The sequence below is a fragment of the Nonomuraea turcica genome, assembly GCF_030718205.1.
In the GTDB taxonomy this organism is placed as follows: Bacteria; Actinomycetota; Actinomycetes; order Streptosporangiales; family Streptosporangiaceae; genus Nonomuraea.
This window is the reverse complement of sequence record NZ_JAUZQF010000033.1, coordinates 56,336-102,392: the sequence shown is the minus strand read 5'-3', so window position 1 is coordinate 102,392 and position 46,057 is coordinate 56,336. Positions and strand designations below refer to the sequence as shown.

Here is a 46,057-nt window from a genome sequence, read left to right as displayed (position 1 = left end):
CGCCGTGACCGGGTCGATGCCCTCGCGGTCGCACATCGTCAGATACTCGGCCAGGCCGCAGGCGTAAGCGTCGATCGTTCGGGGCGCTCGCCCCAAGTCCGTCCATATCCGCAGCCACTCGGCCGCCTGCTCGTGCCGGTCGAGCACCGGCCACTTCTCCTCCAGCACCACCGTGCTGCCCAATGGATCTCCTCAGTCCGTGGTCCGATAGGAGAATGATCATTCCTACCGTCAGATTCCACGTAACTAATACGAACACGCTCTTGACCGCCTTGCCGAGTTCCTCGATGGCCTTGTAGGTGGGGTGCTTGGGGCCGCCGCGGGTGAAGCGGCGCAGCACCTGCTCGGCCTCGGCCGTGCCCAGCCGCAAGGCGGTGGCGTACTTCACCAGCTGGTCGTACTGCTGAGCGATGATCTCCCAGTCGATCGGCTTGTCGGCCACCATGCCGGTCAGGCAGGACGGGACCTGGTCATCGGCGTCGGCCTTCACCAGCTTCTGCCGGGCGATGTTCTTCATCCGCGGCAGCAGCTTGAACCCCAGCAAGTAGGAGAACGCGAACCCGACCAGCGACTGGCCATGACTATCTGTGTACTGGCGATCGATGGTGGCGTCGGTGCAGTGCCGCAGCACGCCCTCCATCATCGCGGCGACCTCGGAGGCGTTGCAGGAGCGAAGCTGGGAGTAGACGCACACCGACTTGCGGTCCACGTGCCAATAGATCATGACGCCGGGGCCGCCGTACCGGGCGTGGTACTCAGTCATCAGGTTCGACGACCACGACCCGAACTTCTTCGAGTCCGACGCGCACGCGGTGCCGTTGCCCCACCACAGCGGATCCCGCATCCTCAAGGTGGCGTTGACCAGGGTCGCGATCGCCGCTCGCAGGTTGTCGCGGTTGACGAACAGATGCCGGGTCGCCCGCAGGGCCGCCTCGGTCTCGCCATGGCGGCCGCCGTCGGCGACCCGCTTGATCCCCACATTCGTGCCCAGCGCGTACAGCACCAGCAGCAGGCGTTTGCGGATCACTTCCCGCGGGGTCGCCTCCCTGGTCGCGACCGTGGTGAACGCGCCGGTGAAGTCGGTGACGAAGTCCGACTCCTTCAAGAAGTCCAGCAGGTCGATGATCCCCCAGCGGGCGGCGACCTCGGTGTGCAGCGCCCGCAGGTTCTCCGGAACCTTCAGCTTGCCCAGGTCGGGGATGTGCCAGCGCGGCTCGCCGCGGTGCGTCTTCACCTTCGTGCCGCCGGACTTGTTCCTGCTGATCGCCTGGCCGCAGGCCGCCATCGAGGCGCGCATCGCCTCTTTCAGCGTGGCGATGAACACGCTGGCATCCAACGGTTGGCGCAGGTTCTCGTAGTGGACGTCGCGGTTGTCCTCGAAGTCGGTCGGCAGGTCTTCCTCGGGGTTGCGCCAGCGGCGGGCGCCGGCGACGTAGATCTCGCGGCGGCGCAGTGCGTCCTTCAGCGACACGATCACGCACAGCTCGTAGGAGGCCCGCTCGATGACCCCGTTGTCGTCGACGACCGCTTCCAGCCAGCCGTCCGGTACCACCCCTTGGATGGGGACGTTCTCGGACGCTTCGTAGTGGCGGGTGGTGTTCGGGATGTCGGCATAACGCTGCAGCAGGTCCAGGGCGTCCATAACCGGCCGGTAGGCGGTGTTGTTGCACTTGAACTCGATCGCGGCCAGCAGCTTGGGCAGCATCCGCCGGTAGTAGGAGGTGTAGGAGCTGGTCAGCACCGTCCGCACGCGGGCCTTGTAAGCGCTGGCGTCCGCCTTGGCCTCGGCCACCAGCGCCTTTAGCGTCGCCTCGCCACCCGGCACTGCGGGGAAGACAACCTGCCGGACCGTGCCCTCCGGAGCCCGCAGCGAGGCCTCGGCGATCGAGAACAGCTTCTCGGTCTTGCGGTGCACCTTCTTGGCCTCAGCCTCGATCGCCTTCTCGACCTTCCGCTCCGCCCGTGTGTTGATCTTCGACACCAGGCCGATGAACAGATCGACCAGCGCGTCCGTGATCTCCGTCGTCCGCGACCACGCCAACGCGGCCACCAACGTCAACCGGACCGGCGGCTGGTTGGCCGCGAAATCCGACGGATGCGAGGCCATCGCCCGCGCCCGCCAGGAGGCCACCAGCCGATCCGAATAACCTCCGAACAGATCCGCCGACAGCCCCAGCGCCTTGGCCCGCCGCAGCTTGACAATCTCCTCCAGCAGCGTCTCCAGCCCCAGCCGCCCAGGGTCGGACTTCAGCTCCAGCAGGAACCCGTCCTCACCCGTGGCCAGCTCCCACAGCGCCCGCGCCGAGTCCGCCGACAACCCGTTCAGCACGTGCAGGCAAAACTCCCGCTCGAACCGCGCCCGGCCCGCTCCTGCGATCCGCTCCACCCGGCCCGGTGGCTCGATCTTCAACGTCCGGCAGCGGGACAGAAGCGCCGCCCGCAGCCCCTCGTCCGTGAACACCATCGGGCAGATCTTGTCCGCCAGCCACTCAGCCAGCACGTCCTCATCCGCCCGGGTCGACTCCCGAAACCCCAGCGCTTCCCGCACCTGGGCCCGGTGTCGCTCGATCGACCGGCCCGACCAGTCGTAGTCCGCCAGCAACGCCGGCTCGACCTTCACCTGGCCGGCCACGTAGTCCACCGCGGCTTTGGGCAGCTCACCAACGTGTCGCGGGAACCGGCCCTCCTGCTCGAAGAACTTCAGCATCAGGCCGAACCCCAGACGGGTCGCCCCCGTCTTGTTTCCCACCAGCTCCCAGTCGTCGTCCAGCAGCGTCCACGCCGCGATCAGCTCTTCCGGCTCCCACTCCCGACGCATCCGCATCCGCCCTCTGTCCGACTGTCTCCGACGCGAACACGATCAAGCAGAAGCGCCACGCAGCCAGCAGCATTCACCGCTCCGAAATGATCACGAACTGCAATCGTGATCTCTCGATCTGCTACCTGGCGGCTGGGGACATGTTCGGGAGCGGAGGGCCTACACCTGCGCCTTGGAGCGGATTCTCGGTATTGACGATGGGTCGATCGTGCTGGCCGACCCCGCCGTACTACGTCCATGGTTCACCCCGAAGGGAGACGAGCGGTGACGATCGTCCTGGCAGTCCTGATGGCGCTGTTCTACCTGCAGGGCCTGGTCAAGTTCGGCCTGTGGCTTGTGGTCCCCTACAGCACCAGGATCAAGCGGATCTCCTCCTACTACGCCCGCGACCAGCGCGTCATCGGCGTCTACGACACCGTCACACTCCTGTGCGTCGTGGCCATCGTCGTCCTGCAGTTCGTCTCCGGGATGAACGCGCCGAGCTTCGTGGCCGGACTGCTCGTCGGCATGAACCTCATCCAAATCTTCTTCCACCGCTTCAACCGGCCGCTGCCCGACGACAGGCAGCCACCTGAGCCTGCGCCCAACATGACGATGTCGTACGCCATCCAGGCCGCTCCTGTCCTCGGCTGGCGGGAGATCATCGTCATGGTGGCGCTGTCGGCCTGGGCTCTGTACGTCATCGTCGCCGAGATGCTGCTGGGCTGAAGCAGCCGCGCGTGACTCGCCGCCGATCAGTGCTCGGTGGACTGGCGGCGCAGCAGGTGTACGCCTATCGCGATGATCCAGGCAAAGCCGGTGAGCAGGGACAGGTGTTCCAGTAGGCCGGCAGGGGCCGGTCGCCAGATGCCCAAGGTGTCCAGGCGGTAGGCGATGCCGGCGGCGAAGGCGAAGACGATGACACCGGTCCCGGACAGGCGGGAGTAGACCGCCCAGGCACGGCTGGTCTCCTGCAGTCGTCTGGCCAGGACGAAGGCGGCGGCGCTGAGCCCGGCGAACAGCATGAGACCGGCCACTTGGTGAATCCGGCCGTCGGCGGTGACGATCTCCGGTTGGCCGGGCGGGTAACCGAGTGCGGGATCGGTGGGCACCAGCCCGGCCGCGACCAGGCCCGCCGCCGTGGCCGCGAGCAGGATCGGCCCCCAGGTCGCGCCGCGCCCGGATCGCAGGGCGCGGCGGACTCCGGCGGCGAAGGCGGCCAGCAGCAGCCCGCCGAGCACGAAGTTGATCGTCTGCAGCCAGGCGCGCTCGCCGGTGCCGAGCTGGCTGGCGCCGTGATGCCACAGGCTGTAGCCGGGCCGGGTGGCGCCGTCGGCCCACAGCAGCGCCGGCACCAGGACGCCGGCGGCGATGCCGCCGTACAGCAGCACCGACAGGGTGCGAGATGACATCGGGGAAAGTCCTCCTGTTTCTCCGCGACAGATCGTCGCGGGCCGACCAGACTTCCCGGCTCTCCCACAGCACGCCCCGGCCGGGGCATATCCTGATACAGCGACTTTAGCGCATACTGAAACAACTGCAAGAGGAGGAGGTCCGGCGTGACCGAGCAGGAACCGTTGCTGGAGTGGGTGGAGCGGGTGGCCATGTATCTGGCCCGCGACGGGGTGCCGCCGATCGCCGGGCGGGTGCTGGGCTGGCTGATGGCCTGTGACCCGCCGGAGCAGTCGGCGGGGCAGATCAGCGCGGCGATCGGCGCCAGCCGCGCCTCGCTGACCTCCAACCTGCGGCTGCTGACCGGCATGGGGTTTCTGACCTGGCGCACCCGCCCGGGCGAGCGGACCGTCTACTACCGGATGGCCACCGACGCCTGGGCGGTGGTGGCCCGCCAGCAGATCGCCGGCATCACCTCCTTCCTTGACATCACCCGCGACGGCCTGGACCTGGTCGGCCCGGACGACGAGAGAGCCGCGCGCATCCGCCAGGCGCACGCCACCTTCGAATGGATGGCAGGCGTGTTCAAGGGCGCGCCGCCCCTGCACCCCGACCCCGCCAGCGACCATGCCGGCGACGAGCCCGCAGGCGATCTTGACGATGAGGAGACACCATGACCGGAACGGCGATCGTGGTCGGCGGCGGCATCGGCGGACTGGCCACCGCCGTGGCCCTGCACCGGATCGGCTGGCAGGCCGTCGTGCTGGAGCGAGCGGCCGAGTTGCGCGAGATCGGCGCCGGCATGTCCCAGGCCCCGAACGCCATGCGCGCGCTGGCCGAGCTCGGCGTGGGTGAACAGGCGGGCGCAGCCGGGGTGCCCACCTACTCCGCCGGCAACCTGCGTCTGCCGGACGGTCGCTACCTGCAACGGGCCCGCCCCGGCGACCCGACGCCCCTGCTCGCCTTTCACCGTGCGGACCTGCATCGGGTGCTGCTGGAGGCGGTGCCCGCCGGATGGGTGCGCGCCGGCGCGGAGGTCACCGGCATCCAGCACGACTCCGGCGCGGTGACGGTGACGTGGAGCGGCGGCGAGGCCAGCGCCGACCTGGTGATCGGCGCGGACGGCATCCGCAGCACGGTGCGGCGGCTGCTGTGGCCGGACGCGCCGCCGCCGCGTTTCCTGGGCCGCACCGCCTGGCTCGGCATCGCCGACACCGAGGCCGACACCGAGGCCGGCACCGGCGCCTTTGCGGACGCCGACGGGCTGTCCGGCAGCATCACCATGGGAGTCGGCGGCTACTTCCTGATCCACCCGATCAGCCGCGGCCGGGCCTACTGGGCCTACGTCACCACCTCCGACCAGCCCGGCGTCCGCAACGAGGACGAGAAGAGTGAGGCGGCCCGCCGCCTCACCGGCTGGCACGAGCCCATCCCGGCGCTGATCGCGGCCACCCCGGCCCAGGCGGTGATCCATATCGACATCTGCGACCTGGACCCGCTGCCCACCTACGTCCGCGGCCGGGTGGCGCTGCTCGGCGACGCCGCGCACGCGATGAGCCCGGATCGCGGCCAGGGCGCCGGGCAGTCGATCGAGGACGCGGTTGTACTTGCCGCCGCCCTCGCCGACGAGCCCGCCGACGAGCCCGCCGGTGAGTCCACGGTCGAGGCCGCGCTACGCCGCTACGACACCGAGCGCCGCCCGCGCACCCAGGCCACCGCCCGGGGCGCCCGCGCCGACGGCCGCCGCACCACGTCGGCGGCCGCACACCGGGCACTGGTCAGCATGATCCGGCTGATGCCCGCACCGCTGTGGCGCAAGGGCATCACCGCCGACGGCAACGCCACCTGGCGATGGCAGCCACCACACCTGCCGTCGCCGACCACGCGCCTCTGAGCCGGGCCGGCCGGATGCCGGACCCTGGTCACCTCATCCCTCACCGCGGCAGGATTGCGGCAGGATTGCGGCAGGGTGATCGGGGCCTGCTGGGCTTGCATCCTTCTATCGGGTGAGCTCAGCCGCCACGGGGGTGGCGGCTGGGTCTGCCGGACGTGATCGAGTGCGCAGCAGGATGAACGCCAGCACGGCGGCGACGGTGGCCAGCGTGGCACCGGTCACCATGCCGAAGGACATCGCCTCGACGAAGGCCGCGCGAGCGACGGTGGCGATGTTCCCGTCGCCGAGGGCCATGGCGCCGGCGAGCGACTGCCTGGCCGTGGCGGGCAGGCCGGGCGGCATGGCGGCGGTGTAGGCGGTGGCCAGGACGCTGCCCAGGGTGGCGATGCCGAGGGCGCTGCCCGCCTGGGACAGAGTGCTGTTCATCGCCGATCCTGCTCCGGCGTGCGCGGGCGGGATGGCCGCCATGAGCGCGGTGACCGCGGCCGGTGCGGCCAGCCCGGCGCCCATCCCCATGGCCGCCAGGGCTGTGGCCAGCACCGGGTATCCGTCGCCGGGGGTGATGGACCACAGCACCAGGAACCCTCCGGCGGTGATCAGCATGCCGACGCTCACCATGGCCCGGGTGCTGACCTTCTTGGCCAGCGTCGCGCCCACGATGTTGAAGAGCGCTGAGGAGCCGGCGAACGGCAGCAGCGCCATCCCTGCCTGCAAGACGCCGTAGCCGAGGACGAGCTGAACATACTGGGTCAGCGCCAGTATCATCCCAGCTGCGGCGAAGGCCAGCAGCATCACCGAGAAGGTCCCGCCGCAGAAGTTGCGATCGCCGAAGACCCGCAGCGGCAGCATCGGATGCGGGCTGCGCAGCTCCCAGATCACGAACGCCACGAGGAGCGTGATCCCGGCGGCGAGTGCACCGCCGGTTCCGACCGATCCCCAGCCACGCTGCGGGGCCGCGATGATCGACCAGACCACGGCGATCATGCCGAGGGTGCACAACAGCGCGCCGAGCACATCGGGCCGGACGGCGGGGCCGGTCGACTCGGGCATCATCGCCGCGGCGGCGATGATCGCGATGGCGGCGACGGGCACGTTGATCAGGAAGACCGAGCCCCACCAGAAGTGATCGAGGAGCAGGCCGCCCAGCGACGGTCCGGCCAGGATCCCGGCCAGGGAGACCGCGCTCCAGGCGGCGATCGCCGTGCGCCGCTCGCCTTCGTCGAACACGGTGATCAGGATGGACATGGTGCTCGGCATGACCAGCGATCCGCCGACGCCCATCAGCGCGCGCCCGGCGATCAGCTGTGCGGGGCCGGTGGCGAGGGCGGCGGCGATCGACGCGACGCCGAACACCACCAGCCCGATGATCAGCAGGCGTTTGCGGCCGAACCGGTCGGACAATCCGCCTGCGGTCAGCAGCAGGCCTGCGTAGGCGAGCGTGTACGCGCTGATGATCCATTGAATGTCGGCCGTGCCGGCGTCCAGCTCGCGCATCAGCGCGGGGATGGCCAGGTTGAGGACCGTGTTGTCGATCACCAGGACCAGCACGCTCAGGCAGAGCGCGCCGAGGATCCACCAACGGCGAGGGTGTGAGGTACCGGGGGTGTGCATGTGCCTTCTCTGCTTCTCCCTAAGGACGGCACGGCTGGTGAGGCCGTCGGCCGTCCCACATTCAGTCCTGCCGGTCGGTTCTGCTGGCGGCGTCGCTCTGGTGCTGTTCGAACAGCAGCCCGTAGCGGTCGATCCGCCACAGCTGGGCCAGCACGAGCAGCGTGGTGCCGAAGATGAGCGGCCAGATGCTGAGCGCGGCCAGCCCCCAGGCGATGAAGCCGAACCCGGCCAGCCCGGCGGCGATCAGCCAGCGCAGCACCCGCTGATGGGCTCGCGGTGCGTGGCCGGTGACGTGGAGCTGTTCGCCGTAGATGCCCTTGGCGGCCCAGCTGACGGGCTCGACCGGGCCGAAGATGTGGACGTTCAGCCACAGCCAGGCGATGACGGCCGCGACGCCGATCAGGCACCACCAGCCGAGCCAGGCGCGGCTCCAGACGGCCGTCTCCATTGCGGGGATGGCGGCGAAGCGGGTCCACACGCTCCACGGGTTGGCGTGGCGTTTCCACGCCTGGTCGGTCATGCCGAAGGTCTGGGCCACGCCCTGCTTGGCGCTCATGTCTGTCTCCGTTCACGAGGTGAATGCTTTCTCAGCTCTGACCGTATAGAACTTTCAGAGATCTGTAAACATTCAGAGTGTTGGGTATCATCGTCGATATGGACAGCAGGCAACGGCTGCGCGACGCCGCGGAGAAGCTCGCCCTCACCCTGTCGCAGGGCGGCATGCAGAAGACGACCGCCCGGGTGATGACCGCGCTGCTCTACACCGAGCAGGACACGATGACCGCCGCCGACCTGTGCCAGGAGCTGTCGATCAGCTCGGGCGCGGTCTCCACCGCGGTCAAGCAGCTCCTCCCCATCGGCCTGATCGAACGCGTCCCGGCGCCGGGCAGCCGCCGCGACCACTACCGCTTCCGCCGGGGCGCCTGGGCCACCCTGATGTCACAGCAGAACGCGATGCTCGCCACCATGGGCGAAGCCGCTCAGGAAGGCATCAACGCGGCAGGCGAGGACAGCGTCACCAGCCGGCGCCTGCACGAGATGCGCGACTTCTACACCTACATGACGAACGAGATGATCCCGCTCATCGACAGGTGGCGAGAACGCTACGCCGCCGAGCGAAACTGACCGGCCCACATGGCGCTACAAGATGAAAGGGGGGAGCAGCCCACGTCGCGTTGTGGCGCACGGCCATCGCCGCCGACGGCAACGCCGCCTGACGATGGTGGCCGCCACCGATGGGTTCACTCAGCCTTTGATGAAGCGTCGGGTCATGTACCGGCGTACCAGCGGCAGGGCGGCCAGGCGCAGTGGGAGCTGGGTCAGCCACAGCAGCAGCGGGTTGGCGGGGGCGTAGACGCCTTTGACCCGGCGGCCGAGTTTCTGCTTCGCCTCCACCTCGGGCCGTAGTGCCGTCTCCCAGGCGGCCAGGGCGGCGCCGATGTCGCCGGGGTGGCGTTCCAGTTCGGTGCCGAGCCGGTCGGCGCCGCCGATGGCCAGGGCGGAGCCGTAGCCGGCGAACAGGGTGACGCACCAGGCGGCGTCGCCGAGCAGGACCACGCGGTCGCGGCTCCAGGGGGGGCGACGACCTGGCTGATGGTGTCGAAGTAGACCGAGTCGGTCCTCGCCATGCTTGCCAGGACCTCGGGGATGACCCAGCCGAGATCTCCGTACACCTGGGGTAGCACCGTGGCGGGGTCGTCGCCCCGGTCGTCGCCCCGGTCGTCGTGGCGGGCGCCGCGCTCGGTGCGGTAGCCGAAGAAGGCGACGTTGCGGTCGTCTCCGGCGCTGATGACCGCGACCGTGCGGCCGCCCGCGGACAGGGTGCCGGCGGTGCCGGGCGCGATGGAGGCGGGGCGCCGGTCGAGCATGTACACGGCGACCCTGTGCCCCAGGTCGAGCAGGTAGTCCTCCTCAGGCCCGAAGACCAGGGCGCGGGTGGCCGAGTGCAGGCCGTCGGCGCCGATCAGCAGGTCCGCGTGCTCCACGGTGCCGTCGCTGAGGGTGGCGTGCACGGCGCGGGTGTCCTGGTCGACGGCGGTGATGGTGGTGGCGAAGCGGATCTCGGCGCTGTCGCGGACCGTGTCGTACAGGACGGTTTCGATGTCGCCGCGCAGGATGTTCATCGTCCGGGGGCCCATGGTCGCGGCGATGATCTCGCGGCCCAGGGAGAAACGCCGCTGGCCGTTGGGCTTGTGGTAGACGATTTCCTCGGTGACGAAGGCCCGCTGCAGCAGGTCGGGCAGGATGCCCATGCGTTCGGCGGCGTCGTAGCCGAGGCCGCCGAAGGTGACGGCGTAGCCGCCGCTACGGCGCGTGGGGGCGCGTTCGATGATGAGGCTGTCCCAGCCGATCTGGGACAGCCGCAGGGCGGCGGCCAGGCCGGCGATGCCGGCTCCGATGATGATGGCGCGCATGAAGGGTTCCTTGCTGAAGAGCTGGTGGAGGGGGTTAGAGCTGGTCGAGGACGCGCTGTTCGGCGGCGGGGTCGAGCCAGGTGTCGGGTGAGGGGGCGTCCGGGCGCGGGGCGGGGTCGCCTTCGGCCTGCAGCCAGGCCCAGGTGTCGGCGAGCGTGTCGCGCAGCGGCCGGGTGGTCAGCCCGGCGGCGAAGGCGGCGCTGACGTCGGCGTCGTTCATGCCGGTCGGCGTCGGGTCGTGCGGGAAGCGCAACCCGAACTCCATGCCCAGCCACACGCCCTCCCGGCGCAGCAGTTCCTCGCTCGCCCACACCAGCTCGGCGTCGAACCCGGTCACCTCCAGCGCCGTCTCCAGCAACTGCCCGATCGTCACCGCGCCCGGGCGGCCGGTCACCGTGTAGGCGCCGCCGAGGCCGCGTTCGGCGCACTGCAGCATCCAGGCCGCCATGTCGCGGACGTCGATGTACTGCACCACCGCGTCCGCCGGGCCGGAAGCCAGCACCCGGCCGCCTTTCTCCAGGCGACGCAGCCACCACGGGATGCGGCCGACGTCCTCATACGGTCCCAGGATCATCCCGGCCCTGGCCAGCAGCGCCCGCTCACCGTAGGCCTCGATGGCGGCCAGCTCGCCGCCGCGCTTGGCGGCGGCGTAGTCGGTACTGTCGTCGCTGTCGGGGTCGCCGTCGACGAGCGGGGCGCTCTCGTCCGCGCCCCGCTCGTCGACGGCCAGCGGTGCACGCCGCGGCTGGAGACGTAGCCGTAGTGGCCGGTGCGGCCGGCCAGCAGACGGGCGCTGTCGCGCACGACGCGTGGCGCCCAGGCCCAGGTGTCGACGACGGCGTCCCACTCCTGACCGGCGAGCGCGGCGGCGAGCGCCGCGGTGTCGGTGCGGTCGGCGACGAGCGCCCGGACGCCGGGGGCCGGTGGGCGGCTGAGGCCGCGGTTGAGCGTGCTCACCTCATCCCCGCGCTCCAGCGCGGTCTCGACGAGGGCGCGGCCCACGTGGTGGGTGCCGCCGAGAACGAGCAGTTTCATGACGCTCCAAGAGTCAAGGGGAGCCAGAGGGCTGACGGGTGGGAGGGGTCGTGGAAGATTTCGTGCTCTGACGTGCGGAGCTCGCGCCCTGTGGCCAAGGGTTGGCCGGTGCCCGGGTTGCGGCCGTAGCGGGGGTGGGCGCCGCTGGAGACCTGCAGCCGGATCCGGTGGCCGCGGGCGAAGCGGTGGGCCAGCGGCCACAGCTCGATGTCGACCGCGCGTATGCCGCCGGTGTGTGGGTCGCCGGGCTGGTTCAGCCGGATGATGCCGTCGCACAGGTTGAGCGAGCGGCCGCGGGGACTCACGTCACACAGGCGGGCGAAGTAGTCGACGTCCGGGAGGGATGATCGGGCGTGCAGGCGGACCCGTACCGGGCCGATGACCTCGATGTCCTCGGCCAGGGGCGTGGTGGTGAAGGTGAGGACGTCGGCTCTGGCTTCGATGGCGCGGTTGTCTTTGGGGCCAGCGGAGGTGCTCACCGCTGTCCCGCCCACGGTGGGGGTCGGGTCGCCGGGGTCGTAGCGGTAGCGGCTGGGGCTCGCCTCACGTTCGGGTTCTTCGAGGCTCAGCCGCTCGCCCGGGTGCAGATACCAGTTGGTGGGTTGGTGGGCGGGCGGCCAGCCGGGCAAGTCCAGCCACCGGTTGGCGCCGGTGACGAAGATCCGCGCCCCCGCGGGGGCGGCCTCGTCGTTCATGGCCGCGTCCAGGGCGGCCAGCGCGTCCTTCATGCCGTCGCGGGTGTACAGGCCGCGGCCGTGCCCCCACGGTCCGACCAGCAGCCGGACCTCGCGCCCGGCGGCTAGCAGGCGTGCATGGTCGGCCAGCATGCTGGCCAGGAAGAAGTCGTACCAGCCGCCCTGCAGGTGCACCCGGGGCGGCATCCGCTCGGTGTTGGCGCGGTGGTCCATGCGCGCCCAGTATGCCTGATCTGGTCCGTTGCTGATCCACTCCTCAAACCAGCTCACCCGGTGCCCGGTGAGCGTGCGATCGGCCTGCTCCAGCGGAAGGGTGAGGGTGGCGTGGCGCAACTTGCGGCCGGCGGTGAAGGTGGCCAGCAACTGCCGGGGCACGGAGAAGTTCCCGCTGAACATGGTGTCCACGAGCTGGACCCAGCCCAGCGCGTTGCCCAGCGCGAACGCGCCGCCCGGGTACATGAAGTGCTCGGCGAAGGCCGACGGCGCGTCCTGGATCAGGGCGATCTTCCACTCCGGGATGTGCCGGGCGGCCAGCTCCCACTGGACGAGGCCGAGGTAGCTGGCTCCCCAGGTGGCCAGCGAGCCGCCGAACCAGGGCTGGGCGCGCAGCCTGGTCAGCGTGCCGTCGGCGTCGGCGGGGTCGATGGTGAAGCCGTCGAAGCGGCCGCCGGAGCCGGCCGTGCCGCGCAGGCTCTGATACAGCACCTGGTAGCCGCGCTCGGCCAGCAGCTTCGGCAGCTGATCGAGCGCGTTACCCCGGCCGTACGGGCTGCGCAGCAGCACCAGCGGCGGCCGGTCCAGATCGGCCGGGTAGTAGTGGGTGGCCAGCAGTCGCACGCCGTCGGCGGCCGGGATCTCGACGTTGCGCCGTATCCGTACCGGGTGCCGGATGGCGGGACGTACACCGAACAGGCGGCTCAGCAAGGTCATCGGGTCATCTCCTCGTCGGCACGTGAGCGAACTCACGTCGCCGACCAGGCTTCCCGGCACACCATCGAATCTCCGGAACGGAGCCGATGTCAGCAATATAGCGAATCTTCAGAAAATTCTGAATCCTTCTGAGGTTCGCTATCCTGTCGGATATCGGAGGTGGCGGGTGAACGACAGAGACGAGCAGTGGCAGGCGGCCGAACGGCTGGCCCTGACCCTGACCGAAGGCGGCTTGCAGCGCATGGCCGCCCGGACGCTGGCGGTGTTCCTGTTCACCGACGCCGAGACGGTCACCATGGGCGAGATCGCCGACCGGCTCGGCGTCAGCGCCGGCTCGGTCTCCGGCTCGGTCAAGTCCCTGCTATCCGTCGGCCTGATCGAACGCCTGCCCGCACCCGGCAGTCGCCGCGAGCACTACCGACTCCGCGACGACGCCTGGGCCACCCTGTTCACCAGCCAGAACACCCTCATCCAGCTCATGCTCGCCGCCGCCGAGACCGGCATCGCCACGACCACAGCCGGCGATCCCGCACATCGACGGCTGACGCAGATGCGCGACTTCTACCAGTTCATGCTCAAGGAGATCCCCACCTTGCTGCATCGCTGGCAGGAGCATCAGGCCACCCACTCCAGATGATCTTTCCTGCGAAGGCCGAAGCTGGGGCTCGCTCCGCGCACGGCCAGCCGATTCTCTTCAGGAAAGAGCCTTTTCCTGAAGAGAACTGTCTCCTGCCGCTGAGGTCTGGTGGCGGCCCTGGTCGGCGATCCCGGCGACGAGGTCGACCTGTGGGCGATCGCGGGCTGGGCCGTCAGGCTGGCTTGGGTCTACTTCGCGGTAAGGCCCGGCAGAACAGCCAAACTCGAACGTTGACGCGCGAGGGCGGATCCCCGAGCAGGGTTGCATCGTCGATGCTGGCGGTCGAACGGCCGGTGTTGTTTCTGGTCAGTCGGGGCCGGCCATGTGCAGCAAGAGGGCGATGCCGGCGATGGTCAGGATGACGGCGATCAGCATGATGACCGCGGCGGCCAGGAGTGCGCGGCGCCATCCGGCGGTGACCTGGTGGCGGGCGCCGTGGGCTGGTGTCGTGGTGTGGGTGCGTTTGGGACGTGCCACAGGGCGACGTTAACAGGCGTGGGCGCGCGCCTGGGTCACGTCCACGGACGTGGTGTATGAATCGATCTTCGCGTGATCCTGTTTCTGCAGGTTAAGCGGTAAGTGTCTGCGGGAGTGGGTTCTGTGCGGGTGTGTCGCCGGGGATCACGTGGATCCGGGCTTTGGCCAGGACGTCCAGGCCCATGTAGCGGCGGGCTTCGACCCATTCGTCGGTCTGCTCGGCGAGCACCGCGCCGACGAGGCGGATGATCGCCGCTCGGTCGGGGAAGATGCCGACCACGTCGGTGCGGCGGCGGATCTCCTTGTTCAGCCGCTCCTGCGGGTTGTTCGACCACAGCTGGGACCAGATCTCGCGGGGGAAGGCGGCGAAGGCCAGCAGGTCCTCGCGGGCGGCGTCCAGATGCTCGGCGGCGGCTGGGTGTTTGGCCTGGAGTGTTTGCACGACCCAGGCGTGCTGGGTGCGCACGGAGGCGGCGTCGGGCTGGTCGAAGATGGTGCGGACCAGGGTGGCCACGAACGGCTGTGCGGACTTATTGACGCAGGTCAGAAGGTTGCGCAGGTAGTGAAGCCGTAAAAGATCAAGTTGTCGGCGTGTCGTGGTTGTCTGGCACTGCGGCAAGCAGATCGTCCGCAGTGCGGTATCGGATGGGCGCGGCGGTGGGAATGTGGCCTGTTTGCTGGAGCAGGGGCCGCGTTTCGCGGATGACGTTGCCGATGGAGGATCTGCAGACATCGCCCAGAGCATCGGTCAGAACCTCCATGGTGCAGAGTTTCCGCTGGTAGAGGATGGTCAGCAGGACGCGTTCGCTATTGCTGATCTTCTGGGGGAAGACGCCGGATCTGGTCCCGGATTGGCGGGGACCGCCTCGCCGCTGGTAGCCGAGGCGCTCGCCCTGAGCGACTTGCGATGCGGCGAGGCGTTGGGTGAGCAGGCGAAGTTCGTCGCGGGTGAGCCCGGTCAGAACCGGGTGGGACAGCCGGTCGATGATCGCGGCTCGTGCGGGGCGCTGGTCGGTGTCTAGGAAGTCGAGGAGAGCGGCGGGTTTGGTGAAGCGGACCTGCGCGGTTCCGGCGTGGTGGCCATGGTCTTCCAAGACTCTGCGGGTTTCCTTCACCAGGTCGGCGATGCAGGTATCAGTGACCTCCAGCAGGTCCGCCAGCACCTTCATGGAGCAGACCTGCCGCTGGTAGAGCAGGGTGAGCAGGAGGCGGGCCGCGTCGTCGAACAGGGGTTTGACGCGTAGCTTGCCGGTGGCTCGCCGGGCCCGGCCGCCGCGTTGCCGGCTGTGTCGTTCCTGGGTGCGGGCGGCTTGGGCCGGAGCGAGAATGGCGGCCAGCTGCTTGAGCTGGGCCGGGCTCATGCCGGTCAGGAGAGGGTTGGCCAGCCGGGCGAGCATGGCCTGGCGCCGTTGCGCGGGTCCTTGGCTCTCGCCGACGGGTCGATCCGGGCTGGACTCATCGGTGGATGCGGGGTGCAGCGTGTAGTTCCAGCTGCCGTGGGTGGCGTGCCGCTCCAGCGGCAGGGCGGCGAAGCGTTCCTTGCTGATCGCGACACCGGTCGGGTAGTCGCCGGGGTCCAAGACGGCCTCCACCCGGAGCCCGCCGCTGGTGCGGGTGGCGGCGATGGTGTTGACCACCACCTCATGGCTGGTCAACGGCCTGCCACGCCAGTTGAGGGTGATGTGGGAGAACAGCCGGTGCTCGATCTTGTTCCATTTTGAGGTGCCGGGAGGGAAGTGGCAGACCGTGATGGCCAGCCCGGTCTCGGCGGCCAGTGCGGCCAGTTCGCTCTTCCAGACGCGGTAACGGTAGCTGTTGGAGCCGCCCGCGTCCGCGGTGATCAGCAGACAGCCGGCGTGCGGGTAGTCTCGGCTGCCGCATGCTTTCCACCAGCGGCGGATGGACTCCACGGCGAAAACGGAGGTGTCGTGGTCGACGCCGACGTTCACCCAGCCGGTGTTGCGGGTGAGGTCGTAGATCCCGTACGGGATGGCCTGCTCCACCTGCGGGCCGGTGAAGAAGCTGTGGTCGACGACCTGGACCGGGTCGCCCTTCGGCCGCCACTCGCGGCCGGCGTTGGGCAGCAGGCCCAGCTGTTCCCGCTTCTTGGTGTCGACGCTGATAACAGGCTCTCCAACCGTCTGGTGATGTTTGACCTGCTCATTGATGTAGCGGAACTGGGCGTCTCGATCCGGATGCTGCGTGCCCTCCAAGGTCTTGCGCGTGCCTTGCAGGCTGAAGCCGTTGCGGCGCAGCAACGCGCCGACCGTCGGTGCCGAGACCGTGTGCCCCTGCCGCGTCAGTTCGTCGGCCAAGTGCCGCAGCGACTTGGTCGTCCACCTCAGCGGCGACTCTGGATCTCCTCGCTCATCGGGTTCTACCAGGGCTAATAGTGCAGGCACCAGGCCTGGGTCGTGCTCAGCCACCGGCTTGCGTCCACCTCCAGATCGTCGGACGCGATCATCCGGCGAGGGACGCAGTCCGCTTTCGAGTTCGAAGACGCCTTTGCGCACGGTGGTTTCGCTGACTCCGGCTGCCCGGGCGACAGCTCGGATGCCGCCGTGTCCCAGGAGCCGGGCCTCGGTTCCGAGCATCAGCCGCTGCTGTCGTTCGTTCAGGTGTGGGAGTAACGCCTCGAATTTCCGCGCCAGCTGCTCGCGGACCTCGGTGGAGATCGCCATACCACCTCAACGACCTCAAGATCAGAAAGCAACGCCTTATTTCCTCACAGCTTCAGTGGGTGCGGCATCTTTGCCAGGAGGCGCCAGGCAGGGTGGCGCCGATCGCAGCGACGAGGCCGGCGTGACAGTCGGAGATGACCAGTTGCACGCCGGACAGGCCGCGCGCGGTCAGGCTGCGCAGGAAGGCCAGCCAGCCGGCGCCGTCTTCGGCGCTGGTGACGTCCAGGCCGAGGATCTCGCGCCGGCCGTCGGCGTTGACCGCGGTGGCCACCAGGCAGTGCACGTTGATGATCCGGCCGCCCTCGCGCACCTTCTGCGTCAAAGCGTCCAGCCAGACGAAGGTGTACGGGCCGGCGTCCAGCGCCCGGGTGCGGAACGCCTCGACCTGCTCATCGAGCACCTTGGCCATCTGGCTGACCTGGCTTTTGGAGATGTGCTTGATGCCGAGCTGCTCGACCAGCTTGTCCACCCGGCGGGTCGACACGCCGAGCAGATAGGACGTGGCGATCACGCTGATCAGCGCCTGCTCGGCCCGCCGCCGACGCTCCAAAAGCCAGTCCGGGAAGTACGAACCCGATCGCAGCTTCGGAATCGCCAGCTGAACCGTCCCCGCCCGGGTGTCCCACTCGCGCTTGCGGTAGCCGTTGCGGGAGTTGGTCCGCTCGCCGCTGCGCTCGCCGTATGCGGCGCCGCACAGGGTGTCGGCCTCGGCCGACATCAACGCTTCGGCCATGGTCTTCACCATGGATCGCAACAAGTCGGGGTCGTCGGTCTCGATCTGCTTCGCCAGCCACTGCTCGGGCGTCACACTGGGATCTACGGCCATCGCCTGGTTCTCCTTCGAATCTTGATCTTTGCTACTCGAAGGATCACGCGATGGCCGTCTTCATTTCACGACGCCACGCCTGTGACCAGGTCAAACTCGTACACCACTCCCGTGGACGCAACCCGCGCCTGGCCGGTTGTGGCGTGGCCTCGCCAGGAGAGTGTCGGCTTCGGTGATCAGGCTTGCTGCGCCGATCCGTGCGCGATCAGGGCGGGATGGCGTTGAGGAGACAAGCAAAGTCTGCGGCGCGTACGTCTTGGGGGGTCGAAGCGGCCTGCGGCTTCGCTGACGGCGCACCCCCGGGAGAGGCCTGAGCCGAGCTGCCCGAGGCCGGGAAGGGAGGGCTTGCGCCGCCCACGAGCGGTGGCGGGCACGCAGACTGGAGGCTGTCATCATCGTCGAGGGAAGGCGGCGTGTTTCGCGTGCTGAAGGGTGGGGCGAGGCGCGGGCTGATCCGCGCTCCCGCCGTGGTGTTATGGCTGCTGGTGTGGTCGCTGAACCTGTATGAATTCCTGCTGGCGTTCTGAACCCCAGTTCAAGCAGCCGAGGGCCGGGCAGTGCGTTCAGGCGGGCACCAGCAGGGTGGTGAGCAGGTCGTCGAGGCTGACGATGCCCGCGGTGGTGCCGTCGTCGGCGCGGATGAGGGCGATCTGGCTGCGGGCGGCGCGCAGCCGGGCGACGGCGTCGGTGACCGAGGTGCCGGGCGGGAGTGCCGGGATCCGGTAGGCGAGCTGGGCGGCGGTGACGTCGGTGCCGCGTTTGCGGGCCAGGTAGGCGTCGCGGATGTGCACCACGCCGGCCGGGTCGGTGGGGGTGCCGACGATCAGGCGGGAGCGTTGCGCGCGTAGGCAGGCGTCGATCACCTGCTGGGCGGTGGCAGTGGCGGGCACCGCGATGATCTGGCCGGGTGAGGTGATCAGTGGGGTGATGTCGGCGTGGGGGGCGCGCAGGGCCTGGCTGAGCACGGCGTGGTCGTCGGCCTCGATCAGCCCGAGCCGGCGGGATTCGGCCACCAGGTGCTGCAGCTGCTCCGGGGTGCGCGGGTTGGCGCCCTCCTCGCGCGGGCGCACCTTGAACAGCCGCAGCAGGCCGTTGGTGACCGCGTTCAGTGCGCTGATCAGCGGGCGTACCAGCAGGGTGAAGCCGCGGAACGGCAGCGCAAGGAGCGTCGCCGAGCGTTCGGGGTGAGCGATCGCCCAGGATTTCGGTGCCATCTCGCCCAGCACCATGTGCAGGAACGTCACGACGGCCAGCGCGATGACGAACGCCACCGCGTGCGCGGCGGCCTCGGGCAGGCCCACGGCGTGAAAGAGCGGGGTGAGCGTGCCGGCGATCAGCGGTTCGGAGACCACGCCCAGGCCGAGCGAGCACAGCGTGATGCCGAGCTGGGCGCCGGCCAGCATCAGTGACAGTTCCTTGATGCCGGCCAGGGCGGCGTCGGCCGCTCTGCTGCCACCGGCGGCGGCCTTCTCCAGCCGGTGGCGCTTGGCGGCGACCAGGGCGAACTCTGCGGCGACGAAGAAGCCGTTGCCGATCAGCAGGACCAGGGTCAGCGCCAGGCCGATGGACAGGTTCACGGCTGCTCCTCGCCTTCCCGGCCATCGTGGCCGTCGGGGCGGTGGGGGGTGAGGCGGACGCGCTCGGGGACGTGCCGGTCCAGCGTCAGCACCTCGATCCGGGCGTGGGTGGCCGCGCTGGGGTCGAGGGTGGCGGGTAGTTCGGCGGTGACGACGTCGCCGGGGACGGCGAAGCGGCCGAGCCGGTGCAGGATGAGCCCGGCCAGGGTGTCGTACTCGTCCTCGTCCGGCAGGTTCAGATCGGTCTCCAAGGCGATCTCGTCGATGCGTAGGGCGGCGTCCAGCTCCCAGTCGTCGCCGCGCCGCAGCACACGGGGCGTCTCGGCGTCGTTCTCGTCGGCAATCTCCCCGACCAGCTCTTCGGCCACGTCCTCCCAGGTGACCAGGCCGGCCAGGCCGCCGTGCTCGTCGACCACGCAGGCCACCTCCTCACCGCGGGCGTGCAGCTGGGCGGCCAGGTCCGGCAGGGACAGGGAGAACGGCACGATCAGCACGTCGCGGGTGATGTCGGCGATGCGCGTGGTGGACGCCTTCTCGGGCGGTACGGCGGCCGCGTCGCGCAGGCTGACCAGCCCTGCCACGTCGTCCAGGGTGGCGCCGAGGACGGGGTAGTGGGTGTGGCCGCGTTTGGCGATGAGCTCGTCCAGCTCCGCCACGGTGGCCGAGGCGGCGACGGCGACCACGTCGGCGCGGGGCACCATGACTTCTTCGGCGGTGTGCTCGGAGAAGGCCAGGGCGCGTTCCAGGACGTCGGCCTGGCTGCCGGGCAGGTGGCCGTGGGCTTCGGACTCGCCGATGATGTGGCCGAGCTCTTCCAGGGTGGCGCCGTGGTGCAGCTCTTCGACCGGTTCGATGCCGACGGCGCGCAGCAGCTTGTTGGCGGCGGTGTCGAACAGTTTGATGATCGGCCCGGCGATCTTCAGGTAGAGCAGGGTGGAGGTGGCCAGGGCGCGGGCCAGCGGCTCGGGCCGGGCCAGGGCGAGGTTTTTCGGGGCCAGCTCGCCCAGCACCATCTGGATGATCGTGGCCAGCGCGAAGCCGACCGCCAGCGCCACCGCGCCGACCATGTCGGCGGGCATGCCGAACGCGGTCAGGGCGGGGGCGATCAGCTCGGCCAGGGCCGGGCGGGCGATGAAGCCGACCACCAGCGCGGTGACGGTGATGCCGAGTTGCGCGCCGGACAGCATGAACGACAGCCGGCCCATCACCTTGACGGCTTTGGCCGCCTTCTTGTCGCCCGCGGCGGCCTGCTGCGACAGGGCGAGCCGGTCGGCGCTGACGTAGGCGAACTCCTGGGCGACGAAGTAGCCGGTGGCCAGCGTGAGCAGGAAGATGGCCAGCAGGCCGAGCGCCACACTCATCGGCCCCGCCCCCGTCCTGGCGATCGGTCGCGCGTGATCGGTCTCCTCGGGTCCGTTGACACGGACGCCACCACCGTTCCCTTCCTGTCCTTACCAGTGCGTGCGCCGGCACGTGAGGCGCATGCGGGCAGGCCCGCCCGCATGCGCTGCGATGGACGCTAGCCGATCGGCGCACGCCGGCCGCGACCGGGGCACATCACCCGGGGTAACGGGCGATGCGTCGGCAAAGTGCCGGATGTGATCGATGCCTCACGCCTGCCCTGCTACGGGCCGTTCCCATGCACGCCTACGATGATCAACTGGTGATCAACCATTGTGGTCCTCGGAGCAGGGAGCTGTCGCAGTTGTCGGGACAAGAACGCGTTCGCCTCGTCCTGGAACACCGTCTCGTGCAGCGGGCGATCATCGCCGTCATCGTGATTAACGCCATCACCATTGGCATGGAGACCAGCTCCCATCTGATGGAGCGCGCCGGCGGCCTGCTGCACGCCGTCGACAGGATCGCGCTGGCGGTCTTCACGACTGAGATCGCCGCCCGGCTGTATGTCTACCGCCGCGCCTTCTTCTCCGATCCGTGGAACTGGTTCGACACCGTCATCATGGCGATCGCGCTGGCGCCCGCCTCCGGCCCGGCCTCGGTGCTGCGGGCGCTGCGGATCCTGCGCGCGCTCAGGTTGGTCTCGGCAGTGCCCAGCATGCGCCGCGTGGTGGGCGCGCTGCTGTCCGCGGTGCCGGGCATGGCCTCCATCATCGGCCTGCTCGCTCTGATGATCTACATCGCGGCGGTGATCGCCACCGCCCTGTTCGGCGAGGTCGTGCCCGAACGCTTCGACGAGCTGCCCCGCTCGCTGTTCACCCTGTTCCAGATCATGACCGGCGACGACTGGGGCACCGTCGCCAAGCAGGTGATGGCCCACAAGCCGTGGGCGTGGATCTTCTTCATCGCCTACATCCTGATGTCCACCTTCGTCGCGCTGAACCTGTTCATCGCGGTCGTGGTCAACGCCATGCACGAGAACCAGCCCTCCCCGGCCGAAACCCAAACCCAGGCCGAACTGCAGACGCTGCGGCAGGAACTGGCCGCCGTCAACGCCAAACTGGACCAGCTGCTGACGCGCGAACCCTCCGCCCTCGCCTCTCCTGCCTCCACCGCTACTACCTCCACCGCTACTACCTCCACCGCTACTACCTCCACCGCTACTGCCTCCACTGGGAGCCCGCTCAGCGGTGCGCCGCCCGCCAACGGCCACACTCCGCCACCCGCGAGCCACAGCTGACCACCGCCGCCCGGCAATAAGCGGGCATGGACGCGAGCATGGACGCGAGGCGCCACCGGCGTGGCGACCGGTCACCGCCTCCAAAGGTGGGGCCCTCGCTCGTCTCCCGCAACCGGGGGATGAACCCCCCCATATCTTGGCCATTCGACTCTTTTCGGGGCAGCCTCGGGGGAAGGTTGTCCTCACTGCTGGAACCCTGCACTCCCCTTGATCGTTTAGGCGGGCGGCATGACCATGCCGCCAATCGTCGACAGGGAGAACAAGTCGTGGTCTTTAAACGGATGCTGGGCGCCTTCGGTGTCGGCGCCCCCTCGGTGGACACCGTCCTGGCCACCCCGCAGATCCAGCCGGGCGGCATGCTGTCCGGCGAAGTGCGCCTGGCCGGCGGCGACTTCGACGCCGAGATCGAGCACATCACCCTCGGCCTGGTCGCCCGGGTCGAGATCGAGCACGGCGACGGCGAGGGCGCCGGGCTCGGCGAGTTCTCCCGCGCCCAGGTCTCCGGCCCGTTCACCCTGCGCAAGGGCGAGAACAAGGTGATCGGCTTCCAGATGCCGGTGCCGTGGGAGACCCCGATCAGCGAGATCGGCGGCCGGCACCTGACCGGCATGGCGCTGGGCGTGCGCACCGAGCTGGCCATCGCCAAGGCCGTCGACAAGGGCGACCTGGATGAGGTCGCGGTCGAGCCGCTACCGTCCCAGCTGCGCATCCTGCAGGCGTTCCTGGATCTGGGCTTCCACTTCAAGTCCGCCGACCTGGAAGCGGGCCACCTGTACGGCGTGCACCAGGAGCTGCCGTTCTACCAGGAGATCGAGTTCTACCCACCCGCCCCACACCACGGGGTCGTCGGCGAGGTCGAGCTCACCTTCGTCGCCGGCCCGCACGGGCTGGAGGTAATCCTCGAGGCCGACAAACGCGCCGGCCGCTACTCCGGCGACGCCATCGGCCGCTTCACCATCAGCCACGACGACGCCCTGCACACCGACTGGCCCAGCGAGCTCGACCGCTGGCTGTCCGGCCTGACCCAGTACGGACACGGCAGTCATCACAGCAGCCACCACGACGGCCACAGCGAACACTACGGCGACCACCACGGCGGCTACGGCCACCCGCAGCACCACGGCCACCACGAGCAGCACCACGAGCACCGTAGTGGCCCGGGCTGGGGAACGGTGGCCGCGGCCGGCGCCGCCGGCGTAGTCGGCGGCCTGGTGGCGGGCGAGGTCATCGAGGAGATCTTCGAAGGCGATGAGGAGGAAGGCGGAGACGGCGACTGGTAGCAGACCAGTCCGGCGCCCAGCCCGCTGACCGAGCCGCAGCACTCGGTCAGCGGGCCGCCCAATAATCGTCGGCGATCGGCTCGCCGCTGAGCAGGGCGGCGAACAGGTCCTCCCACAGCGGCATCACCATCTCCGGCGTGTAGTCGAGCGCCGTTTCGGCGGCGGCGGCGCCCAGGCGCCGTCGCAGCTCGCCGTCACCCATCAGCCGCCGCAATGCTGCGGCCAGCGCCTCGACGTCGCGCGGCGGCACCAGCAGCCCGTCCTTGCCGGGGGTGAGCACGTCGGCGGGGCCGGTGAGGCAGTCGAAGGCGGCGATCGGCAGCGCATGGCCCATCGCCTCGATCATCGCCATCGGCAGCCCCTCGATCCGAGAGCTGAGCGCGTAGATCGACGCCCGTGCCAGTTCCTCGTGGATGCGGTCGCTGCGACCCATCAAAGCGATCCGCTCGCCCATGGCGTGCTCGTCGATCCGCTCCTGCAGGCGATCCTGGGACGGGCCGGTGCCGAAGATGCGCAACCGCCACCCGGGATAGTCCGCGGCGACGGCCGCGAAGGCGTCGATGAGCATGTCGAAGCCCTTTTGCGGCACCAGCCGGCCGACCGCGATCACGATCGGGTTGCTCTGGTCGGAGTGCTTGCGATCGTCCATGTGCACCGCGTTGGGAATGCGTACCACCGGCGTACGCGCCAGCAGCGCCCGATACTCGGCACAGCTGGTCTCGGTCAGCACCACCACCGCGTCGAAACGACCGTAATGGCGGCTGATCTGGTCGCGTACGGCCGGGTGGTAGGCGGCCAGGTTCATGTGCTCCTGCGCCACCCGGATCACCCCTTTGCCCGCGCGGCGGGCGGAGATGAGGTTCAGCGCCGGGCGGGTGGTGACCAGGATGCCGTCGTGCAGGCCGGACACGTAGTCGATGACCGCCGTCTCGACCCGTTCGGTGAAGTACTCGGCGGCGAACTCCCCGTACGGCACCATCTTGCCGCGGGCCCGCCGCCACACCTTGCGGGCGAGTGAGTCGGCGGCAACGCCGTCGCGCTGGTCCACCAGCGCAGACAAAGCAACCCGCTTGTCGATGGCGAACTGCGGCTTGGTCCGCCGCCGCACCACACTGACGATCTCGACCTCGTGACCGGCCTCGGCCATCGCATTGGCCTGATTGACCACCGTGCGGATGGTGCCGCCCATGCCGTAGGCGTGCAGCAGCATGTAACGGATCTTCACGGCAGGTACTCCCAGGTCCGGCACATGTCCTTCAACACGTCGGGAATCTCCTCGGGCCGGGGCAGACCGCGGCCGGGCTGCACCGCGCCAGAGCGGATCTTGTCCTTCCAGTCACCGAGCCCCTTGACCGCCACGTCCGGCCGGCCATAGGAGAGCATCTCCGGCGCCCACGCCAGCTGCAGGAAGTCACAGATCGCGCGGCTGGTCTTGTCCGGCTCGGCGGTCAACTCCTCATAGCGCACCGTCAGCCCCGGCAGCGCGCTCCTGGCCCGCTCGGTCGCCTTCATGTAGCGCAGCGCGTCGGCCGCCGCCTCCTGCGGGGTGCGCTTGTCCGGGCTGGCCTCGTGCCAGGAGGTCGCGATCGAGGCCGGGTGGCGCAGCAGGAACACGAACCGGGCGTCCGGCCAGCACGCCGCGATCCGCTCATAGGCGAAGGCGTTGGCCGGCGTCTTGTCCACGATGAACCGCTTGCCGCTGCGCACCAGCTCGCGATGCAGCACCCGGTCCCACAACAAGTGCTCCAGATCGGCCAGGTTGTGCCCGAGCGCCGCCATCGCCTTTTCCGCCAGCCCGGTGCCGAAGCCCACGTTCAGCCGGCGCACGTGCTCGTGCGGAGCGTGCAGGTCCGGGTGGGCGTTCAGCATCGAACGCAGCAACGTCGAGCCGGACCGGACGGGGGAGAGGACAAACACAGGGGCGGTAAGCAGACGGTCGACGCCGGGATCGGGCGGAGGCCGGAGGGTCACCTCAGCGGTCTTCATCGGTCGCGACGCTGCTTGCCCTGCTTTCCCTACCCGTTCGACTCGGAATCCGGTGTACCTGGCCAGCGCGCCGTTGATCCTGCGCTGCCACATCATGGAAGGCGAGGTTACCGACCCTTTCTGGAGGTTGACTGAGAATCAGCAACGGCCACGGGCAGATGACCCGCGGCCGTGCTTGCGCCCCCGTGCTCTACTCGCGGCGCCTGCCATACAGGCCCGCCGTCAGCGAGACCCCGAGCGCCGCCAGGGCGACCTGGATGCCGAGTTCGATCCAGTCGATGCCCCGGGTGTCGGCCACGCCCAACCTGGCCGCGATGCCGGTGCCGATCAGCGCCGCGCCCACGCCGATCAGCAGCGTCAGCCAGATCGGGATGCGCTGGCGGCCTGGTATGACCAGCCGCCCCAAGGCGCCGATCACCAGGCCGATGATGATGGCGGAGATGATGCCGGTGATTTCCACGCTGCGACTCCCGAACGTTCGGCGATCGACCTTCGCCCCGCCTAACGAACCACGCCACGCACGCGGTTCCTCACAGCAGGCGCCCGTTGCCGGCGCATGCGGCGTCCGCGCTCGGGGCGCCGCATGCCCAACCAACACGTGGCCGGCCTCTCCCCCTCCACAGAGGATCCGGCCACCGGCACGCTACCGCTCGTATCAACATGATCACCACCTGTAACGGCAAGTTGGATATGAGGACTGGCTCGCGGCCGCCCCGCGAGCGCGGCTTCTTGCCGACGGCGACCCCGGGGCGCCGCGGCGCGGCGCCTGGTCCTCCTCATCTCGGCGGAACGCAGTTACGGCACTCCGCAGTGGAGACAGGTCCCAAGGCCCCAGCGCGGCACCAACGAATCGGTGTGGATGCGGGCCCACGCCCGGCTGATCTTCGGCGATCAGCCAACTAGCGCCTGCAGCAGACGCTCCCGCTGTTGCCTGGTCAGTCCGCCGACCCGGCGCTTCTCAGCCACCCCCGACACGGCCATCAGCGCCGCGACCCTCGCCGGCCCGAAACCGGGAACCGCGCGAAGGACCTGCGCCACCCGGGTCTTCTTCACCAGTTCCTCGCCGCTACGGCCGAACACCTCCGCCACGCTGGTTGTCCCGGACTTCACCCGGGCCAACAGCGCGCTACGCGCCGTGCGAGCCTCGGCCGCCTTCTCCAAGGCCTTCGCCCGCTGTTGCGGCGTCATCGTCGGCACTGCCATCACATCTGCCCTCCCACCCTGTAGATCGACTGCTCGAGCTCCTGCCTCGATCGCCCCGATGCAGGTCAGCAGCCATCATCGCGCAGAGTGTCAAATCGGTGACAGCAACTCCGGTTCATCGTTCCAGTCTGGGATGCCAATACCTCCAGGCGCCCTGACCCCCTACCCGCGACGCCACGAGGAGCCGATGGGCCGCACGATCGCCTACGCGCGGGTTTCCACCCGCGACCAGAACCCGCAGCTCCAGCTCGACGCCCTCGCCGAAGACGGCTACGACGTCTTGTTCAAGGAGAAGGTCTCCAGCCGTCTGCGCGGCGACCGTCCCGAATTCGCCGCCGCCCTGGCCGCGCTGTCCCCCGGCGACACGTTGAAGTTCTGGAAGTCCGACCGGTGGGGCCGCTCGGCCGCACACGTCCTGACCGTGGTGACCGAACTGCGCGAGCGCGGCGTCAAGGTCGTGTCCCTCACCGAGAACTTCGACCTGGACACCGAAGAAGGCCGCTTCATGTTCGCGGTCCTGGCCGCGGCCGCCGAGTACGAACTGGAGCTGCGTGCCGAGCGCCAGGCCGAGGGGATCGCCGCCGCCAAACGCCGCGAAGCCACCGGCGCCATGCTGCCCGGCAAGAAGAAGACCGGCCGGCCGCGCGCCATCGGCCCCGCTGAGCTGGCCACCCTGCGCCGCCTGGTCGACGACGGCGTCTCGGTCACCGAGGCCGCCCGCACGCTCAAAATCGGGCGCTCCACCGCATACGAGGCGCTGGCTCAACGCTGAACAGCGGCTACGCTGTCCCGCGGCCCGTTTCTGTCAGTGTGGCACCCGATCGAGTCGGGGCGGATCCACTGCAGCCCGCTGCCCTCGTTGCGCTCGGTGGGGGTCTGACGGCACCCCATCGACGCTCCCCCCGTACCGTGGTGGGGACTGCGCACCATCCCAACGACTGGCTCAAACGTGACCAGATGGCGCAGGTACTTGACGGCAACTCCCACTTCCTCGAGGACCTCGCGCTGTGCCGTCACGGCGGAGTCCTCGCCGTCCTCCACCAGGCCGCCGGGCAATTCCCAGTTCCACAGGTCTGGCGCGAATCGATGCCGCCACATCAGGCCGACGTGCTCCCCACTCCTCGTCAAGGAGCGCAACCATCGTGGCCGCACGCATAGTCACGACGTGGTGCTCGAACCGACGACCAGCCGACGGCTCGACGTCAACCAGGCTCAGCCGAACCCACGGCGACGAATACCGGTCACGCTCACCGTGGACAACCCCCACATGTCGGTCGCCCCGTTCAGCGACCCGTTCAGCAACACGCGTGGATCCTGCGAGCCGCTCGGTCGGCCGCGGACCGTGGGGCATGCGCTCACAAGACGCTACGCAGGTAAGGCGCGGGACGACCTCGAGCCTGCGCCGCGCGAGGCGAGGAGGAACCCGGCAGCGAGCAGCGGGTCGGCGACGACGGCGACCCACGCGAGGCCGCCGACATCCCCGGTGGCCAGCCCCAGCAGCGCCACGATGCCCTGCACGGCGAACCACGTGGCCACGGCCAGCAGGGCGGCGCGCTCCGGGCTCGATCGACGAGCGATGCCGATGATCGCGACGCACAGCGCGGCCGTGGCCGACACCGCGTACCGGCGCACCAGGAAGGCAGTCGCGGCCGGGCCGTCGACATCCAGCAGCGAGCCCAGCATGCTCGTGGGAAGCACCGCCAGCGCCACGGCGACTCCACCGGTGAGTACCGCTGCTGCCACCAACACGCGTCGTGAGTTCACGACACCAGCGTGAGACTCCAGGGGAATGCTGTCGATTCCCTCCGAGGGAATCGTGCCCGGGGAATCGTGGTCAGCCATACGCTCGACGTCATGAACGATGCCGACAACGATGCCGGCGTCGGCGCCGGACCGTTCGGGAGGCAGTTACGCCGGTGGCGCCGCGCGCGCGGACTGACGCAGCTCGCGCTGGCCCAGCGCGCCTCGACCACCACGCGGCACGTGTCGTTCCTGGAGACCGGGCGCAGCCGCCCCCGCGTGGAGTTGGTGCAGCGTCTGGCCGAGGCCCTCGGCCTGCAGCCCCGCGAGCACAACGCGCTGCTCGAGGCCGCCGGGCTGCCCGCCCGGTTCCCGCAGCGGCCGCTGGAGGACGACCAGCTGATGCGCTACAGCTCCGCGATCGACTCACTCCTTCGACGCCACGAGCCCTTGCCGGCCGCGGTCGTCGACAGGTACGGCGCCGTCCTGCGCGCCAACGCGGCGTTCGAACGCGTGACCCCCGGTCTCGTCGGGCTGACACCCGAGGAACTGGTCGACCGCACCTTCGGGCCGGGGCCGTGGCGGGATGCGATCGAGAACTGGCCGGAGGTGGCCACCTCCTGGCTCACACGACAGCGACACGAGGCCGACCGGACACGCGATCGGCGGCTGCACGCACTCCTCGAGCGGGCAGCGGAACTGATCGGCCCGTTGCCGCCTGGGACCGTCACCGACGACGGCCCGATGACGTGCGCCCGGGTACGGATCGGTGACGACGTGCTCGAGCTCTTCGTGCTGGTCGCCCGGTTCGACTCCACTCACGACGTCACGCTCAGCGAGCTGCGGGTCGAGCTGATGTACCCCGGCAACGAGGCGGCTGCTCGCTGGCTCGGCGTCGACGGCTAAGGACTGAGCGACGCCGGCTGGTCGAGCCGGTTGAGCTCGGCCGGACGTGGAGGCAGCAGCAGTCAGGAGCCGAGTCTCGGCAGACCTGATCAGGTTGGCAGGTGGAGCCGCCGCCACGCATCTGTCCGACTTTGACCAGCTCCACGGATCCGCCGGCCGCGTACTGACCATCACCGGCGTGGACGCGCAGCTGCCCTGGCGCGCCGCCGTCCAGGAGGCCATCAGCGCTGTCTTGGCTGCTCACAGAGGTGGAGCTGGGTGAGGGTCACTGCGGGTGATAGCCCCCCGACAAGGTCTTTCGCGCCCGCTGAAAGACCGGTCAGGGATCAAAGCACCTTCTCAACCCCGTAGACCTGACGATCGGCGGGTGCCGCCCGGGCGCCCCGGGCGGCACCCGCCACAAGGTGTGGACGGTCAGGGCGTCGCCTGCTCGCGGGTCCACTCCTGGTCTTGCCAGGCCGGGTCCAGCGGGGTGTGGGCGATGTGGTTGGTGTAGTTCGACAGCGTCTTCATCCCGACGCCCAGCACGATGTCCAGCACGTGGCGGCGGGTCAGACCGGCGGCCAGGAACGCCTCGATCTCGTCCTCCTCCAACCAGCCGCGCCGTTCGACCATCGTCTGGGTGAGCCGCCTGACCGCCTCCAGCGCCCGGTCCTGCAGTGGCTTGCCTGCGCGCAGGGCGTCGACCGCCTCGTCCGGCATCCGCGTCCGCAGGGCCAAAGTGGAGTGGGCGGCCACGCAATACTCGCACCCGTTGACCACGCTGGCGGTGATCAGCACGACATGCTTGGCCGCACTCGACAGTGAGGAGCGGCCGAACTGCTCGGCCAGCGCGTTGTAGCCGGCCAGCAGTTCGGGCGATTCGGCCATCACCCCGTTCAGCGTGGTCACGAACCCCATGCGCTTCTTGGCCGCTTCCAGCATCGGGCGCGCCGCCTCGGGGGCGTCGCTCTCGTCGTACATCCGAAAATCGATCATCATCTCTCCTCAGTGCGGGTGAAACCATCCAGGACGGCGCGCATGCCTGCCAGCAGGTCGGCTGCCTCGGCTCCGGCCCGTGAGCGCAGGTTGACCCCGTAGGCCAGCAGCGCCAGCGTCTCCGCGCCCGCCTCCAGGTCCAGGTCAGGACGTACCTGTCCGCGCTCACGGGCCGTCTCCAGCGCGGCGTGCATCGCGGCCCGCAGTGCGGTGTGGTGGGCGTCCAGAACCTGCTGGATCTCGGGGATCTCACGGGCGGCGCTGGTGTGGGTGTTGGTGACCAGGCAGCCCCAGCGGGCGTGCTCGCCGGTGCAGCGCGCCGCCACCAGCCGCTCGAAGAAGCCGGTGATGGCGGGCAGGCCACGCTCGTCGGTGGCCAGCGCGTCGAACACCGGCCGCGACTGCCGTTCCAGGTAGCGGCGCAGTGCGGCGGCCTGCAGCCGCTCCTTGCCGCCGAAGGTCGCATACAGGCTGGACCGGCTCAGCCCGGTGGCCTGCACGACCTCGGCGATGCCGGTGACGTCGGCGCCGCACTCCCAGAACAGGCGCACCACCTGGTCCAGCGCCACGTCAGGGTCGAAGTGCTTGACGTCCGGCACGTGCCATCCCCCTATCTTGGAACAGTCATTCCAAGATAGGGGGATGCGGCCTGGAAGGCAACCCAAGGTGGATGAGAGACACAGGCCGCGGCCTGCCGCCCCTGCGTCATCACTCAGGGGTGCGATCGCGCCGTCGTGCCTTGCGCAGGGCGAGCGCCCCGATGGTGAGCACGGCGAGCGTGACGATGATCGGGCCGGTGCCGAGTCCTGCAAGCCAGCCGGCGATGGTGGCTTGTACGGCGGTCGCGGTGCTCACGATCGGGTCGTCGGCGTCGGCTCCGGCGTAGACGCGCAGCTCGTACCAGCCGTAGTAGACGACGTACATGCCGGCGAGGGTGAGCAGGCCGCCGCTGGCTCTGGACACGTACGGCAGCAGGCGCCGCAGCCTGGCGACCACGGCGGCGCGGGCGAACGCCACCGCAAGCGACAGCACGGCGATGACCAGGCCCATGCCGAGCGCATAGGTCGCAAAGGCGGCCACGCCGCCGAGCAGCCCGCCGCCGGACAGGGACGCCGAGGTGACCGCGAGGAACGGCCCGACCGTGCAGGACAGGGAGGCCACCGCATACGACAGCCCGTACCCGTACAGGGACAGGGGTGAGGTGGTGGGGCGGCCGGTGGCCAGGCCCGGCAGGCGCAGCAGCAGTTCACGGCCGGACAGCAACCAGACACCCAGCCCGACCAGGAACGCGCCGATGGCCAGGGACGCCCATGGCAGGTAGCCGCCCACCGACACCGCCAGCGCGGTCACCGCGAGCCCGAACAGGCCGAAGATCGTGACGAATCCGGCGGTCATGGCCGCCGAAAGCATCAGCGCCCGTCCGACGGGACCGCGGCGTGTGGTCTCCTCATCGTTGATCAGCAGGGTGAGGTAGGCGGGCAGCATGGCGAAGCCGCACGGGTTGAACGCGGCCACGGTGCCGGCGGTGAGCGCCAGGGCGAGCGGGAGGTCGGCGGAGCTCACGCGGGCGCTCCCCCGCCGCGGGGTCCGGGCGCCGCTGCCCCGTCGAAAGGTCCGGGCACCGCCGTCACCCGTCGCGCAGCGCGCGGACGAGCTCGTCCAGCTGATCCTTGCCGAGCGGCCCGGACGCCTTGGCGGTGGTGCCGTCAGGCTTCATGAACACGAACGTGGACTGCTGGCTGACGCCCAGCTTCGTCCACACGGCTCCCTTCTCGTCCGAGAGATGCGGGAAGTTCTCCGTCTTGGTGCGCTGGACGAATTCCTTCATCGCCGCCTCGGTGTCCAGCCCGGCCACGCCGACGAAGGCGACGTCGCCGTACTGGGCGGCGGCGGCCTTGACGTGCGGCGCCTCGGACATGCACTTGGGACACCACGGCGCCCAGAACCAGAAGACCACGGGCTTGCCGGCCAGGCTCGCCCCCTGGAAAGTCTCACCGTCCAGCGTCCAGGCGGAGAACTCCAGCGCGGCGGGCACGGAACCTTTGCTCGCCGTCTCCTGCGACGCGGTCGGCTCGGGCGTTACGGAGGTCGAGGGGGACGCCGTCGGCGCGGAGGTCATGGTGGAGGTCACAGGGGCCGACGTGGTGCCGCTCTCCGCCCCGTCTTGCCCTGGCCCGCCGCACCCGGCCGCCAGCAGTGCTGCTGTCGCTATCGCGGCCGCGGTTCGTACTGGGATCATGCGATTCATCATAGAAGTGCTGCTCCGCGTCACTTCTTACAACCCGATGACGGCGAGGGCAGCCCGCACGACCGACTAGAAGCTGGTGCGGCGCCTTCCCTGGACACGCCAACGCGGCGGCCCTCAAGCTTCCACGGGCTGCTGGAAGGCACCGCCGCTTACCTGAACGTTCGTGCCGTCGGCCTATATGCCGATCGGCATGTGGGGTTTGGGGTGATTGAGCGTGCACATCGCTAGCGGACGCCGGGCCATCCTGCAAGGGCCCTCATGTCCGGTTGGCGAGCCGTAAAGAGCCGTAAGCGTCCGTAAGAAGCCCGCAATCTCCTCATTCCGAGGCTCATGGCACGCTCTGGATGCGCTGCCGCGGAGCGTGATCGGTCTCGGTCCCACAAGTGGAGAGGACAGTCCATGCGCCGCTACATCACGGAGTTCATCGGAACGTTCTTCCTGGTTCTCACGGTCGGTGCCACGGTCTTGACAAAGACGCCCCTGGCTCCCGTGGCCATCGGCGCCATCCTGATGGTCATGGTGTACGCCGGAGGACACGTCTCCGGCGCCCACTACAACCCCGCCGTGACCTTGGCCGTGCTGCTCCGCGGCCGACTCAACCTGGCCGACGCCGTCCCGTACTGGATCGCCCAACTGGCCGGAGGCATTCTCGCCGCGCTCACCGCTTCCTACATCGTCAATCCCGGCAGTGTGCCGGCGCTGTCGCCCTCGGGGCGGGAGCTGGGGGTCGCGCTGCTGGCCGAGGCGCTGTTCACGTTCGCGCTCGCGTACGTGGTGCTGAACGCGGCCACCAGCAGGGACCATCCGGGTAACAGCTTCTACGGTCTGGCCATCGGATTCACCGTGGCGGCCGGCGCGTTCGCGGTCGGCGGCATCTCCGGTGGCGCCTTCAACCCGGCGGTCGCCGTCGGCGCCGCCTGGATGGGGCTGTTCGCCTGGGACAAGATCTGGATCTGGCTCCTGGCCGACCTGGCGGGCGGCGCCCTGGCCGGGGTGGCCTTCCTCGCGCTCAACCCCAAGGAACGCGCCCCGCTGGAACCCTCCGCAACCTGACCGCCCGGAACCGACCCTGGAGCCGACATGATCAGCGCGCGCGAAGTCGTCGAGCAAGCGGGCCTCGATGTGAACATCCTGATCGACCGGCTCACCGCCGCCGCCACAGCGGAGCTGAGCGCCGTCTACCGCTACACGATCCTGACCGCTCATCCGCTCGGTTTCGCCGAGGAGGAACTACGCCAGATCCTCAAGGACATCCGCGATGAGGACCGCCGCCATTTCGACGCGCTCGTCGGCCGCATCTATGAGCTGGATGGAAGGCTCCCTGAGGACATCCGGCAGTTCCTGCAAGGCAGGCATACGCCGCCGGAGGACAGCTCCGCCGGCACATGGGATCCGGTGACGGCACTCATCGATGACGTACGACGCGCCGCCCACCCTTATGGTGATCTGTGCGGTCTCACTGAAGGCAGAGATCAACGCACCTTTGCCCTGGCCCAGGCGATCCGCAACGAGAAGGTAGAACACCAGGCGTGGCTGGACGAATTCCTCGGCACAGGCCCGCCTGGGCGCTTCCACCGCGGCTTCCGCGGACGCTCCCCCTTCCTGTCCTGTCTGGCCTCTGCTCCCGAGGGGAGCGGACCAACAGCGTGACCCTGCATGGGCGGTGGAGCGGCCGACTTTGAGGGTGCGGGCGGCTTCGGTGACCGAGATGCCGTCGTCGACCAGGCGGCGCAGGGTGGCCAGCTCGGCGGGGCCGATCGTCGAGGTCAGGCTCGACTCGGCGGTAGCCGACCTCGCGGATGGCCAACACGACGCGGACCTCAGCCAGCGTGAGCCCCTTCGGCCGCTCGCCTGTCCGCCGCCAACTTTTGCGAATCGATCTGGAGGCTGGCGCAATCAGCGCCGCCTGACATCCGTCCGTAGGGGTAGCAAAGACAAAAGACCAGGTCGTAAAGGAGCGGCGTCATGGCTGCTGAACCTGTTGCCGGTCGGTTGGTTCGCGGCGTCATAGGCGGCGTGGTCTCTGGCATGATCTTCGCCGGGGTCACCATGTGGTTCGCCTCAACCCAACCGCCGGGCAAGGCCGAGATGCCCCTGCACATGATCGCCAGTATCGTCCAAGGCGGCAAGCAGGCCATCATGGCCGGTCAGACCAGCATCTGGGTCGGCCTGACCGTCCACCTGGTGCTGTCGGCGGCCTTCGGTATCGTGTTCGCGCTGATCGCGCCCATGCTGCGCACCAATGGCACCGCCGCCCTGGTCGGCACCGTGTACGGCGCGCTGCTGTACGTGGTCAACTTCCTGCTGCTCTCACCGCTGCTGTTTCCGGTCTTCGGCGACGCCAACCAGCCGTTCGAGCTGTTCGCCCATGTGGTGTTCGGCACCGTGCTGGCGTTCTTCTTCTACGGATCCGGCGTGCGCCGCAGCGAGGGCTTCCTAGCCATCGGATCGGCCGAGCGGGCTCCGGCCCGATGACCTGACGAGCACGGACCCGGAGACATGAGCGGGGGCCAGGAGCGATTCCTGCGGGCCACCATGCCCGCGGCGGACCTGGTCTACAATCTGGCCCGCAGGCTGACGCCGACGGCGGCCGATGCCGAGGACCTGGTGCAGGAGACCTACGCCCGGGCGTGGGCGGCCTGGATCGACGGCCGCCGCCCGCGCAACGCCGCCGCATGGCTGGCCACCATCTGCCTCAACGCCGGCCGCGACCGGCTGCGCCGCAGCGCCACCCATGCCGAAACCCTGCTCCCGCCCGGCTACGATCCCCCCGGTCAGGCCGATGTGGCAGGCGAGGCGATCGCCCACTGCCTGATCGAGGCGGCCTTGCACCACCTGCCCGAGGAACAGCGCATCGCAGTGATCTTGATGGATCTGTGCGGGTTCACCGCGGCCGAGGCCGCGGCCATCACCGACGCGCCGCGCGGTACCGTCCTGGCCCGGGTGCATCGCGGGCGCAAGAAGCTGGCGCAAGCCGTACAGGGGGTGAAGCCGCATGCGCCACGATCCTGAGCGCGACGCCGCCGCCTACCTGGCCGGTGAGCTCGGCGCGCTGCGCCGCCTGTGGTTCGAGCGGCACATGCTGGACTGCCGCCACTGCTGGGCAGAGGCCACCACCGCGCGGCAGGGCCGGATGCTGGCAGAGTCCCTGCGCGTGGTGGCGCCGCCCTCGACCCGGGAGCGTATCCGGGGCGTCGCGGAGCTGGACACCGAGCCGCAGCGGCGGCGCTGGCCGTACCTGCTGCTCGCCGGCGCGGTGGCGGTGCTGATCGCCGTCGCGCTGGCCATGGTACCGAGGCTGACCGAGACGCAGCCGGCCCCGCTCGTGGCCGCCGCCGAGCTGCAGAGCGCCGATGCGTTGCCCCTCGGGCAGGAGCCGGGCCCGCCGTTGGCGCGCATCGGTGCCTACGTCTGGCGTGGCACGGCCCAGGAGGAGTTGGGCGAGATCCCGGCGACCGTCTACAGCTACGCCGACCCCGACGGCCGCCGCGTGCTGGTGATCGCCTCCGCCCGCCCGTTCCCCCGTGCGGTAGCCGCCCAGGACCTGGAGCCGGCGCCGAGCTGGCTGGCAGAGGTCGATGGCGCGTCCATGCTGTGCGCGGACAAGAACGGCACCTCCTGGCTGGCCGTCGCCACCGACGAGGCCACCGCGCTGTCCGTTGGACGGGCGCTCGAGCTGACGTGAGAGAGTGGATGGGCATGCCCCTGACCTGGCGGGAACGCCGCATCCTGGCCGAGATCGAGGACGCGCTGGCGCGCGAGGATCCTCAGCTGGTCGAGCGCATGACGGCGATCCACAACGTCGAGTCCGGCGCGGGGCCTTCCCGCGGCCGCTCACTGCCTCGACTCGAACGCCGGGTTTGGCTGCTCCTGCTGACCGCGCTCGCCGTCATCGCCCTCCTGATCATCGCCGTACTCGTCACCGGTTAGAACATGGCCCGGTTAGAACATGGCCCGTCCTGCCTGAACGGCCGGTGATTCTCAGCTGGATTGGCTGAACCCGCTTAGAGTGTCGGCGGCCGCTCGGAGGACTTGCCGGAGCTGGTCGAGGCTAGGTACTCCGGCAGGTCCGTCCGGGGTGCGATACAGCCGGCAGGACAGCGACGGCGCGGCACCCGACTCGGCGAACGGATCGCGGCCGTCGACCAGGATCGTCAGGGAGCCGGTCAAGCCCGTCCGCTCGCCCTCAGCCTGGTCAGCGATCACGCGGGTGGTCAAGCCAGTGGTGCTCAGCCCAGCCTCGCCCAGCGCCTGCCGCAGCCGCTCGGCGGCCAGATGCTGGTTGGGACAGTCAGGCACCACCAGGACCTCGATCTTCACATCTCCAGCATTGCGCATCCCGGCGCCGTACGACCGGAGGGCCGCCGTATCCGAACTCCGGCCTGCCATCGCTCATGGCCCACACCGTAAACGAACCGCGACTTTCCGTCTCGGGGACTGCATCAATGCAGGTCAGGCAAATCTGACCAAAATTTTCCCGGGACTACTGCGACCCCACCAAAGAAGGCCGCTTCATGTTCGCGGTCCTGGCCGCCGCCGCCGAGTATGAGCTGGAGCTGCCCGGCAAGAAGAAGACCGGCCGCCCCCGCGCTATCCGCCCCGCCGAACTGGCCACCCTGCGCCGCCTGGTCGACGACGGGGTCAGCGTCACCGAGGCCGCCCGCACCTTGAAGATCGGCCGCTCCACCGCCTACGAGGCCCTGGCGGACGCGCACAGGCCGGAGTTCACACCGTAAGCGAACCGAGACCTTCAGATTCCTCTCAAGGGCTTCGTCGGCCGCCGATCAGCGGAAACACCGTTCATGATCCACTCAATGTGGGTTTTGGGCTTATGTGGGCTGACCCCCTAGTGGGCGTCGCCGGTGTGCCGCACCGTGTAGACGAATGTCCCGCCCACCCGCTCCACCTCGCCGACCAGAGCGGTGATCTCCTGGGTGGACAGCGCCATGCACAGCAGCATGTGCGCGAACACCCGTCCAGTGACGCGTCCGGCCACGGCAGTGGCGTGCGTACGTCGTGCACGGATGCCCGCACCCGGGCGCCGAGGCCCGCCTGCTCGGCGGCGGCGCGCAGTTGCTCCACCGCAGGGGCGCTGAAGTCCGCCGCCTCGACGGCCAGTCCGCGCCGGGCCAGGTACAGGGTGTCGCGGCCGTGCCCGGCGCCGAGCTCGGCCACCCGGCTCGCGCCCTGCTCGGTGAAGACGCCGGCGGCGTGTACCGCCGCATCCGACGGTTGCGGCCCGTACATGCCGGGATGGGTGGTGTAGGTGGCCTGCCAGTGCCGGCGCTGCCGCTCGGCCAGCGTCTCCCCCGAATGCGTCATGATCCAACCCTGCCACGGGGCACCGAAGCGGCAGGCCGGCGCACCGTTGGCTCCCGTCACGGGGCCGAGGGGCAAAGCGCCGGGCTCGGTTCCGTCAGCGGCCCGCCGTGGGTGGGAAGCTCCTTCGGAGCCGGCCCGCCCCGCAGCAGAAGATCCCACATGCCGGTCAGGCTATCCGGTGCCACCAGCACGGGGGTCGGCCAGCGTGACCATCGTCTCGAGCAGCGTCGTGTATACAGTGCCGGGTTCAGCGGATTCCTCCCAGCTCGACTCTTCCCCGGCCGCCGGACTGGTTTCCGCCGCTGGAGAGAACAGCCACCACAGGTTGTGCCAAGGGTCGAGGAACCGGGCGATGCCGTACCCGCCGTAGAAGGGAGACACCGGAGTGACGACGGTCGCACCGCGTTCGACCGCTCTGCGCATCGTCTCCTCGGGGTCGGCGACGTACACCTGGGTTAGGGCCGGGGTGAACGGCCAGCCGGCCTTACGGTCAGCGACCATGAGCAACGAGTTGCCGATTCTGACTTCGGCGTGGATCAGCGTTCCGTCTCCGGCGTAGAAGTCAGGGGTGCGGGCTTCCTCCCGCTCAGTCGCATAAAAGACAGCGATGAGGAAGTCGATGAAAGGCGCGGCTCCGTCAACGACAACGAATCCGTTAACGGTGTTCTCACCCCGGGGTTCGGGATCTTGCTTGGTCATCTCCATGCCGTGAGGCTAGAGATAATTGCGGTCAGTTTCCTGCCGCGATAACGGCCCAAGGACGCCGTGCTGGGTCCAGCTCGTTGGCTTGGACCGTCTCTATCGCGGCCAGCTTGGCCCGGTCCGGACCGCTGCCGGTGTCCAGGCCGGCCCAGTGCCTCACCTCCGCCAGCGCGGTGGGAGCACACTCATCGTCCCACCGCGAGCCCAAGAGTGCTGCTACTTCTCACCGACATCTTTTCCCGCGCTGAACGATCGCTGTCACAACTGACCGACAGACGCTGCCGTTACTCGCCTACGTAACCAGCCTGGCCAGCAGCGATGCGGCTCCCGGCCGGAAGTGTCCGACGATAGGCCCAGCGGGACTCAGTGGGACTCAGGCCAGGAACTCCTCCAGTTCGGCGAGGAGCTCGGCCTTGGTGGAAGCGCCGGTCAGCCGCGTCTTCTCCAGCCCGCCGACGAAGACGATCAGAGTCGGCAGCGCCATGATCTCGTATCGGGCAGCCAGCTCCGGTGCGTGCTCGAGCTGCACCATGCCCACGGTGAGCCGGTCCGCCTGCTCGGCGGCGGCCTCCGCCAGTACCGGAGCCAGCGCCTTGCACGGGCCGCATCCCTGCACCCAGAAGTCGGCCAGGAACGGCTGCGTTCCAGCGCCGGCCAGGGCGTCTTCGAAGGTGGCCGTGGTCAGGGCGAGGGGGGCGGTTGTCATGTCGTTCCTCCTGCTCATCGGGATGACGCGGGATGGCGGTCGTTGTCGGCGTCCGCGTGAGCGGACTCGGGCTGGCACGGGGGTGAATCTCTGCTGCGGGAGTTGCGCCGTGTCGCTCACGTCTGGCTGTCGGGCACGGCCGTGCCGAGGACGTGGAAGGAGACCGGGGTGCGCGAGGGCGGGAACAGGAAGCGCTCCAGGCTGTCGATGCGGAAGCCGGCCTGCTGGATCGCGGTCTCGGCGTCGCGGCCGAGGTGGCAGCCGCCGACCATGAGCGGCCAGATGGTGGCGTCCAGCACGTCCTGCAGCCGGGCCAGGCCGGGCGTGTCGGCGCGGCCGTGTTCCAGGAAGCGCACCTGCCCGCCGGGTTTGAGCACCCGCCGTGCCTCGGCCAGCGCCGCGCCGACGTCGGGCAGCGAGCACAGCACCATGCACAACACCACCGCGTCCACGCTCTGATCGGCGACCGGCAGGTTCTGGGCCACGCCGGGCACCACTTCCACGTGAATCGCGGCCTCGGCGGCGGCGGCCTGCGCCTGCGCGCGCAGCCGCGGCTCGGGTTCCACCGCCACCACGTGTGTCACCTCGGCCGGGTAGTGCGGGAAGTTGACGCCGTGCCCGGCGCCGACCTCGATCACCTCTCCGGTCAGGCCGGCCAGCAGCTCGCGGCGACGTTCGGTCATGCCGCCCTCGTCCATGGCGGCGGCCATCCGGGGGTACATGCGGCCGAACAGCGGCCGCGCTCTGCTCGTCTTCACGGTGCTCATGGCGCTCACCACGTCACCGGTAGCGCGGTCAGCCCGCCGGTCAGCGTGCGGGTGTCGAAGGCCAGTTCCTCCACCGCACAGCCCAGCTCCAGAGTGGGGAAGCGGGCGGCGAGCTGGGAGAAGACGACCTGCAGCTCGATGCGGGCCAGCGGGGCGCCGACGCAGTAGCGGGCGCCGTGCCCGAAGGCCAGGTGCGGCACGGCGGGCCGGTCGACGTCGAAGCGGTCGGGGTCGGCGAACACGGCGGGGTCGTGGTTGGCGGCGCCGGTGTCGAGCAGCACCAGGTCTCCGGCCCGCACGTGCACGCCGGCGATGTCCAGGTCTTCGCGGGCGTAGCGGGGGATGCCGCCGCCGCCCAGGCTCGGGGCGCGCAGGATCTCCTCCACCGCGGCGTCGATCCGGGACGCGTCGGCGACCAGGGCCTGCCACTGGCCGGGGGTGGCCAGCAGCCACAGCACGCCCTTACCGATCGCGGTGACCGTGGTCTCGTGCCCGGCGAACAGCAGGAACATGCCCATCGCGGCGGCCTCGTCATCGCTGACCCCGTCGGTGGCGGCCAGCCGGGAGATCACATCGCCGTCCGCATCACCCGCGGCGCGTTTGCGGGCCACCAGTTGCTGCCCGTAGGTGAACAGTGCGCCCAGGCCCTGTGCCGAGCGGGTGCGGTCGGTGATGTCGGCGGCGTCCTGCGTCCAGGCCCGGAACTGCGCACGGTCCTCGTACGGGACGCCGAGCAGCTCGCAGATGACCGCGATCGGCAGCGGCAGCGCCAGCGCGGCGTGCAGGTCGGCCGGCGGCCCGGACTTCTCCATCTCATCGAGCAGCTGGGTGGTGAGCTGCTCGACGCGGCCGCGCAGGGCGCGCATGCGCTTGGGCGAGAAGTGCGGCTGCAGCAACGAGCGCATGCGCCGGTGGTCGGCCTGCTCGGTGTCGAAGCCGCCCAGAGGGCCACCGAACAGCTCCGACTCTCCGGTACGGGAGGCGCGTTCGGGTTCGGGGTGGGCGCGGCCGAGCCGGGCGTCGTCCAGCAGGCGGCGCACCTCCTCATATCCGGTGACCTGCCAGCCGGTATCGCCGACAGCGGTGCGGATGGCGTGGATTGGGCCCGAGGCCTGCAACCGGCGCAGCAGCGGCGGTGGCTCCAGCGGACCGGGCTGTTCGAACGGCAGTTGCACGGAATCGGACACAGCCCCTCCTGAAGTAGATGCTGATTTGTAGACTATCATGTATAAGAAGCTACATGTATACTTTTACTTCTACAAGTGGGAGGTTGGGATGAGCACTGAAGCGGGCCAGAGCCAGCACGAGGCCGGGCCGGCTCAGCCGGTGCGCAGGCTGCGCCGCGCGGAGCGGCGTGAGCAGATCCTGGACGCGGCCACCCGCGCCTTCGCCCGCGGCGGCTATTCGGTCACCGGGCTGGACGACATCGCCGCCGAAGCCGAGCTCACCCGGGCCATGCTGTACCGGCACTTCGACTCCAAGGCCGACCTCTACCGGGCCGTTCTGGACCGGGCGTGTGTCCGGCTGGCCGAGGCCACCGGGTTCGACGACTTCGACGACAACGCGATCCCTGCCCTGCTGCGTGCCGCCGAGGCCGATCCCGACGGGTTCCGGCTGCTGTTTCGCTACGCGGCCCGCGAGCCGGACTTCCGGGAGCTGATCGACTCCATCACCGCAGCATCGCGCGAGGTCGGCCGCCGCAACCTGGCGCGCGTCATCCCGGAGGGGCCGTGGCTGGACTGGGCCGCCAACCTGATCCCCGGCTTCACCCTGGAGGCCGTCATCGCCTGGCTGGATGCCGGCCGGCCCGACCCCGACCAGGCCGCCGAGCGCATCACGGCGGCCGTGCACGGCGTCATGGCCGCCGCCCAAGCCTCTGGCTGACCGCGGGAGAAATGTCGGGCTGTCCTGGTTGGATGTGGCGCGTGACAACGGTGAACTGGGAGCGCGAGCCCGGGGAGAAGGTCGAGGAGTTCGTCGCGGCGCTGCTGCTGCTCAAGCACCCGCACGGCAACCGGATCACGCCCTCCCGCGGCGACCGGGGCGTCGACGTCCGGGTCTGGAGTCCCGACGGCTACGACATCTACCAGGTCAAGCGCTACAGCCGGGCACTGACGGCCAAGCAGGCGACCAGCGTGGAGGACTCCTGGGACACCTTCACCGCCGAAACGCTGCCGGTGCTGCCGGTGCGCTCCTGGACCCTGGTCACCCCGTGGGAGCCCACCAACGAGCGGCTGGACTGGCTGGAGCAGCTCACCGCCGGCCATGGCATCCGCACCCATTGGATGGGCGGCATCACCCTCGACGGCCTGGCCGCCGGCAATCCCGCGCTGGTGGAGTACTACTTCGGCGACGGCGGGCAGCGCCTGGCGCGACTCATGGCCGACGCGCTGCAGGGCGGCCGGGACGTGCCCCAAGGAGCCCCCGGCGAGGACCTGCTCCAGGCGGTCATCGCCCGGCAGCGCAGCCTGGCCACCGCACTGAACGAGGTCGACCCCTTCTACCGCTACGAGGTGCAGATACGCTCCGGCCGCGTGCGTGAGCAGGCGTGGGACGGCGACCTGCACAGCCCCGTGCCGGTGGCCTGGGTGCACTACCGGCAACTGGACGCCGACTCCTACCTGCTGATGCGGCTGCTGCCCCGCTGCGCCGAGTCGCTGCGGCTGCGGCCGATCACCGCCTCGGTGCACCTCGAGGTCCCGGTCGGTTCGCCCGAGCAGCAGGCGATCGAGGACTGGCTGCGCTACGGCGCCCCGTTTCATGACGTGCCCGGCACCGTCACCAGTGTGACCGGGCCGCCAGGCCTGCTCACCTCCCCCGGCTCGGGCCGCTTCAGCTTCATGCTCACCACCGAGCCCGACGCGGACCGGCCCGACCTGGAGATCCGGTTCCTGAGCGCGGGCGACACGGTGGCGCACACGCTCGATCTGATCGACGTGGGCGTCGCCCAAGGCGCGGACGGCCCCGGCGTGTGGCTGTCGGGCACCGACCGCTCCGGCGTCTTGGAATTCCGGTTCCTGCTGAACGGGCCCGACCGCGACCGGGTGCGGCTGACCATGTCCTCCCTCGTCGGCCGGACCCCGGCCGAGGTGCTGCCCGCCGTTCGACTGGTGGCCGACCTTCCGAACGCGACCGGCCTGGTCGTAGCGGTGCGTGGCGGCCGGCCGCTCTCCTCGCTGGGGCGGCCGGATGAATCCGAAGTGCGCGACGCACCCTTGGTGGCCATGGCCCGCTGGACGCTCACCCTCCTCGATGCGCTGCTGGCCGTGCAGGCCCACACCTTCCAACGTGTGACCATTCCCGACATGGACGAGAGCACCCCCCAGCAGATCGGCGAACTCACCCAGCTGGCCCGCCTCCTGCGCGGCGAGAAGGTCCGCACCACCTGGTCGGAGATCACCATGACGCGAGGTGCCTGCGGCGATCCGCTGCCCACCGATCCGGAGTTCGGCCTCCTGCTCACCAGCCAGGTCCTGGTCAACCTGGCTGGTCGGCAGATCCTCCTTGACGATGTGCAACGCCGCGTCCTTTACCACCACGCGCGCCCCGCCGACCCCCGCGCGCTCTCCTCAGCCCGGCCGGGTGACAGCGTCCGCCTGGTGCCAGGATCCTCTGCCGAGGCGACGATCGCCGTGGTTCCCGTCGACGGCGGGCCCGGCTGATCATCACCCGAGCACGGTCAGCTCTCGGCCGGAATCCCATCGTCGGCCAGGACCCGGTAGACGCTGGCCACCGACGGGTGCCGGCCCTTGTTCTTGCCCGCGGGGATGACCAGTTTGCGGGCGATGTCCGGTACCGCCACACCACGGGCGCGTAGCGTCCGCGCGTAGGCGATCATGTCGTCGTCGAACACCTTAGGACGGCCGCCGTGCCGGCCACGCTCACGGGCCGAGGCCTGGCCTTCGAGGGACTTCTCCCGGATGTACTCCCGCTCGGACTCGGCCATCCCGGCGAAGAAGGCGAACAACGCCGCCCCGTGCCCTGAGGGGTTGTAGATGCCCTGCAGTGGCCCGCTCAGCAGCTCCAGCTCGATGTCGTGGCGGCGCAGTTCCTCGGCGATGGTGAGCAGTTCGGCGGCCCCCGGCCCAGCCGCTTCATCTCGTGCACCGTGAAGATCACACGCTGGTGCGGGACGGCCCGCTTGATGGTGCGGGCGTAGTCCATCGCGCGGGTGAACTCCGGCCGCAGCTTGATGCGCGTGCTGATCTTCTCGGCGAAGATCGGTTCGCAGCCCGCCTCCTTCAGAGCATCGAGCTGGCTATCCAGCTCCTGCTGCGCCGTGCTACACCGGGCATAGCCGACTCTGGTCGGCCTGGCCGCGGCCGCCAGCACCGCAGCGTCCAGCGCCGGGCCCGCCCGCCAGACGCGTCCGGGCCCGCGCTCGGCGGGAGTGCGCACCTCCAACTCGGTGCGCAACTGCGCCACCAGCATGAAGCGCGGCGTGTGGTACTTGGGCGCGACCTTGCCGCCCCGGGTCCGGCAGGAGCTGCCCGCGGGCGCCTCACACATCGGGCAATCGAACCGTTCGACGGCGGCGGCCGGATCCGCGAGCTCGGTCATGTCGCAAAACCTATCGCGAGCGGTGTTCTGATAACACGTACGGTGACGGTCGTCACGCAGCGCTACATTGCGTCCGGTCGCTTCGACCCGAGCGGTGGGCCGGGACCAGAGAACGGACCGGGGAAGTGCTGAAAGTCACCAGTCCGAAGGGATCCAGTACAGCCAAAAGTCCCGGGATCGTGGTGTCTTTCGGCCTTGTGATCAGGGTCGGAACGCTCCGGCGTGGGGATCGGTGGATCGGGATGCTGGAAAGTGACCGACACGACGAGTCCCTGAGGTGACCCAGATGACCAGCACGGTCGCGGACGTGCCGACCTCCGTCAACGAAATGATCGACACTCTGGTCGGGAACGCTCTCAAAGCATTGGACGAGTACGCGGCGTTCAGCCAGGAGCAGGTCGACCACATCGTCAAGAAGGCGTCCGTCGCCGCGCTCGACGAGCATGCGGCGCTTGCCGACTTCGCCGTGCGGGAGACAGGGCGAGGGGTGTTCGAGGACAAGGCGGTGAAGAACATCTTCGCCTGTGAGCACGTCACCAACAGCATGGCTGCGCTCAAGACCGTCGGCGTGATCTCACGGGATGACATCAGCGGGATCGTGGAGATCGCCGAACCCGTCGGCGTCATCTGCGGGATCACCCCGGTGACCAACCCGACCTCCACCACGATCTTCAAGGCGCTGATCGCGCTGAAGACCCGCAACCCGATCGTCTTCGCCTTCCATCCGGCCGCTCAGGAGTGCAGCGCCGCCGCGGCGAGGATCGTCCGGGATGCCGCGGTGGCGGCCGGCGCGCCGGAGCACTGCGTGCAGTGGATCGAGGAGCCGTCGCTGACCGCCACGGGGGCGCTGATGCATCACGACGGGGTGGCCACGATCCTGGCGACGGGCGGCAACGGCATGGTGCGGGCGGCGTACTCGGCGGGCAAGCCGGCGCTCGGCGTCGGCGCGGGCAACGTGCCCGCCTATATCGAGCAGTCGGCCGACCTGCGGCAGGCCGTCAACGACATCGTGCTGTCGAAGGCGTTCGACAACGGCATGATCTGCGCCTCCGAGCAGGCGGCGATCATCGATGCGGCGGTGTATGAGGACGCGCTGGCCGCGTTCGGCGCGCTGCACGCCTACCGGGCCAATGCCGTGGAGAAGCGGAAGCTGGAGGAGTTCCTGTTCGGCGTCACCGCATCCGGCCAGTCGTGCTCGCAGGCCAGGCTCAACCCTGACGTCGTCGGCCGGCCGGCGAGCTGGATCGCCGAACGGGCCTGGTTCGAGGTGCCCGAAGGCACCTCGGTGATCCTCGCCGAGGTCACCCAGGTCGGCCCGGCCGAACCGCTGACCAGGGAGAAGCTGTGCCCGGTGCTGGCCATGCTGCGCGCGGGCAGCCGTGAGGAGGGGATCATCCTGGCCGAGCGGATGGTGGAGTTCGGCGGCCTCGGCCACAGCGCCGCGATCCACACCCGGGACGAGCGGCTGGCCGAGGAGTTCGGGCGGCGCGTCAAGGCGGTCCGGATCATCTGGAACGCCCCGTCGTCGCAGGGCGGCATCGGCGACATGTACAACGCCTTCATCCCCTCACTGACCCTCGGCTGCGGCAGCTATGGCCGCAACTCGGTCTCCCACAACGTCTCGGCCGTCGACCTGCTCAACATCAAGCGGATCGGGCGGCGCACCAACAACCTGCAGTGGTTCAAGATCCCCGCGAAGATCTACTTCGAGCCGCACGCGATCCGCTACCTGGCCGACATGCCGGACGTACACCGGGTGACCGTCGTCACCGACCCGACGATGACCCGGCTCGGCTACGTCGACCGGATCATTACGGTCCTCAGCCGCCGCCCCGAGCGGGTGGCGCTGCAGATCATCGACGACGTGGAACCCGAGCCGACCGTGGCGACCGTGGACCGGGGCGCCGCGTTGATGCGCCAGTTCCGGCCAGACACGATCATCGCCCTCGGCGGCGGGTCAGCGATGGACGCCGCCAAGGTGATGTGGCTGCGCTATGAGCACCCTGAGGTCGTCTTCGCCGACATGCGGCAGAAGTTCTTCGACATCCGCAAGCG

Annotated in this window: 50 protein-coding genes and 3 pseudogenes (1 of these 53 only partly in view); 20 read left to right on the top strand and 33 right to left on the bottom strand. The window is 69.5% G+C overall.

Features of this window, described 5'->3' with window-relative positions:
- Nucleotides 1–2,824 (bottom strand): Tn3 family transposase (locus tag Q9G87_RS52080; protein ID WP_305924135.1); only part of this gene is annotated, 2,824 nt, incomplete at its 3' end.
- A 258-nt stretch (nucleotides 2,825–3,082) separates the two neighbouring features.
- On the opposite strand from Q9G87_RS52080, the gene Q9G87_RS52075 reads away from it, so the two are divergent.
- On the top strand, nucleotides 3,083–3,526 hold the full coding sequence (locus tag Q9G87_RS52075; RefSeq protein ID WP_305924134.1) for a hypothetical protein: 444 nt from the start codon (nucleotides 3,083–3,085) through the stop codon (nucleotides 3,524–3,526).
- Between the two features lie 26 nt (nucleotides 3,527–3,552).
- On the opposite strand, the gene Q9G87_RS52070 is transcribed toward Q9G87_RS52075, so the two are convergent.
- Nucleotides 3,553–4,209, bottom strand: a complete 657-nt coding sequence (locus Q9G87_RS52070; protein ID WP_305924133.1) for a DUF998 domain-containing protein — start codon at nucleotides 4,207–4,209, stop codon at nucleotides 3,553–3,555.
- Nucleotides 4,210–4,356: 147 nt separating this feature from the next.
- On the opposite strand from Q9G87_RS52070, the gene Q9G87_RS52065 reads away from it, so the two are divergent.
- On the top strand, nucleotides 4,357–4,866 hold the full coding sequence (locus Q9G87_RS52065; protein WP_305924132.1) for a GbsR/MarR family transcriptional regulator: 510 nt from the start codon (nucleotides 4,357–4,359) through the stop codon (nucleotides 4,864–4,866).
- Complete coding sequence (locus Q9G87_RS52060) at nucleotides 4,863–6,083, top strand: FAD-dependent monooxygenase (RefSeq protein ID WP_305924131.1); 1,221 nt, start codon at nucleotides 4,863–4,865, stop codon at nucleotides 6,081–6,083. The genes Q9G87_RS52065 and Q9G87_RS52060 overlap by 4 nt, the downstream gene beginning before the upstream one ends.
- Nucleotides 6,084–6,188: 105 nt before the next feature.
- On the opposite strand, the gene Q9G87_RS52055 is transcribed toward Q9G87_RS52060, so the two are convergent.
- Nucleotides 6,189–7,694: an MFS transporter gene (locus Q9G87_RS52055; RefSeq protein ID WP_305924130.1), complete on the bottom strand. Its 1,506-nt coding sequence runs from the start codon at nucleotides 7,692–7,694 to the stop codon at nucleotides 6,189–6,191.
- Between the two features lie 61 nt (nucleotides 7,695–7,755).
- Nucleotides 7,756–8,250 (bottom strand): DUF6653 family protein, encoded by a 495-nt coding sequence (locus Q9G87_RS52050; RefSeq protein ID WP_305924129.1) that lies wholly within the window; start codon nucleotides 8,248–8,250, stop codon nucleotides 7,756–7,758.
- 98 nt (nucleotides 8,251–8,348) lie between these two features.
- On the opposite strand from Q9G87_RS52050, the gene Q9G87_RS52045 reads away from it, so the two are divergent.
- Nucleotides 8,349–8,819, top strand: a complete 471-nt coding sequence (locus Q9G87_RS52045; RefSeq protein ID WP_305924128.1) for a GbsR/MarR family transcriptional regulator — start codon at nucleotides 8,349–8,351, stop codon at nucleotides 8,817–8,819.
- Nucleotides 8,820–9,013: 194 nt separating this feature from the next.
- On the opposite strand, the gene Q9G87_RS52040 is transcribed toward Q9G87_RS52045, so the two are convergent.
- Genes Q9G87_RS52040 through Q9G87_RS52030 form a run of 4 tightly spaced genes read right to left on the bottom strand, consistent with a single transcriptional unit; the run spans nucleotide 9,014 to nucleotide 12,768 of the window.
- Nucleotides 9,014–10,108, bottom strand: a complete 1,095-nt coding sequence (locus Q9G87_RS52040; protein WP_305924127.1) for an FAD-dependent monooxygenase — start codon at nucleotides 10,106–10,108, stop codon at nucleotides 9,014–9,016.
- A 34-nt stretch (nucleotides 10,109–10,142) separates the two neighbouring features.
- Nucleotides 10,143–10,724, bottom strand: coding sequence for a Rossmann-fold NAD(P)-binding domain-containing protein (locus Q9G87_RS61100; RefSeq protein ID WP_371825968.1), 582 nt, complete (start codon nucleotides 10,722–10,724; stop codon nucleotides 10,143–10,145).
- Nucleotides 10,679–11,143, bottom strand: a complete 465-nt coding sequence (locus tag Q9G87_RS61095) for an NAD(P)H-binding protein (protein ID WP_371825967.1) — start codon at nucleotides 11,141–11,143, stop codon at nucleotides 10,679–10,681. Before Q9G87_RS61095 ends, Q9G87_RS61100 begins: the two co-directional genes overlap by 46 nt.
- Nucleotides 11,140–12,768 carry a CocE/NonD family hydrolase gene (locus tag Q9G87_RS52030; protein WP_305924126.1) on the bottom strand — a complete coding sequence of 543 codons (1,629 nt, stop codon included), beginning with the start codon at nucleotides 12,766–12,768 and terminating at the stop codon, nucleotides 11,140–11,142. The genes Q9G87_RS61095 and Q9G87_RS52030 overlap by 4 nt, the downstream gene beginning before the upstream one ends.
- A 166-nt stretch (nucleotides 12,769–12,934) precedes the next feature.
- Here Q9G87_RS52030 and Q9G87_RS52025 point away from each other — a divergent pair, with 166 nt between their 5' ends.
- Nucleotides 12,935–13,405: a GbsR/MarR family transcriptional regulator gene (locus Q9G87_RS52025; RefSeq protein ID WP_305924125.1), complete on the top strand. Its 471-nt coding sequence runs from the start codon at nucleotides 12,935–12,937 to the stop codon at nucleotides 13,403–13,405.
- Between the two features lie 108 nt (nucleotides 13,406–13,513).
- On the top strand, nucleotides 13,514–13,639 hold the full coding sequence (locus Q9G87_RS52020) for a hypothetical protein (protein WP_305924124.1): 126 nt from the start codon (nucleotides 13,514–13,516) through the stop codon (nucleotides 13,637–13,639).
- 72 nt (nucleotides 13,640–13,711) lie between these two features.
- Here the strand turns inward: Q9G87_RS52020 and Q9G87_RS52015 are convergent, their stop codons facing one another.
- From Q9G87_RS52015 to Q9G87_RS51990, 6 genes and pseudogenes are all read right to left on the bottom strand, one after another.
- Complete coding sequence (locus tag Q9G87_RS52015; RefSeq protein ID WP_305924123.1) at nucleotides 13,712–13,882, bottom strand: hypothetical protein; 171 nt, start codon at nucleotides 13,880–13,882, stop codon at nucleotides 13,712–13,714.
- Between the two features lie 91 nt (nucleotides 13,883–13,973).
- A pseudogene (locus Q9G87_RS52010) lies at nucleotides 13,974–14,453 on the bottom strand (transposase); the annotation flags it as partial.
- 7 nt (nucleotides 14,454–14,460) lie between these two features.
- Nucleotides 14,461–16,563, bottom strand: coding sequence for an ISAzo13 family transposase (locus Q9G87_RS52005; RefSeq protein ID WP_305924122.1), 2,103 nt, complete (start codon nucleotides 16,561–16,563; stop codon nucleotides 14,461–14,463).
- Between the two features lie 55 nt (nucleotides 16,564–16,618).
- Nucleotides 16,619–17,389 (bottom strand): annotated as a pseudogene (locus Q9G87_RS52000) (IS256 family transposase); the annotation flags it as partial.
- A gap of 563 nt (nucleotides 17,390–17,952) precedes the next feature.
- Nucleotides 17,953–18,966 carry a hemolysin family protein gene (locus tag Q9G87_RS51995; RefSeq protein WP_305924121.1) on the bottom strand — a complete coding sequence of 338 codons (1,014 nt, stop codon included), beginning with the start codon at nucleotides 18,964–18,966 and terminating at the stop codon, nucleotides 17,953–17,955.
- Nucleotides 18,963–20,327: a hemolysin family protein gene (locus tag Q9G87_RS51990; protein WP_305924120.1), complete on the bottom strand. Its 1,365-nt coding sequence runs from the start codon at nucleotides 20,325–20,327 to the stop codon at nucleotides 18,963–18,965. The genes Q9G87_RS51995 and Q9G87_RS51990 overlap by 4 nt, the downstream gene beginning before the upstream one ends.
- 278 nt (nucleotides 20,328–20,605) lie before the next feature.
- Here Q9G87_RS51990 and Q9G87_RS51985 point away from each other — a divergent pair, with 278 nt between their 5' ends.
- Together Q9G87_RS51985 and Q9G87_RS51980 are read left to right on the top strand one after the other, a co-directional pair.
- Nucleotides 20,606–21,604: an ion transporter gene (locus Q9G87_RS51985; RefSeq protein ID WP_305924119.1), complete on the top strand. Its 999-nt coding sequence runs from the start codon at nucleotides 20,606–20,608 to the stop codon at nucleotides 21,602–21,604.
- 266 nt (nucleotides 21,605–21,870) lie between these two features.
- Complete coding sequence (locus Q9G87_RS51980; protein WP_305924118.1) at nucleotides 21,871–22,884, top strand: sporulation protein; 1,014 nt, start codon at nucleotides 21,871–21,873, stop codon at nucleotides 22,882–22,884.
- Between the two features lie 46 nt (nucleotides 22,885–22,930).
- Here the strand turns inward: Q9G87_RS51980 and Q9G87_RS51975 are convergent, their stop codons facing one another.
- The 4 genes from Q9G87_RS51975 to mihF all read right to left on the bottom strand — a co-directional run bounded on the left by Q9G87_RS51975 (nucleotide 22,931) and on the right by mihF (nucleotide 26,073).
- Nucleotides 22,931–24,109, bottom strand: coding sequence for a glycosyltransferase family 4 protein (locus tag Q9G87_RS51975; RefSeq protein ID WP_305924117.1), 1,179 nt, complete (start codon nucleotides 24,107–24,109; stop codon nucleotides 22,931–22,933).
- Entirely contained in the window at nucleotides 24,106–24,870 is a 765-nt protein-coding gene (locus Q9G87_RS51970; RefSeq protein ID WP_305924116.1) for a sulfotransferase family protein, read from the bottom strand. The genes Q9G87_RS51975 and Q9G87_RS51970 overlap by 4 nt, the downstream gene beginning before the upstream one ends.
- A gap of 190 nt (nucleotides 24,871–25,060) precedes the next feature.
- Nucleotides 25,061–25,330, bottom strand: coding sequence for a GlsB/YeaQ/YmgE family stress response membrane protein (locus Q9G87_RS51965; protein ID WP_305924115.1), 270 nt, complete (start codon nucleotides 25,328–25,330; stop codon nucleotides 25,061–25,063).
- Nucleotides 25,331–25,761: 431 nt separating this feature from the next.
- Nucleotides 25,762–26,073 carry an integration host factor, actinobacterial type gene (gene mihF / locus Q9G87_RS51960; RefSeq protein ID WP_305924114.1) on the bottom strand — a complete coding sequence of 104 codons (312 nt, stop codon included), beginning with the start codon at nucleotides 26,071–26,073 and terminating at the stop codon, nucleotides 25,762–25,764.
- A 187-nt stretch (nucleotides 26,074–26,260) separates the two neighbouring features.
- Here mihF and Q9G87_RS51955 point away from each other — a divergent pair, with 187 nt between their 5' ends.
- A complete protein-coding gene (locus Q9G87_RS51955) occupies nucleotides 26,261–26,845 on the top strand; it encodes a recombinase family protein (RefSeq protein ID WP_305924113.1) in 585 nt (194 codons plus the stop codon).
- On the opposite strand, the gene Q9G87_RS61090 is transcribed toward Q9G87_RS51955, so the two are convergent.
- Together Q9G87_RS61090 and Q9G87_RS51950 are read right to left on the bottom strand one after the other, a co-directional pair.
- Entirely contained in the window at nucleotides 26,836–27,225 is a 390-nt protein-coding gene (locus tag Q9G87_RS61090) for an NUDIX domain-containing protein (protein WP_371825966.1), read from the bottom strand. The genes Q9G87_RS51955 and Q9G87_RS61090 overlap by 10 nt on opposite strands.
- Nucleotides 27,226–27,438: 213 nt before the next feature.
- Complete coding sequence (locus tag Q9G87_RS51950; RefSeq protein ID WP_305924112.1) at nucleotides 27,439–27,837, bottom strand: hypothetical protein; 399 nt, start codon at nucleotides 27,835–27,837, stop codon at nucleotides 27,439–27,441.
- Between the two features lie 90 nt (nucleotides 27,838–27,927).
- On the opposite strand from Q9G87_RS51950, the gene Q9G87_RS51945 reads away from it, so the two are divergent.
- On the top strand, nucleotides 27,928–28,719 hold the full coding sequence (locus Q9G87_RS51945) for a helix-turn-helix domain-containing protein (protein WP_305924111.1): 792 nt from the start codon (nucleotides 27,928–27,930) through the stop codon (nucleotides 28,717–28,719).
- A 414-nt stretch (nucleotides 28,720–29,133) separates the two neighbouring features.
- Here Q9G87_RS51945 and Q9G87_RS51940 read toward each other — a convergent pair whose 3' ends face one another.
- The 4 genes from Q9G87_RS51940 to Q9G87_RS51925 all read right to left on the bottom strand — a co-directional run bounded on the left by Q9G87_RS51940 (nucleotide 29,134) and on the right by Q9G87_RS51925 (nucleotide 31,936).
- Nucleotides 29,134–29,700: a carboxymuconolactone decarboxylase family protein gene (locus Q9G87_RS51940; RefSeq protein ID WP_305924110.1), complete on the bottom strand. Its 567-nt coding sequence runs from the start codon at nucleotides 29,698–29,700 to the stop codon at nucleotides 29,134–29,136.
- On the bottom strand, nucleotides 29,697–30,296 hold the full coding sequence (locus Q9G87_RS51935; protein WP_305924109.1) for a TetR/AcrR family transcriptional regulator: 600 nt from the start codon (nucleotides 30,294–30,296) through the stop codon (nucleotides 29,697–29,699). Before Q9G87_RS51935 ends, Q9G87_RS51940 begins: the two co-directional genes overlap by 4 nt.
- A gap of 109 nt (nucleotides 30,297–30,405) precedes the next feature.
- Nucleotides 30,406–31,260: a cytochrome c biogenesis CcdA family protein gene (locus Q9G87_RS51930; RefSeq protein ID WP_305924108.1), complete on the bottom strand. Its 855-nt coding sequence runs from the start codon at nucleotides 31,258–31,260 to the stop codon at nucleotides 30,406–30,408.
- Nucleotides 31,261–31,324: 64 nt separating this feature from the next.
- Nucleotides 31,325–31,936 (bottom strand): TlpA family protein disulfide reductase, encoded by a 612-nt coding sequence (locus Q9G87_RS51925; protein WP_305924107.1) that lies wholly within the window; start codon nucleotides 31,934–31,936, stop codon nucleotides 31,325–31,327.
- A gap of 408 nt (nucleotides 31,937–32,344) precedes the next feature.
- Here Q9G87_RS51925 and Q9G87_RS51920 point away from each other — a divergent pair, with 408 nt between their 5' ends.
- From Q9G87_RS51920 to Q9G87_RS51895, 6 genes are all read left to right on the top strand, one after another.
- Entirely contained in the window at nucleotides 32,345–32,998 is a 654-nt protein-coding gene (locus tag Q9G87_RS51920; RefSeq protein ID WP_305924106.1) for an MIP/aquaporin family protein, read from the top strand.
- Nucleotides 32,999–33,025: 27 nt separating this feature from the next.
- A complete protein-coding gene (locus tag Q9G87_RS51915; protein ID WP_305924105.1) occupies nucleotides 33,026–33,595 on the top strand; it encodes a ferritin-like domain-containing protein in 570 nt (189 codons plus the stop codon).
- A gap of 315 nt (nucleotides 33,596–33,910) precedes the next feature.
- The gene (locus tag Q9G87_RS51910; RefSeq protein WP_305924104.1) at nucleotides 33,911–34,420 is read left to right on the top strand and encodes a hypothetical protein; all 510 of its coding nucleotides are present in this window, start codon (nucleotides 33,911–33,913) and stop codon (nucleotides 34,418–34,420) included.
- Between the two features lie 24 nt (nucleotides 34,421–34,444).
- Entirely contained in the window at nucleotides 34,445–34,957 is a 513-nt protein-coding gene (locus Q9G87_RS51905; RefSeq protein ID WP_305924103.1) for an RNA polymerase sigma factor, read from the top strand.
- Nucleotides 34,941–35,630 (top strand): hypothetical protein, encoded by a 690-nt coding sequence (locus Q9G87_RS51900; RefSeq protein ID WP_305924102.1) that lies wholly within the window; start codon nucleotides 34,941–34,943, stop codon nucleotides 35,628–35,630. Before Q9G87_RS51905 ends, Q9G87_RS51900 begins: the two co-directional genes overlap by 17 nt.
- Nucleotides 35,631–35,638: 8 nt before the next feature.
- Nucleotides 35,639–35,875: a DUF3040 domain-containing protein gene (locus tag Q9G87_RS51895; protein ID WP_305924101.1), complete on the top strand. Its 237-nt coding sequence runs from the start codon at nucleotides 35,639–35,641 to the stop codon at nucleotides 35,873–35,875.
- Between the two features lie 51 nt (nucleotides 35,876–35,926).
- Here the strand turns inward: Q9G87_RS51895 and Q9G87_RS51890 are convergent, their stop codons facing one another.
- Nucleotides 35,927–36,265 (bottom strand): thioredoxin family protein, encoded by a 339-nt coding sequence (locus Q9G87_RS51890; protein WP_305924100.1) that lies wholly within the window; start codon nucleotides 36,263–36,265, stop codon nucleotides 35,927–35,929.
- A gap of 194 nt (nucleotides 36,266–36,459) precedes the next feature.
- Between Q9G87_RS51890 and Q9G87_RS51885 the strand changes: the two genes are divergently transcribed.
- Nucleotides 36,460–36,681 carry a helix-turn-helix domain-containing protein gene (locus tag Q9G87_RS51885; RefSeq protein ID WP_305924099.1) on the top strand — a complete coding sequence of 74 codons (222 nt, stop codon included), beginning with the start codon at nucleotides 36,460–36,462 and terminating at the stop codon, nucleotides 36,679–36,681.
- A gap of 110 nt (nucleotides 36,682–36,791) precedes the next feature.
- Here Q9G87_RS51885 and Q9G87_RS51880 read toward each other — a convergent pair whose 3' ends face one another.
- The 6 genes and pseudogenes from Q9G87_RS51880 to Q9G87_RS51855 form a co-directional block, all read right to left on the bottom strand.
- Entirely contained in the window at nucleotides 36,792–36,941 is a 150-nt protein-coding gene (locus Q9G87_RS51880; protein WP_305924140.1) for a hypothetical protein, read from the bottom strand.
- Between the two features lie 26 nt (nucleotides 36,942–36,967).
- A pseudogene (locus Q9G87_RS51875) lies at nucleotides 36,968–37,192 on the bottom strand (class I SAM-dependent methyltransferase); the annotation flags it as partial.
- A gap of 246 nt (nucleotides 37,193–37,438) precedes the next feature.
- Complete coding sequence (locus Q9G87_RS51870; RefSeq protein ID WP_305924098.1) at nucleotides 37,439–37,972, bottom strand: VOC family protein; 534 nt, start codon at nucleotides 37,970–37,972, stop codon at nucleotides 37,439–37,441.
- A 370-nt stretch (nucleotides 37,973–38,342) separates the two neighbouring features.
- Nucleotides 38,343–38,675: a thioredoxin family protein gene (locus Q9G87_RS51865; RefSeq protein WP_305924097.1), complete on the bottom strand. Its 333-nt coding sequence runs from the start codon at nucleotides 38,673–38,675 to the stop codon at nucleotides 38,343–38,345.
- A gap of 116 nt (nucleotides 38,676–38,791) precedes the next feature.
- The gene (locus tag Q9G87_RS51860; RefSeq protein WP_305924096.1) at nucleotides 38,792–39,442 is read right to left on the bottom strand and encodes a class I SAM-dependent methyltransferase; all 651 of its coding nucleotides are present in this window, start codon (nucleotides 39,440–39,442) and stop codon (nucleotides 38,792–38,794) included.
- A 5-nt stretch (nucleotides 39,443–39,447) separates the two neighbouring features.
- Nucleotides 39,448–40,629: a cytochrome P450 gene (locus Q9G87_RS51855; RefSeq protein ID WP_305924095.1), complete on the bottom strand. Its 1,182-nt coding sequence runs from the start codon at nucleotides 40,627–40,629 to the stop codon at nucleotides 39,448–39,450.
- An 88-nt stretch (nucleotides 40,630–40,717) separates the two neighbouring features.
- Between Q9G87_RS51855 and Q9G87_RS51850 the strand changes: the two genes are divergently transcribed.
- Both Q9G87_RS51850 and Q9G87_RS51845 read left to right on the top strand, forming a co-directional pair.
- Nucleotides 40,718–41,326, top strand: a complete 609-nt coding sequence (locus Q9G87_RS51850) for a TetR/AcrR family transcriptional regulator (protein ID WP_305924094.1) — start codon at nucleotides 40,718–40,720, stop codon at nucleotides 41,324–41,326.
- 41 nt (nucleotides 41,327–41,367) lie between these two features.
- Nucleotides 41,368–43,104 carry a PDDEXK family nuclease gene (locus Q9G87_RS51845; protein WP_305924093.1) on the top strand — a complete coding sequence of 579 codons (1,737 nt, stop codon included), beginning with the start codon at nucleotides 41,368–41,370 and terminating at the stop codon, nucleotides 43,102–43,104.
- Nucleotides 43,105–43,121: 17 nt separating this feature from the next.
- Here the strand turns inward: Q9G87_RS51845 and Q9G87_RS51840 are convergent, their stop codons facing one another.
- A complete protein-coding gene (locus Q9G87_RS51840; protein ID WP_305924139.1) occupies nucleotides 43,122–43,460 on the bottom strand; it encodes a serine integrase family protein in 339 nt (112 codons plus the stop codon).
- A complete protein-coding gene (locus Q9G87_RS51835; protein ID WP_305924092.1) occupies nucleotides 43,457–44,002 on the bottom strand; it encodes a recombinase family protein in 546 nt (181 codons plus the stop codon). Before Q9G87_RS51835 ends, Q9G87_RS51840 begins: the two co-directional genes overlap by 4 nt.
- 286 nt (nucleotides 44,003–44,288) lie before the next feature.
- Between Q9G87_RS51835 and adhE the strand changes: the two genes are divergently transcribed.
- Nucleotides 44,289–46,057 carry the 5' portion of a bifunctional acetaldehyde-CoA/alcohol dehydrogenase gene (adhE, locus tag Q9G87_RS51830; protein WP_305924091.1) on the top strand. 859 nt of this gene lie beyond the right edge of the window, so only the first 1,769 of its 2,628 coding nucleotides appear in the window; it begins with the start codon at nucleotides 44,289–44,291; its stop codon lies beyond the right edge, outside the window.

Excerpts from the sequence above, each read along its gene's own strand:
- Q9G87_RS51990 (WP_305924120.1), bottom strand. The coding sequence starts at position 20,327 with ATGAGTGTGGCGCTCGGCCTGCTGGCCATCTTCCTGCTCACGCTGGCC.
- mihF (WP_305924114.1), bottom strand. The coding sequence starts at position 26,073 with ATGGCAGTGCCGACGATGACGCCGCAACAGCGGGCGAAGGCCTTGGAG.
- Q9G87_RS51850 (WP_305924094.1), top strand. The coding sequence starts at position 40,718 with ATGAGCACTGAAGCGGGCCAGAGCCAGCACGAGGCCGGGCCGGCTCAG.
- Q9G87_RS52070 (WP_305924133.1), bottom strand. The coding sequence starts at position 4,209 with ATGTCATCTCGCACCCTGTCGGTGCTGCTGTACGGCGGCATCGCCGCC.
- Q9G87_RS51955 (WP_305924113.1), top strand. The coding sequence starts at position 26,261 with ATGGGCCGCACGATCGCCTACGCGCGGGTTTCCACCCGCGACCAGAAC.
- Q9G87_RS52045 (WP_305924128.1), top strand. The coding sequence starts at position 8,349 with ATGGACAGCAGGCAACGGCTGCGCGACGCCGCGGAGAAGCTCGCCCTC.
- Q9G87_RS51940 (WP_305924110.1), bottom strand. The coding sequence starts at position 29,700 with ATGATGATCGATTTTCGGATGTACGACGAGAGCGACGCCCCCGAGGCG.
- Q9G87_RS52060 (WP_305924131.1), top strand. The coding sequence starts at position 4,863 with ATGACCGGAACGGCGATCGTGGTCGGCGGCGGCATCGGCGGACTGGCC.
- Q9G87_RS52055 (WP_305924130.1), bottom strand. The coding sequence starts at position 7,694 with ATGCACACCCCCGGTACCTCACACCCTCGCCGTTGGTGGATCCTCGGC.
- Q9G87_RS51915 (WP_305924105.1), top strand. The coding sequence starts at position 33,026 with ATGATCAGCGCGCGCGAAGTCGTCGAGCAAGCGGGCCTCGATGTGAAC.
- Q9G87_RS51870 (WP_305924098.1), bottom strand. The coding sequence starts at position 37,972 with ATGGAGATGACCAAGCAAGATCCCGAACCCCGGGGTGAGAACACCGTT.
- Q9G87_RS52050 (WP_305924129.1), bottom strand. The coding sequence starts at position 8,250 with ATGAGCGCCAAGCAGGGCGTGGCCCAGACCTTCGGCATGACCGACCAG.
- Q9G87_RS52030 (WP_305924126.1), bottom strand. The coding sequence starts at position 12,768 with ATGACCTTGCTGAGCCGCCTGTTCGGTGTACGTCCCGCCATCCGGCAC.
- Q9G87_RS51920 (WP_305924106.1), top strand. The coding sequence starts at position 32,345 with ATGCGCCGCTACATCACGGAGTTCATCGGAACGTTCTTCCTGGTTCTC.
- Q9G87_RS51970 (WP_305924116.1), bottom strand. The coding sequence starts at position 24,870 with ATGAAGACCGCTGAGGTGACCCTCCGGCCTCCGCCCGATCCCGGCGTC.
- Q9G87_RS51945 (WP_305924111.1), top strand. The coding sequence starts at position 27,928 with ATGAACGATGCCGACAACGATGCCGGCGTCGGCGCCGGACCGTTCGGG.
- Q9G87_RS51860 (WP_305924096.1), bottom strand. The coding sequence starts at position 39,442 with ATGAGCACCGTGAAGACGAGCAGAGCGCGGCCGCTGTTCGGCCGCATG.
- Q9G87_RS61095 (WP_371825967.1), bottom strand. The coding sequence starts at position 11,143 with ATGAAACTGCTCGTTCTCGGCGGCACCCACCACGTGGGCCGCGCCCTC.
- Q9G87_RS51895 (WP_305924101.1), top strand. The coding sequence starts at position 35,639 with ATGGGCATGCCCCTGACCTGGCGGGAACGCCGCATCCTGGCCGAGATC.
- Q9G87_RS52005 (WP_305924122.1), bottom strand. The coding sequence starts at position 16,563 with ATGGCGATCTCCACCGAGGTCCGCGAGCAGCTGGCGCGGAAATTCGAG.
- Q9G87_RS51865 (WP_305924097.1), bottom strand. The coding sequence starts at position 38,675 with ATGACAACCGCCCCCCTCGCCCTGACCACGGCCACCTTCGAAGACGCC.
- Q9G87_RS51885 (WP_305924099.1), top strand. The coding sequence starts at position 36,460 with ATGTTCGCGGTCCTGGCCGCCGCCGCCGAGTATGAGCTGGAGCTGCCC.
- Q9G87_RS51835 (WP_305924092.1), bottom strand. The coding sequence starts at position 44,002 with ATGACCGAGCTCGCGGATCCGGCCGCCGCCGTCGAACGGTTCGATTGC.
- Q9G87_RS51925 (WP_305924107.1), bottom strand. The coding sequence starts at position 31,936 with ATGATCCCAGTACGAACCGCGGCCGCGATAGCGACAGCAGCACTGCTG.
- Q9G87_RS51910 (WP_305924104.1), top strand. The coding sequence starts at position 33,911 with ATGGCTGCTGAACCTGTTGCCGGTCGGTTGGTTCGCGGCGTCATAGGC.
- Q9G87_RS51900 (WP_305924102.1), top strand. The coding sequence starts at position 34,941 with ATGCGCCACGATCCTGAGCGCGACGCCGCCGCCTACCTGGCCGGTGAG.
- Q9G87_RS51905 (WP_305924103.1), top strand. The coding sequence starts at position 34,445 with ATGAGCGGGGGCCAGGAGCGATTCCTGCGGGCCACCATGCCCGCGGCG.
- Q9G87_RS51985 (WP_305924119.1), top strand. The coding sequence starts at position 20,606 with ATGCACGCCTACGATGATCAACTGGTGATCAACCATTGTGGTCCTCGG.
- Q9G87_RS52040 (WP_305924127.1), bottom strand. The coding sequence starts at position 10,108 with ATGCGCGCCATCATCATCGGAGCCGGCATCGCCGGCCTGGCCGCCGCC.